Annotated in this window: 50 protein-coding genes, 1 tRNA gene and 5 pseudogenes (2 of these 56 running past the window's edge); 24 read left to right on the top strand and 32 right to left on the bottom strand. The window is 70.0% G+C overall.

Annotation, left to right across the window (positions count from 1 at the left end; all coding sequences use genetic code 11):
• The 3 genes and pseudogenes from ACNNMR_RS01800 to ACNNMR_RS01790 form a co-directional block, all read left to right on the top strand.
• Window positions 1-12 carry the 3' portion of an aminoglycoside phosphotransferase family protein gene (locus tag ACNNMR_RS01800; RefSeq protein ID WP_419992686.1) on the top strand. 918 nt of this gene lie to the left of the window's left edge, so the window shows 12 of its 930 coding nt (coding positions 919-930); its start codon lies beyond the left edge, outside the window; the stop codon is at window positions 10-12.
• 204 nt (window positions 13-216) lie between these two features.
• Window positions 217-315: pseudogene (locus tag ACNNMR_RS01795) on the top strand (ATP-binding domain-containing protein); the annotation flags it as partial.
• Between the two features lie 745 nt (window positions 316-1,060).
• Window positions 1,061-1,324, top strand: a complete 264-nt coding sequence (locus ACNNMR_RS01790; protein ID WP_419992685.1) for a cupin domain-containing protein — start codon at window positions 1,061-1,063, stop codon at window positions 1,322-1,324.
• Window positions 1,325-1,351: 27 nt separating this feature from the next.
• Here the strand turns inward: ACNNMR_RS01790 and ACNNMR_RS01785 are convergent, their stop codons facing one another.
• Window positions 1,352-2,053 (bottom strand): PE-PGRS family protein, encoded by a 702-nt coding sequence (locus ACNNMR_RS01785; RefSeq protein ID WP_419992684.1) that lies wholly within the window; start codon window positions 2,051-2,053, stop codon window positions 1,352-1,354.
• Window positions 2,054-2,529: 476 nt separating this feature from the next.
• Here ACNNMR_RS01785 and ACNNMR_RS01780 point away from each other — a divergent pair, with 476 nt between their 5' ends.
• Complete coding sequence (locus ACNNMR_RS01780; RefSeq protein ID WP_419992683.1) at window positions 2,530-3,159, top strand: DUF6461 domain-containing protein; 630 nt, start codon at window positions 2,530-2,532, stop codon at window positions 3,157-3,159.
• Between the two features lie 901 nt (window positions 3,160-4,060).
• On the top strand, window positions 4,061-4,615 hold the full coding sequence (locus ACNNMR_RS01775; protein WP_419992682.1) for a hypothetical protein: 555 nt from the start codon (window positions 4,061-4,063) through the stop codon (window positions 4,613-4,615).
• Between the two features lie 299 nt (window positions 4,616-4,914).
• On the opposite strand, the gene ACNNMR_RS01770 is transcribed toward ACNNMR_RS01775, so the two are convergent.
• The 4 genes from ACNNMR_RS01770 to ACNNMR_RS01755 all read right to left on the bottom strand — a co-directional run bounded on the left by ACNNMR_RS01770 (window position 4,915) and on the right by ACNNMR_RS01755 (window position 7,628).
• Complete coding sequence (locus ACNNMR_RS01770; protein ID WP_420000238.1) at window positions 4,915-5,340, bottom strand: Appr-1-p processing protein; 426 nt, start codon at window positions 5,338-5,340, stop codon at window positions 4,915-4,917.
• A 75-nt stretch (window positions 5,341-5,415) separates the two neighbouring features.
• Window positions 5,416-5,709 (bottom strand): hypothetical protein, encoded by a 294-nt coding sequence (locus ACNNMR_RS01765; RefSeq protein WP_419992681.1) that lies wholly within the window; start codon window positions 5,707-5,709, stop codon window positions 5,416-5,418.
• 246 nt (window positions 5,710-5,955) lie between these two features.
• On the bottom strand, window positions 5,956-6,567 hold the full coding sequence (locus tag ACNNMR_RS01760) for a response regulator (RefSeq protein WP_419992680.1): 612 nt from the start codon (window positions 6,565-6,567) through the stop codon (window positions 5,956-5,958).
• Window positions 6,564-7,628, bottom strand: a complete 1,065-nt coding sequence (locus ACNNMR_RS01755; protein WP_419992679.1) for a sensor histidine kinase — start codon at window positions 7,626-7,628, stop codon at window positions 6,564-6,566. The genes ACNNMR_RS01760 and ACNNMR_RS01755 overlap by 4 nt, the downstream gene beginning before the upstream one ends.
• Window positions 7,629-7,843: 215 nt before the next feature.
• On the opposite strand from ACNNMR_RS01755, the gene ACNNMR_RS01750 reads away from it, so the two are divergent.
• Entirely contained in the window at window positions 7,844-9,115 is a 1,272-nt protein-coding gene (locus tag ACNNMR_RS01750; protein WP_419992678.1) for a tannase/feruloyl esterase family alpha/beta hydrolase, read from the top strand.
• Window positions 9,116-9,292: 177 nt separating this feature from the next.
• On the opposite strand, the gene ACNNMR_RS01745 is transcribed toward ACNNMR_RS01750, so the two are convergent.
• From ACNNMR_RS01745 to ACNNMR_RS01735, 3 genes are read right to left on the bottom strand one after another with little or no spacing between them, the layout of a single operon-like run.
• The gene (locus ACNNMR_RS01745; RefSeq protein ID WP_419992677.1) at window positions 9,293-10,723 is read right to left on the bottom strand and encodes an aldehyde dehydrogenase family protein; all 1,431 of its coding nucleotides are present in this window, start codon (window positions 10,721-10,723) and stop codon (window positions 9,293-9,295) included.
• Window positions 10,723-11,862 carry a mandelate racemase/muconate lactonizing enzyme family protein gene (locus tag ACNNMR_RS01740; RefSeq protein WP_419992676.1) on the bottom strand — a complete coding sequence of 380 codons (1,140 nt, stop codon included), beginning with the start codon at window positions 11,860-11,862 and terminating at the stop codon, window positions 10,723-10,725. Before ACNNMR_RS01740 ends, ACNNMR_RS01745 begins: the two co-directional genes overlap by 1 nt.
• On the bottom strand, window positions 11,859-12,512 hold the full coding sequence (locus tag ACNNMR_RS01735) for a GntR family transcriptional regulator (protein ID WP_419992675.1): 654 nt from the start codon (window positions 12,510-12,512) through the stop codon (window positions 11,859-11,861). Before ACNNMR_RS01735 ends, ACNNMR_RS01740 begins: the two co-directional genes overlap by 4 nt.
• Window positions 12,513-12,599: 87 nt before the next feature.
• Between ACNNMR_RS01735 and ACNNMR_RS01730 the strand changes: the two genes are divergently transcribed.
• Genes ACNNMR_RS01730 through ACNNMR_RS01720 form a run of 3 tightly spaced genes read left to right on the top strand, consistent with a single transcriptional unit; the run spans window position 12,600 to window position 16,498 of the window.
• Entirely contained in the window at window positions 12,600-14,372 is a 1,773-nt protein-coding gene (locus tag ACNNMR_RS01730) for an IlvD/Edd family dehydratase (RefSeq protein ID WP_419992674.1), read from the top strand.
• Window positions 14,373-14,412: 40 nt separating this feature from the next.
• Window positions 14,413-15,048 (top strand): bifunctional 4-hydroxy-2-oxoglutarate aldolase/2-dehydro-3-deoxy-phosphogluconate aldolase, encoded by a 636-nt coding sequence (locus ACNNMR_RS01725; RefSeq protein WP_419992673.1) that lies wholly within the window; start codon window positions 14,413-14,415, stop codon window positions 15,046-15,048.
• 40 nt (window positions 15,049-15,088) lie between these two features.
• A complete protein-coding gene (locus ACNNMR_RS01720) occupies window positions 15,089-16,498 on the top strand; it encodes an Nramp family divalent metal transporter (protein WP_419992672.1) in 1,410 nt (469 codons plus the stop codon).
• Between the two features lie 579 nt (window positions 16,499-17,077).
• Here ACNNMR_RS01720 and ACNNMR_RS01715 read toward each other — a convergent pair.
• Entirely contained in the window at window positions 17,078-18,442 is a 1,365-nt protein-coding gene (locus tag ACNNMR_RS01715) for a PIN-like domain-containing protein (protein WP_419992671.1), read from the bottom strand.
• Between the two features lie 307 nt (window positions 18,443-18,749).
• On the opposite strand from ACNNMR_RS01715, the gene ACNNMR_RS01710 reads away from it, so the two are divergent.
• Window positions 18,750-19,049 carry a transposase gene (locus ACNNMR_RS01710; protein WP_419992670.1) on the top strand — a complete coding sequence of 100 codons (300 nt, stop codon included), beginning with the start codon at window positions 18,750-18,752 and terminating at the stop codon, window positions 19,047-19,049.
• Window positions 19,046-19,921 carry an IS3 family transposase gene (locus tag ACNNMR_RS01705; RefSeq protein ID WP_419992669.1) on the top strand — a complete coding sequence of 292 codons (876 nt, stop codon included), beginning with the start codon at window positions 19,046-19,048 and terminating at the stop codon, window positions 19,919-19,921. Before ACNNMR_RS01710 ends, ACNNMR_RS01705 begins: the two co-directional genes overlap by 4 nt.
• A 162-nt stretch (window positions 19,922-20,083) precedes the next feature.
• On the opposite strand, the gene ACNNMR_RS01700 is transcribed toward ACNNMR_RS01705, so the two are convergent.
• Window positions 20,084-20,623 (bottom strand): phosphoribosyltransferase family protein, encoded by a 540-nt coding sequence (locus tag ACNNMR_RS01700; RefSeq protein WP_419992668.1) that lies wholly within the window; start codon window positions 20,621-20,623, stop codon window positions 20,084-20,086.
• Between the two features lie 862 nt (window positions 20,624-21,485).
• On the opposite strand from ACNNMR_RS01700, the gene ACNNMR_RS01695 reads away from it, so the two are divergent.
• Window positions 21,486-22,055, top strand: a complete 570-nt coding sequence (locus ACNNMR_RS01695; RefSeq protein ID WP_419992667.1) for a hypothetical protein — start codon at window positions 21,486-21,488, stop codon at window positions 22,053-22,055.
• Between the two features lie 409 nt (window positions 22,056-22,464).
• On the opposite strand, the pseudogene ACNNMR_RS01690 reads toward ACNNMR_RS01695, so the two are convergent.
• A pseudogene (locus ACNNMR_RS01690) lies at window positions 22,465-22,686 on the bottom strand (integrase core domain-containing protein); the annotation flags it as partial.
• A gap of 862 nt (window positions 22,687-23,548) precedes the next feature.
• On the bottom strand, window positions 23,549-24,316 hold the full coding sequence (locus tag ACNNMR_RS01685) for a TetR/AcrR family transcriptional regulator (RefSeq protein ID WP_419992666.1): 768 nt from the start codon (window positions 24,314-24,316) through the stop codon (window positions 23,549-23,551).
• 224 nt (window positions 24,317-24,540) lie between these two features.
• Between ACNNMR_RS01685 and ACNNMR_RS01680 the strand changes: the two genes are divergently transcribed.
• The gene (locus ACNNMR_RS01680; RefSeq protein WP_419992665.1) at window positions 24,541-26,667 is read left to right on the top strand and encodes an alpha-L-rhamnosidase C-terminal domain-containing protein; all 2,127 of its coding nucleotides are present in this window, start codon (window positions 24,541-24,543) and stop codon (window positions 26,665-26,667) included.
• Window positions 26,668-26,699: 32 nt separating this feature from the next.
• Here the strand turns inward: ACNNMR_RS01680 and ACNNMR_RS01675 are convergent, their stop codons facing one another.
• Window positions 26,700-27,887 carry an IS630 family transposase gene (locus ACNNMR_RS01675; protein ID WP_419992664.1) on the bottom strand — a complete coding sequence of 396 codons (1,188 nt, stop codon included), beginning with the start codon at window positions 27,885-27,887 and terminating at the stop codon, window positions 26,700-26,702.
• A gap of 267 nt (window positions 27,888-28,154) precedes the next feature.
• Complete coding sequence (locus ACNNMR_RS01670; protein ID WP_419992663.1) at window positions 28,155-28,991, bottom strand: NAD(P)H-binding protein; 837 nt, start codon at window positions 28,989-28,991, stop codon at window positions 28,155-28,157.
• 82 nt (window positions 28,992-29,073) lie between these two features.
• Here ACNNMR_RS01670 and ACNNMR_RS01665 point away from each other — a divergent pair, with 82 nt between their 5' ends.
• Window positions 29,074-30,015, top strand: coding sequence for an AraC family transcriptional regulator (locus tag ACNNMR_RS01665; RefSeq protein ID WP_419992662.1), 942 nt, complete (start codon window positions 29,074-29,076; stop codon window positions 30,013-30,015).
• 476 nt (window positions 30,016-30,491) lie between these two features.
• Here ACNNMR_RS01665 and ACNNMR_RS01660 read toward each other — a convergent pair.
• The 8 genes and pseudogenes from ACNNMR_RS01660 to ACNNMR_RS01625 form a co-directional block, all read right to left on the bottom strand.
• Window positions 30,492-31,130 (bottom strand): annotated as a pseudogene (locus ACNNMR_RS01660) (histidine phosphatase family protein); the annotation flags it as partial.
• 11 nt (window positions 31,131-31,141) lie between these two features.
• The gene (locus tag ACNNMR_RS01655; protein WP_419992661.1) at window positions 31,142-32,935 is read right to left on the bottom strand and encodes a carbamoyltransferase; all 1,794 of its coding nucleotides are present in this window, start codon (window positions 32,933-32,935) and stop codon (window positions 31,142-31,144) included.
• Window positions 32,932-34,026 carry an NAD(P)/FAD-dependent oxidoreductase gene (locus ACNNMR_RS01650; RefSeq protein ID WP_419992660.1) on the bottom strand — a complete coding sequence of 365 codons (1,095 nt, stop codon included), beginning with the start codon at window positions 34,024-34,026 and terminating at the stop codon, window positions 32,932-32,934. The genes ACNNMR_RS01655 and ACNNMR_RS01650 overlap by 4 nt, the downstream gene beginning before the upstream one ends.
• Entirely contained in the window at window positions 34,013-34,477 is a 465-nt protein-coding gene (locus ACNNMR_RS01645; protein WP_419992659.1) for an SRPBCC family protein, read from the bottom strand. The genes ACNNMR_RS01650 and ACNNMR_RS01645 overlap by 14 nt, the downstream gene beginning before the upstream one ends.
• A complete protein-coding gene (locus ACNNMR_RS01640; protein ID WP_419992658.1) occupies window positions 34,477-35,547 on the bottom strand; it encodes an NAD(P)-dependent alcohol dehydrogenase in 1,071 nt (356 codons plus the stop codon). The genes ACNNMR_RS01645 and ACNNMR_RS01640 overlap by 1 nt, the downstream gene beginning before the upstream one ends.
• Before the next feature lie 18 nt (window positions 35,548-35,565).
• A complete protein-coding gene (locus ACNNMR_RS01635) occupies window positions 35,566-36,927 on the bottom strand; it encodes an aldehyde dehydrogenase family protein (RefSeq protein ID WP_419992657.1) in 1,362 nt (453 codons plus the stop codon).
• Entirely contained in the window at window positions 36,927-37,979 is a 1,053-nt protein-coding gene (locus tag ACNNMR_RS01630; RefSeq protein ID WP_419992656.1) for an AMP-binding protein, read from the bottom strand. Before ACNNMR_RS01630 ends, ACNNMR_RS01635 begins: the two co-directional genes overlap by 1 nt.
• Window positions 37,976-38,989, bottom strand: coding sequence for a hypothetical protein (locus ACNNMR_RS01625; protein ID WP_419992655.1), 1,014 nt, complete (start codon window positions 38,987-38,989; stop codon window positions 37,976-37,978). The genes ACNNMR_RS01630 and ACNNMR_RS01625 overlap by 4 nt, the downstream gene beginning before the upstream one ends.
• A 756-nt stretch (window positions 38,990-39,745) precedes the next feature.
• Here ACNNMR_RS01625 and ACNNMR_RS01620 point away from each other — a divergent pair.
• Window positions 39,746-40,156 (top strand): YybH family protein, encoded by a 411-nt coding sequence (locus ACNNMR_RS01620; protein WP_419992654.1) that lies wholly within the window; start codon window positions 39,746-39,748, stop codon window positions 40,154-40,156.
• Window positions 40,157-40,196: 40 nt separating this feature from the next.
• Here ACNNMR_RS01620 and ACNNMR_RS01615 read toward each other — a convergent pair whose 3' ends face one another.
• The 3 genes from ACNNMR_RS01615 to ACNNMR_RS01605 all read right to left on the bottom strand — a co-directional run bounded on the left by ACNNMR_RS01615 (window position 40,197) and on the right by ACNNMR_RS01605 (window position 42,272).
• Window positions 40,197-40,352 (bottom strand): hypothetical protein, encoded by a 156-nt coding sequence (locus ACNNMR_RS01615; RefSeq protein WP_419992653.1) that lies wholly within the window; start codon window positions 40,350-40,352, stop codon window positions 40,197-40,199.
• A gap of 142 nt (window positions 40,353-40,494) precedes the next feature.
• The gene (locus tag ACNNMR_RS01610; protein ID WP_419992652.1) at window positions 40,495-40,971 is read right to left on the bottom strand and encodes a hypothetical protein; all 477 of its coding nucleotides are present in this window, start codon (window positions 40,969-40,971) and stop codon (window positions 40,495-40,497) included.
• 26 nt (window positions 40,972-40,997) lie between these two features.
• Complete coding sequence (locus ACNNMR_RS01605) at window positions 40,998-42,272, bottom strand: helix-turn-helix domain-containing protein (RefSeq protein WP_419992651.1); 1,275 nt, start codon at window positions 42,270-42,272, stop codon at window positions 40,998-41,000.
• Between the two features lie 167 nt (window positions 42,273-42,439).
• On the opposite strand from ACNNMR_RS01605, the gene ACNNMR_RS01600 reads away from it, so the two are divergent.
• The 3 genes from ACNNMR_RS01600 to ACNNMR_RS01590 all read left to right on the top strand — a co-directional run bounded on the left by ACNNMR_RS01600 (window position 42,440) and on the right by ACNNMR_RS01590 (window position 44,093).
• Window positions 42,440-42,847 (top strand): DUF6415 family natural product biosynthesis protein, encoded by a 408-nt coding sequence (locus ACNNMR_RS01600; RefSeq protein WP_419992650.1) that lies wholly within the window; start codon window positions 42,440-42,442, stop codon window positions 42,845-42,847.
• Entirely contained in the window at window positions 42,844-43,359 is a 516-nt protein-coding gene (locus ACNNMR_RS01595) for a hypothetical protein (RefSeq protein ID WP_419992649.1), read from the top strand. The genes ACNNMR_RS01600 and ACNNMR_RS01595 overlap by 4 nt, the downstream gene beginning before the upstream one ends.
• A gap of 77 nt (window positions 43,360-43,436) precedes the next feature.
• The gene (locus tag ACNNMR_RS01590; RefSeq protein WP_419992648.1) at window positions 43,437-44,093 is read left to right on the top strand and encodes a class I SAM-dependent DNA methyltransferase; all 657 of its coding nucleotides are present in this window, start codon (window positions 43,437-43,439) and stop codon (window positions 44,091-44,093) included.
• Window positions 44,094-44,215: 122 nt separating this feature from the next.
• On the opposite strand, the gene ACNNMR_RS01585 is transcribed toward ACNNMR_RS01590, so the two are convergent.
• The 4 genes and pseudogenes from ACNNMR_RS01585 to ACNNMR_RS01570 form a co-directional block, all read right to left on the bottom strand.
• Window positions 44,216-44,734, bottom strand: a complete 519-nt coding sequence (locus ACNNMR_RS01585; RefSeq protein ID WP_419992647.1) for a GNAT family N-acetyltransferase — start codon at window positions 44,732-44,734, stop codon at window positions 44,216-44,218.
• A gap of 46 nt (window positions 44,735-44,780) precedes the next feature.
• A pseudogene (locus ACNNMR_RS01580) lies at window positions 44,781-46,032 on the bottom strand (IS256 family transposase).
• Between the two features lie 362 nt (window positions 46,033-46,394).
• A tRNA-Pro gene (locus ACNNMR_RS01575) sits at window positions 46,395-46,468 on the bottom strand.
• Window positions 46,469-46,596: 128 nt separating this feature from the next.
• The gene (locus ACNNMR_RS01570) at window positions 46,597-47,235 is read right to left on the bottom strand and encodes a class I SAM-dependent methyltransferase (protein WP_420000237.1); all 639 of its coding nucleotides are present in this window, start codon (window positions 47,233-47,235) and stop codon (window positions 46,597-46,599) included.
• A 268-nt stretch (window positions 47,236-47,503) separates the two neighbouring features.
• Here ACNNMR_RS01570 and pgm point away from each other — a divergent pair, with 268 nt between their 5' ends.
• From pgm to ACNNMR_RS01540, 6 genes and pseudogenes are all read left to right on the top strand, one after another.
• On the top strand, window positions 47,504-49,150 hold the full coding sequence (pgm, locus tag ACNNMR_RS01565; protein ID WP_419992646.1) for a phosphoglucomutase (alpha-D-glucose-1,6-bisphosphate-dependent): 1,647 nt from the start codon (window positions 47,504-47,506) through the stop codon (window positions 49,148-49,150).
• Between the two features lies 1 nt (window position 49,151).
• Window positions 49,152-49,748 carry a hypothetical protein gene (locus tag ACNNMR_RS01560; protein ID WP_419992645.1) on the top strand — a complete coding sequence of 199 codons (597 nt, stop codon included), beginning with the start codon at window positions 49,152-49,154 and terminating at the stop codon, window positions 49,746-49,748.
• 111 nt (window positions 49,749-49,859) lie between these two features.
• Window positions 49,860-50,624: an anti-sigma factor antagonist gene (locus ACNNMR_RS01555; RefSeq protein ID WP_419992644.1), complete on the top strand. Its 765-nt coding sequence runs from the start codon at window positions 49,860-49,862 to the stop codon at window positions 50,622-50,624.
• Window positions 50,617-50,979, top strand: a pseudogene (locus ACNNMR_RS01550) (STAS domain-containing protein); the annotation flags it as partial. The gene ACNNMR_RS01555 and the pseudogene ACNNMR_RS01550, both read left to right, overlap by 8 nt.
• Window positions 50,980-51,444: an STAS domain-containing protein gene (locus ACNNMR_RS01545; protein WP_420000236.1), complete on the top strand. Its 465-nt coding sequence runs from the start codon at window positions 50,980-50,982 to the stop codon at window positions 51,442-51,444.
• Complete coding sequence (locus ACNNMR_RS01540) at window positions 51,437-53,965, top strand: hypothetical protein (RefSeq protein ID WP_419992643.1); 2,529 nt, start codon at window positions 51,437-51,439, stop codon at window positions 53,963-53,965. Before ACNNMR_RS01545 ends, ACNNMR_RS01540 begins: the two co-directional genes overlap by 8 nt.
• Here the strand turns inward: ACNNMR_RS01540 and ACNNMR_RS01535 are convergent.
• The 3 genes in view from ACNNMR_RS01535 to ACNNMR_RS01525 are tightly spaced (at most 28 nt apart) and all read right to left on the bottom strand, a layout consistent with a single transcriptional unit that may run on beyond the window.
• On the bottom strand, window positions 53,956-54,411 hold the full coding sequence (locus ACNNMR_RS01535; RefSeq protein WP_419992642.1) for a MaoC family dehydratase: 456 nt from the start codon (window positions 54,409-54,411) through the stop codon (window positions 53,956-53,958). The genes ACNNMR_RS01540 and ACNNMR_RS01535 overlap by 10 nt on opposite strands.
• Before the next feature lie 17 nt (window positions 54,412-54,428).
• Window positions 54,429-55,925 carry an acyl-CoA synthetase gene (locus ACNNMR_RS01530; RefSeq protein WP_419992641.1) on the bottom strand — a complete coding sequence of 499 codons (1,497 nt, stop codon included), beginning with the start codon at window positions 55,923-55,925 and terminating at the stop codon, window positions 54,429-54,431.
• 28 nt (window positions 55,926-55,953) lie between these two features.
• Window positions 55,954-56,159: the 3' portion of an amidohydrolase family protein gene (locus ACNNMR_RS01525; RefSeq protein WP_420000235.1), read on the bottom strand. 667 nt of this gene lie beyond the right edge of the window; the window shows 206 of its 873 coding nt (coding positions 668-873); its start codon lies beyond the right edge, outside the window; its stop codon occupies window positions 55,954-55,956.

Genomic DNA, 56,159 nt, shown 5'->3' with positions numbered 1-56,159 from the left:
GAACGCTCGTAGTGCGTGATGGTGCCGGCCGGGCTCGGGGCGGCCACTGTTGACCATCGTGACTTTGTCTCAGCGAACGCCGCTCCAGCCGTCACGGAGCCGCGGCGGCCGCGATCGTCGCAGGCCGGCCCCGCCGTGATCACCCACAAAGAGTAGCGGCCGCGCACCGCGCCCACCCTGCTGCCGGGTACCGCACTCGAATCTGATCCCGGTTCGCCGTCGGTGGTGATGCCTGTCACCACCGGTGCACGGATGATGCTCCAGCGGCATCTGCTGTCCACGGCCGTAACCCGTGCCGAGGACCTGCTGGTTCTGTGCGTGTAATGCGGATTTGGTCTGCGGATCTGGTCCGGGGCCTGAGGGCATTGACACGCCGCGCCATGGGCCACGGCCGACCGGTGGATGGCACTCGGTGCCACTTCGGGCCCTGGTGAACGACACCGTGTGCACTGACCCGGAAACCATCACGGCATTCTGGTTCGAGTTCACACAGTTCCGCCGCCCCTGCTCGCCTTAGGAAGCAGACGCAGGAGCGGCGGATCGTCCCATCCAGCTCTCACCGGGAGGTACGCGTGACCAGTTAGCAATCCGCCCCCGCAGCCCACGAACAGCCCCCGCGTACGCCGACGCTGATCGTCGCCGCCCTGGCCACCGGCTACATCGCCGGCTACACCGCTGCCTTCGGCAGCGGCACCACCGCGAACGCGGCAATGCAGGCCGTAGTCGGCACCGCCGCCTGGCTGTGGTGGAACAGGAGGCACTGAATCAAGCCGCCCCGGCTCGTGCAGAGCCGGGGCGGTTCTGCAGACCGTCCACACCCGTCCCGTCCCCGCCTCCCCGCAGGCGCGGATGCGCGCGGTGGTGAAGGCGGGGAAGGGGTCCACCCACGCGGCCGCCGCCCGGCTGGGCTGCTCCCAGCGGCAGGTCGAGCGCTACCTCAAAGGCCAGGTCAAGCGCCCCACCCCGCGGCTGACGGCCGAGCTGGAACGCGAGGTCAAGCGCAGCCGGCAGGCCCGACTGCACCCTCAGCCGCGTCCCGTACCGCCACGACCGACTGCGCGTGGTCGGCTTCGCCTTCGCCGCCGCCCAGGAACTGACCGAGCACACCTCCGCCCCGCCCGTAGTTATCCAGGTCGTCTCGGGCCGCCTCGACCTCAGCCTGGGCGAGGAGAAGACCGAGGCCACGCCAGGAAGCTGGATCCATCTGCCCCCCCCCAACTCACAGCTGCCGCACACCGTGGGCGCCACCGAACCCAGCATCATGCTGCTGACCGTGCTGCCCGCCCCGCAGTCGCCCGGCGCGGGGGTGTCCTCAGCAGCATGACCGGCACCCCGCCGGGACTGCGCGCGATCAGCGCACCAGTGCCGCCGACACTTCGGGGGGCAGCACATCGCACAGGTCGGTGACCTGAACATGGCCGGCGTGCCGCTCGGTGAACTCCGCGACGGAGACTTCCAGGGAGCCGAAGGACTCCCCGAACACGCGGCGCGCATGCGGGGTGCGGTCCAGCGCCCAGGCCGCCGTCGACCTAGAGGTGCGCAGGAACCGGCCGGGCTCGGGCCCGACGACAAACAGCTCGGCGCGCCTGCCCGTGCGGTCGGCGGCGAGCATGACCAGGTCCTTGAACGTCTGCCGCTTGCGCATGGCGTCCGCACCGCGCCACCGTGCGAGTTTGAACTCCGCCACGCGCCGGTCAGTCTCCAGGTCGAACGGCCGGCTCGGGTCGTTGCCGGCGGCCAGCGAAGGACGTACGGCGATCTCCTCCCCGTCTTGCAAGAGATGAGGCAGCGCCAGCACGATCCCGGCCGCGTGGATGAGGTCGTTCAGCCGGCCGAGGCTCCCGCGCACAGTCAAAGCCGCCACCATCAGGTCGGGACTGACACCCCGGGCCGCGGCCATGGCACCGGCCTCACTCGCGGACCTTCCCACCAGGCTCCGCTCCATAGAGGCGATGGCACAAGTCAACGGCTCGGCTCCCAAGAAGGCTGCCAACACAGATACGGCATTGCCCAGTTGATCAGAGTCCATGCGATCGGTCACATCGTCCGTCATGAACGGCATTGTGCCCGGCGAACACTTCGGCAGCCCGGGGCCGGTCCGACGTTCGTGACAGGACCGATCGGTCCTCAAATAGGACGACCCCGTGCAGGGTGTGGCTGCTGTGGCGCTGGCGTCGCAACCCACTCAAGCGACGCTCCGATGTCGCCGAAGCCTGGATCGGCGTGGCCGCCGCGGCGCAGGTACCCCCACTATCAACGAGGCTTTCACCGGCAGGTGATCGCTCGGCGGCGTTGCACAAGGCGTCGGACTTGGCGGACATGAGTGCGTCGGCGAATGTCTTGACCATCGCGCGCAATAGATCGGGCTCTCGGATCAGGTCGAACCCGTGGACGCGGACGCCCCGACGCAGTCGCGCATCGTTTCCGACAGCTTTGAAGATCTTACCCGCCTGTGAGGTGATCGTTCCCCGGATGGCGGCTGCTGGGCTACGTTGCGTCGTGAGTTGTCGGCTGCGGGGAGGGCGGGACGTGGCGAACGGGCTGAGGTGGATAGCGACGACATACGACTTGGGTTACACCTTCACGCTGTGCGAGGGCATCGAACCGCGGGAATTGCTGGTGCGGATGGGCGCGGAGACGCAGCACATTCACGAGTTGTCCAATGAAGCGGTAGCGGAGCTCCAGATGCGGACGGAGGAGGACCATCTGAGCGACCTGGAGTTTCTCGATTGGGAGGACGAGGCCCTGGTGACGCGGTTGACGGAGGCGGGCTTCTTGTCGCAGCCGGAGGTGATCGTGCGTGCGGGTGCCATTCCCGGTTGGGCCTACGCCATCGAGAACATGTCCAGCCGTGCCCCTGGTCACCTGGCAGCGTTGTCGCGGGGCACTCGTGCGTACACCGTCTTCCGCAGCGTGAATGGGGAGCATCAGGTCGGTTGTGCCCGCGACGGCCAGGTACTTGCTTACTACGAGCCGAGGATGCCGCATTTGGGCGGCACCGGTGTCGAGCAGGAGGTGCCGGGTTTCGATTACTCCGGCGAGGAGCTTCCCGACTCCGCTTTCCTCCGCTTCCTTGAGCGCGAGCACGGCATCTATGTCTCCTGGCAGGACTTCCAGGACCCGCTTCCTACTGCCGCCTTCGCGCAGGCTTACCACTGATCTTCGCCTGGCCTGTCCGACGGTGATAAGCCGTAAGCGATGCGATCGGCCTCATCAAGCTGCAGCAAGTGGGCGGGAGTTGTTCATTGCCGCCTTTGGCGGCCACCTCGTGTGATCTTGTGGCTGTGACTCCTACCGTGTGTGAGGACCCTGGCGGGAGCGTCAGGGGCCGGAGACGCTGGAGTCGCTGCCGGAGGAGGCCACCGACGCTGACGCCCCTGATCTTCGCGACGCTGACGATGAGGCGGTCGATGCGGCCGAGGAACCTGCCGGCCCTGGATTGGCTGCCGGACCTCAGCTCACGCCCGTTGGGCCCACCGACTGGAACGAGGGCCGGCGGCGGCCGTTCAGGCCACCTGGGTGCCCACCGGTCGGCATGCGGTGGAACAAGCCATGTCCAGCTTGGCGGAGCGCGTGTGAGACAGGAGCGGGGACGGTTCGCCCACCAGGTACTCGGCGGGGCGGCGATCCCCACGGGGCCTTCGAGGGCGTGATCCGGGTGCCGGTCGAGGACGGTCCGACGGCCTGAGGTGCGCCCCCGCCCCGGGCCGTGCTGCGTGATCTGTCGCGTCGGATGGCCGAGAGGTTGCTTGCGCAGCCGCAGGGGTTGATCTTGCCCTTGTGCCGCCGGGGCCGGAGGGCTGTACTGGTAGCTGACGGCCCCGGCGTAGCCGCTGAGCGCAGACCGGGGCGCCTGTGATCGCCAGCTTCCGGCCCATTCGCCTGCCTGTCCCACAGCACCTCGGCGCCGCCGAAACGCCGAGACGAACCCGTCGCTTCAGCTCGCCGACCCCAGCCGTACCTACCTGACTGCCACTTCGAGGCGGACGCCTGTGCGCTGGGTGTCCCGCCTCTGCGCGGCCACATCACGGATGCCCACGCCACGGACGGAGGGGACGGCATGGCCCACGACCCGCTGCTGCAACCTGAATGCTGGCTGCTCTTCGCTCTCGCATGGCCGGAGGCCACCCGCGGCGCTACCGGCGCGTGGGCCGCCGCCCTCGTCCCGGCGATGGTCCCGCGCCGGATCGTCAGCCGCGGTGCCGGCGTCGCCCTGGACCTGGCCCAAGCCGCCGCCCGCGCCCCGGGGTCAAGCCGGGCCGTGTTCCTCTCCGACATCACGCTCTGGCTCAACAGCGAAGGCAAGACCTGGAGCGACCTGGGAATCGACCACCACGCCGTCACGGACGAACTCGCTCGGGCCCGTGTGCCGTTGCTGCGCCTCACCCTGACCCGCACCACCTACGCGATCATGTGCGATGCCGGTCGCGGCAGGCGGCGCCTGCGCCACGCCGGCAGCCGCGCCAGGCGCGTCATTGCGAACGACGTCACCGCGGACAACGTCACCGCGCGACAGCGCCAGCAGGCGCACACCCACCTCGCCCGCCTCCTGGCCGCTTACTGGCCCACCTACATCCAAGACGTGATCGACCGCGGCATGCTGCGGGCAGCGTAGGCCGCGCTCACGGAACCTGGTTGCTGCTCACGGAAGCTGACCAGAACTGAGCAGCACGCGCTATTGCTGATAAACCGCACCCTCCGGCGAGGACCCTGCCGTGTGCTCGTCCTTCGTCCCGCAACTGCCTCTGACAAACGAGGTCCAGACCCACACCACCCAGCACCACGGCCGGCCGGCCCGCTGAATGAGCTGTGCGCGCCGCAGGCGAATCCGTACGCGCGGCATGGCGTCGTGATGCGGCAGCCGAGCGCTTCCACCCGATCAGCCCCACCACGTAGCCGCCCTTCGCGGCCGCGTCACCTGCCAGACACGAGGTCGTACACGGTCACCGGCACACCGCGGTAGGCGAGGTTGGCGCGGATCAGCGGTTCGATCCGATCCCAGGCGCCGCCGGGCAGGGCGGCGCCGATGCGCGGCATGTGGACCGACGCCCTGAGCAGCAGCGCCTGGTCGTGTAACGCGGCGAGCGCGATATCGATCGCCTCGTACCGCACCGGCGGCGTGCCGTCCGCGGCGGGACGGATGCCGTGCTGGCCGATCATGTTCGCCACCCACAGGGTTTCGGCGACCGGCATCAGCTGGACCGCGCCGAGCGGCCACCGGGCCGCGCGCGGCGCCCCGTTCCAGGCGCGGTACGCGGCCTCGGGCGTCGGCCAACGCTGGGAAATCGCCAGGACGAAACCTTTGCCCCAGCGCCCGATGTCGTTGCAGACATGCGCCATGACCGGCACGGCGATGCTCAAGCGCCAGATGTTCGGCCGCGCGGGTTTCGAATTTCTCCGCAAGCGAGTCCTGCTCTACGAATATCGATCGGATCGGGAGTCTTCCTCAACGAGGCCGAACCATTCAGGGAAGCCCTCCAGGAATTCGCGACGCGAAGGGTCCGCCTCTTCCTCGGCCATCGAACCGAGCAGATCGCTGAACTCGATTCGCTGATCACTCGACAGCTGTGTCACCAGGTGGGCAACGCCCTCCAAGACCTTGACCGCGTCATCCGGGTCCATCTGGTCGTCCTCGCAGCCCTCAACGAACCAGAGAACATCGACCAAAGCCTGTGCTAGAGCACGGGTCAGCGACGAGTACACAGACATTGGAAAGATCTCCCACCAGGCGGCTGATAGAGCGAGGCCATCTCAGCACAGGCCACTGACATCACCGTCGGTGAGCCGACCACACGAAGTGGCGCTGTCGCTGGCCGACCTGTGCGAGCGACCTCGCCGGTGGCATGCGTCGGGATCGGGCCGGCACGGTCACGGCCCTGGCCACCCATCACACCTCTGGAGTGGTCGAAGGGCACGTCACCGAGTGGACCTCCACCGAGGTGCCCTCCGGTTTGATCAGTACAGTAGCCCGTTGTCCTTGGCGTAGAGCGCCGCCTGGGTGCGGTCGCGCAGGCCGAGGCGGGTGAGGATGCGGGAGATGTGGTTCTTGACGGTGCCCTCGCTGAGGTAGAGCCGGGCGGCGATCTCCTTGTTCGAGGCGCCGGCGGCGATCTGCCGCAGCACCTCCGTCTCGCGCGGCGTCAGCGGGCCGGGGGAGGGCGGTCCGGCGACGACACGGGCGGCGACGGACGCGTCGAGCGGCGCGACGCCCGCGTGCGCCAGGTGTACGGCGCGTGCCAGGTCGGCGGCGGGGAGGTTCTTCAGCAGGTAGCCGGCGGCCCCGGCGCGCAGGGCGCGGGTGACGTACTCGTCGTCGTCGAACGTCGTCAGCATGAGGATCTTCACGCCGGGGAGCCGGCGGCACAGCGTCTTGGTGGCGGCGACGCCGTCCATCTCCGGCATTCGCACGTCCATAAGGATCACGTCGGGCCGGGCGTCCGGGACCGTCGCGACGGCTTCGGCGCCGTCGCGCGCGGTGCCTGCCACCTCGATACCGTCCTGGAGACCGAGTAGGGCGGCGATGCCCTCGCGCACCAGGTCTTGGTCATCGACCACGAACACACTCACCACGGAACGGCCACCTCCAGGGTGGTGCCCGAGGCGGAGGTGGCGATGTCGACCGTCCCGCCGACGGCCCGGACCCGCTCCCGCAGTCCGCGCAGCCCGAAGCCCTCAGGGGCGCCGTCGAAGCCCCGGCCGTCGTCGGCGACCCGCAGCCGGGCGCCCTGCTCGTCGTACGAGAGGTGCACCGCTATCCGCGCGGCGCGAGCGTGGCGGCAGGCGTTGGCCAGGGCCTCCTGGGCGGCCCGGTAGAGGACCAGCGGCGGGCGCCGGGCCGTCCCGGTGACCGTCAGAGTGACCCGGCGGTCGTCCCCGTCCAGCCGGGACACCAGCTCCTCCAGCGCCGCGCCGAGCTCTTCCTCGCCGCCGTCGTCGAGGGCCCGTACCGACGAGCGGACCTCGCGCAGCGCCTGGCCGGCGGACCAGCGCGCGTTGGCCACCGCTTTGGCCGACCGCGCCGGGTCGAGGGCGCCGAACGCCTCGGCCGTCTCCAACTGGATGCCGATCGCCGTCAGATGATGCCCCAGACTGTCGTGGATGTCCCGGGCCAGCCGGTTGCGTTCCCGCGCCGCGGACAGCTCCGCCACCCGCTCCCGCGCCTGCCGCTCCCGGACCGCGACGGCCGCCATGGTGGTCGCGAGGACGATGCCGAGGGCGAACATGAGCAGGTCCGAGATGTACGCGGAGCGCGTCCACCACGAGTCGACACTCACGGTGAAGACGGCGGCGACGGCGCCCACGCAACCGGCGCCGAGCCAGACGGCGGTCCTGCGGCCGAAAGCGAAGTAGCCGAGGAACGGCACCAGCACGAACAGCACCCGCGACAGCCCCGAGGTGTCCAGCGCGGCGACCGCCCCGTACGCCGCCGCCCGGGCCGCCAGCGCGGCGACCTCGGCGCGCGTCCCGGCCGCGCTCGTGCGCCGCTCCCACAGGATGAGGGCGGCGAGTACGGCGGCGAAGGCGGCGCTGCGCCAGCTGAGACCCGGGTCGATGGCGGCGTGGTACAGGCCGCCCGCGAGGACTGCGCCGTACAGGACGGGCGGCACCCAGGGGACAGGGTGCGACATAGCGCCTCCTTCGGGGATGCCGGGGCAGCTTATGCCGCGGCGGAGCCCGGGCGGCAGTGCCGGAAGGCCCATGACCTCCGGGTGCCGGGGCGGGGGACGGATCGCACTTCTGGGCGGCGGGGCGCCGTTCCTACGGTCGCAGGGCGCATCCGGCCCCCAGCGGCCGAAGAGGCCGAGAGGCCGAAGAAGCCCAAACCGTCCGAGAAGGAGCCGCCGTGATCCGAACCAGACTGATCGCCCCCGCCCTGTTGTCCGCGTTGCCCGCTCTGGTCGTCCCCGCCGCACCCGCCACCGCGCACGCCGACGGCTGTTCCGGTGTCCGCGTTCCCGGTGCCGAACGCGCGGTGACCTCATGCCTGGACGACCTGACGACCGCCGGGACGGTACCCGGCGGGCACACCGACCCGGCGGACTGGGCGGGCTTGGTCGCCCCCGGCACCGCCACCCCGTCCGGGGTGCCCGGTGTGCAGGTGGACGGCTACTTCCCCGACACGTCCACCACCAACACCAACCACGGCTGGCAGCACGACGCCCAGTTCGTGCTGCGCCTGCCCCACGACTGGAACGGCGGCCTCGTCGTCGCCGGACCGCCCGGGACCCGCGAGCAGTACGCCAATGACCCGATCATCTCCGACCAGGTGCTGGCCAAGGGGTACGCCTACGCCGCCACCGACAAGGGCAGCACGGGAGCCGCTCCCGCCGCCGACGGCGAGCGGCCCGGCGCCCAGATCGCCGAATGGCACCAGCGCCTCACCCAGCTCACCCGCGCCGCCAGGACCGCCCTCACCGGCCACTACGGGCACGCCCCCGCCCGCACCTACGCCGCAGGACTGTCGGCCGGCGGCTACCTGGTGCGATGGCAGCTGGAGCACCATCCGAAGCTGTACACCGGCGGTGTCGACTGGAACGCGCTGGTCTTCACCCCGGACACCAGCCTGCTCACCACGCTGCCACCCGCCGTACGCGCCTATCCGGCGTACGCCCGCGGCGACTCGGCCGCCCACACGGAGCTGCTGGCCGCCGGCTATCCAGCGGGGTCCGAGCCCGCCTGGGCCTTCAGCTTCCAGAACCAGTGGACGCCTCTGCTGCACCAAGTCCGCACCGAACTCGACCCGGCCTACACCGGCGAGGACTCCGCGTACGACCTGGCGACCCGCCCCCGCAGCGTGCACCGCGCCGTCGCCCGCATCTCCCTGACCGGCCGGCTGACCCGGCCGCTGATCAGCGTGCAGGGCAGCCTCGACGCCCTCACCCCGCCGTCCCGCTACGCCGCGGCGTACCGGGAGCTCGTCGGCAAGGCGGGCCGCACCCGGCTGCACCGGGCCGTCGCGGTGCCGGGCGGAGCGCACACGGACGGGCTGACCCCGCTCTCCCCGGCCTTCCGGCCGATGCTCCCCGCCTTCACGGCGGCGTTCACGGAGCTCGAGGACTGGACCCGGCGCGGCGCCGCACACCTCGCAGGCCCGCTCGGGGCGCCACCCACCTGAAGATTCGCGCGCGACGGGCAGGTCGCCAACCGATTCGAGTCGGAGGCATCGCCGCGTCCGCGGGGAGCACCCGTACAGGGATCGTGATGTAGGCGGTCTGGTGTCATTCGTGAACGGCCACGCACAGGAAGATCCCGTCCAGTCGGAGAACTGGGCGGGATCTTTGCGTTGTTGGGGTCAGCAGTCGCCGACGGCCACCGTCTGCGGGGTGAGGAAGGCCTCGAGGCCCAGGTGGGAGCCCTCGACGCCGATTCCGCTGTGCTTCAGGCCGGCGAACGGCACCTGCGGGGTGTTCGGGCTTCCGGTGTTCACGCCGACGATGCCGACGTCCAGGGTCCGGGCCACATCGGCGGCTCGCCGGGGAGGGCCGATCACGTATCCGCCCAGGCCGTACGGGCTGGATGTCACGGCTTCGAGGACGTCGTCGAGCGCGTCGTACTCGAGTACGGAAACGGCGGGACCGAAGATCTCCTCGCGGACCAAGGTGCTGTCCTGCCCCGGCCGCACGCTCACTGCGGGCCTGGCGAAGTGGCCGGACTGCGGTGCCGGCGTGCCGGCGCGCCACACGTCGCCGCCGGAGGAGTCCACCAGGTCATCGACCCGTGCCGGGTCGGAGGGCAGCGCCAGGGGGCCGAGTGTCGTCGTCTCGTCGGCGGGGTCGCCGAGCACGAGCCGGTCCGATGCGCGGCAGAAGCGGTCGGCGAGCTCGTCGGCCATCGAGCGAGGTGCCCATACCTGGTTGGCGGCGATGCACGACTGGCCGTTGTTGCGGTACTTGGCGACCATCAGGGTGTCCACCGCCAGGTCGAGGTCGGCGTCGTCCAGTACGACGAAGGGAGCGTTGCCGCCGAGCTCGAACACCGCCCGGGTGAAGCGGGGGACGACGGCCGCGGCGAGCAGGCGGCCCACGCGGGTGGAGCCGGTGAAGGTCAGACCGCGGACCCTGCGGTCGGACAGCCACACATCGGATATCGCCGCGGGCTCGCCCACCACCGTCGAGATGACGCCGCTCGGCAGGTGCCGTTCGACGACCTCTGCCAGGTACAGGGCCGAGGCGGGGGCCACCTCGGAGGGCTTGAACAGCACCGAGCACCCCGCCGCCAGGGCTGGTGCGATCTTGCGGGCCGGGATCGAGGCCGGAAAGTTCCACGGGGTGAGTACGGCGACCACCCCCAGCGCCCGCTCTCCCACCTCGTGGCGCAGGCCGGGTACATGGCTCCAGACCCGCCCGGAACGGCCGCCGGCAACGTCGGTGAACCACTCGAAGAAGGCCGCCGACAAGCCGACTTCGGCGCGTGCCTCCGCGATCCGCTTCCCCGTCTCGCGGGTGATCAGGCCGGCCAGTTCCTCGGTGAGCTTGTCCTCGCGGAGATCGGCGGCGATCGCGCGCAGTGCCGCTGCCCGCCGGCCCGGCGTCAGGCCGGCCCAGTCCGGCAGCGCCTCGGCGGCGCTGTCCAGGGCCCGGCGGGCCTCCGGCTCGCCGCCGTACACCACGGTTGCCCATGGAGAAGCCGTCGCCGGATCGACCAGTTCGTGCAGGGCCGGGTCCTCGGGCGAGGGTGTCCCGCGGTCGATGCGGACGCCGCTGATGGGCCGGGATGCATGCATTACGGAATCTCCAGGGTCTCGTCATGGCAGGTCAGCCGCTCCAGCGCCGCGGCGTCGAACCGGACTCCGAGGCCGGGCAGATCGGGCAGGCCGAGCCGGCCTTTGTCGGGGGTCGGCGGGGCGAGCAGCAGCGGGTCGCGCAGGGGGTTGTCCCGTACGTCGTACTCGACAGCGCTCACCGCGCCGGAGGCCGCGGCCACCTGCAGCGTCGCCGCGAAGGCGGCGGCGCCGCCGTAGAGGTGGGGCATGACGGCGGTGTCGTGCTTGGCCGCCAGGTCGCAGACCGCGAGCACTTCGGTGATCCCGCCGGCCTTGGCGACGTCGGGTTGCAGGACGGTGATCGCGGGTGAGGCCGCGTAGGCCGCGAACTTCCCGCGGCTGTAGAGGTTTTCGCCGGTCGCGATCACCAGATCGGTGCGGCGGTGCAGCTCCTCCAGGTCGTCCAGCTCGTCACCCTTGAGGGGCTCCTCAATCCACCCGACCCCGGTGTCGCGCAGCACCGGCGCCATCGCCACCGCCTCGTCGAGATGCCAGCCCTGGTTCGCGTCGGCGTAGAGGAGTACGTCCGCGCCGAGCGCCTCCCGCGCTGCCAGCAGATTGCGGGTGTCGGCCTCCCGTCCGAAGCCCAGCTTGACCTTGACCGCGGCATGTCCCGCGCGGCGGCAGTCCGCCGCCTGTTCCGCTACGGACCGCGGCCCCAGGCTGCTCGCGTAGACGGGGATGTGGTCCCGAATCCGGTGCGCGGCCACGCGCGCGATCGCGGCGTCGGCCCGCTGCGCTGCGAGGTCCCACAGAGCCACGTCCACGGCGCTGACGGCCTGGCGGATCGGGCCGGGCGCGCCCCACTGCCGCCCCAGCGGGTCGAGCTGCTCGCACAGGTCGGCGTGGATCGCCGGCACGTCGTCCACCCGGCGTCCGGCCAGCAGCGGCAGCACTCCCTCCCGCAAGGTGGCCGTGCGCTCGGTCGCGGCCCAGGAGGGATAGTTGACCCAGCTCTCACCGTGGCCGGTCCTGCCGTCCTCGTCGGTGAGCGAGACGAGGACCATCGCACGGTGCCGCAGCGGTGCGAACGACATCGCGATGCCGTCATGGACCGGCGCGCGCAGGGCCCGTATCCGGGCGCGGGCTATATGGGTCAACGCGCCTCCCCTGCCTGCTCGGCCAGGGTGGACCGCAGGCCGGCGATGTGGGCTCGCGCGGCCTGCTCCGCGGCGGCCGGGTCGCCCGCCGCCATCGCCGTGAAGATTGCGCGGTGGTCGGCGACCGCCAGCTTCGGGCCGCGAGTGACCTGGGTGGTCCGCATCGCCAGCCGCACCTGGGTCTGCACCTCGTCGAGCATGCGGACCACTTCCGGGTTGTCGGCGGCCTCCCGGATCAGCCGGTGGAAGGTCATGTCGGCCTCGGAGGCGGCGGTCAAGTCGACCGCAGCGACCGCGCGTTCGTGCTCCCCGAGTATGTCCTCGAGGGACCGGATCAGCCGGCGTCCGGCGTTCTCGACCGCGAGGCGCGTCGCGAGGCCCTCCAGGACCTCGCGCACCTCGTAGATGGCGATCAGGCTCTTGAGGCTGACATCGGCCACCACGGCGCCCCGGCGTGGCTCTTCGCGGGCCAGCCGCTCGTGCACCAGGCGCACGATTGCCTCCCGGACCGGACTGCGGCTCACCCCGAGGCTCGCGGCCAGGGCCGGAACGCTCAGTCGGGCGCCCGCCGGGAGGTCGCCGGCGAAGATCTGGTCGCGCAACTCCTGGTGGACGCGATCGGTGACGCGGGGATCACTCGCGACGGTCATGACTCACCCCTGGCTTCTCCATCCGTGACTGGCTCCTCCGAGCGTACATGCTGTTCTGAAAAGTTACATGTAAATTGCTCTTGCTGCGTGCTGATCGATGCTGTTACATGTCATCAATCTCAACGTGGAGGGAACGAGATGCGCAGCGCCTCATGGTTCGGGCTCGACGGAAAGCTGGGGTTCGTCCACCGGTCGAAGCTGTACAACCGGGGCGGATCGCCGGACATGTTCGACGGTCGCCCGGTGATCGGGATCGCGAACAGCGCGTCGGACCTCGCGCCGTGCAACGCCCACCTCAGGCAGGTGGCCGAGGCGGTCAAGCGCGGTGTGCTGATGGCCGGCGGCGTCCCGATGGAGTTCCCGACGACCTCCATCGGGGAGACGCTGATGCGTCCGTCCGCGATGCTGTTCCGCAACCTCATGGCGATGGACGTCGAGGAGAGCCTCCGCGCGAATCCGCTCGACGGCGTGGTCCTGCTGGGCGGCTGCGACAAGACCGTCCCGGCGCAGGTGATGGGCGCGCTCAGCGTCGACCTGCCCACGGTGATGGTCACCGGAGGTCCCGCGCTCAACGGCCGCTTCCGCGGCGAGGCGATCGGGTCCGGCACCCACGTCTGGAAGTTCAGCGAGGAGGTCAGGGCGGGGCGGATGTCCGCGTGCGAGTTCCGGTCGGCCGAGGCGTGCCTGTCCCGGAGCGCCGGCCACTGCACCACCATGGGGACGGCGTCGACCATGGCCTGTGTCACCGAGGCGCTCGGTCTCTCGCTGCCCGGGAGCGCGACGATTCCGGCCGTGGACGCCGGCCGGGCCCGTTTCGCCGAGCAGGCGGGGCAGCGGATCGTCGCCATGGCCGAGGAAGGGCTGGCCCCCTCCAGCTTCCTGGACCGGCGGTCGTTCGAGAACGCGGTGCGCGTCAACGCCGCGATCGGCGGCTCGACCAACGCGGTCGTGCACCTGCTGGCCATGGCCGGTCGCGCCGAGGTCGACCTGGCCCTCGACGACTTCGACCGGCTGGCGGCCGATGTCCCGCTGCTGGTCGATCTTCTGCCCTCCGGCCGGTTCCTGATGGAGGAGTTCCACGACGCCGGCGGCCTCCCGACCGTCATCCGCGAGCTCGGCGACCTCGTGGACGGCGGCGCCATGACCGTCAACGGCAGGACGCTCGCCGAGAATTGCGCGGACGCGCAGAACTGGCGGCCCGAGGTCGTACGGAGCCGCAAGGACCCGGTCGCGCCGCCTGGCTCGCACACCGCGGTGCTGCGCGGAAACCTCGCCCCCGACGGTGCCGTGCTCAAGCTCTCCGCCGCGTCACCCGAACTCACCCGGCACACCGGCCCCGCGCTCGTCTTCGACACGATCGAGGACTACGACGCGCAGAAGGACTCGCCGGATCTGCCGGTGACCCCCGACACCGTCCTGGTGGTCCGTAACGCAGGCCCGGTCGGCTATCCGGGCATGCCGGAGATCGGCAACCTCGCCATTCCGAAGAAGATGCTGGACCAGGGCGTACGGGACATGGTCCGGATCACCGACGGCCGGATGAGCGGCACTTCGTACGGGACCGTGGTCCTGCACGTGGCGCCCGAGGCCGCCGCCGGCGGGCCGCTCGCCCTGCTCCGTAGCGGCGACCACGTCACCCTTGACGTCCCCGCCCGGCGGCTGGAGATGGACGTACCGGACGCGGAGCTCTCCGCCCGCGCCTCCGGGAGCGCCGTCGCCGGTGGTCTCCGGAAGGGGCCGACGCGGGGGGCGGGCTGGGCGGGGCTCTACCGGAGCCAGGTCAACCAGGCCGACACGGGCGCCGATCTGGACTTCCTGACCGGCCGCCGCGGGCATGCCGTCCCGCGCCGGCCCTTCTGATCCGACCACTTTGAAACGTCCGAAAAGGAAGGGCCGCACCATGAGTGATCTCCTGAGTGACCTGGAGCGCCACCGCATCCTGACGATCTTCCGCGGTCAGCCTGCCGATCAGTGCGTGGACCTGGCCGAGGCGCTCTACGAGGCCGGCATCCGGCTGTTCGAGGTGACGCTGAACAGTGCAGAGCCGCTCGCGGGGATCGCCGCCATCCGCGACCGGCTCGGCGCCGATGCCCGCGTCGGCGCCGGCACCGTGCTCACCACCGGGGAGGTGGAGCAGGTCGCCGACGCCGGTGCCCAGTTCGTCGTCTCCCCGGACATCGACGCCGGCGTGGTCGAACGGACCAAGGAGCTCGGCATGGGATCCGTGCCCGGCGCCCTCTCGCCGACCGAGGTGCTCCGCGCGGTACGTGCCGGTGCCGACGCCGTCAAGGTCTTCCCCATCAGCTCGGTCGGCGCCGGCCACATCCGGCAGCTGCGCGGCCCGCTGCCGGACGTGCCGTACGTGGCCACCGGCGGCGTCGATGCGGGCCTGGCAGAAGCGTGCATCGAGGCCGGATGCGTGGGCGTGGGGAGCAGCGTCCAGCTGTTCGGCGATCCCGCCGACATCGAGTCGGTGGTCCGGGGCGCCAAGCGGTTCACGGACGCCATCGCGCGGGCGGGCAGCGCGCGCAGCTGACCCGCCAACGGCCTGCCGGCGCCAGTCAAAGGAGCTCATCTTGAGTGCCACCGAAGTCCGTACCCCCGTCCGCGATGCCTACGAGCTGCGCGCCGAGGACGTCCGCACCCCTCCCAGGACTCTCCGGGAGCGGATGCGCTACCTCGGCCCCGGCTTCGTACTCACCGCGTCCGTCGTCGGATCCGGCGAGCTCATCGTCACCACTTCGCTCGGCGCGAAAGCCGGGTTCGCGCTGCTCTGGCTCGTGATTCTCGGCGCCGCGGTCAAGGTCTGGGTGCAGGTTGAACTGGCCCGCTGGACCATCCTCAACGGGCAGACCGCGCTCGCCGGATACGGCAAGGTCCGGCCCCGGATAGGCCGCATGGGGTGGATCAACTGGTTGTGGATCGGCCTGGACCTCGCCAAGAACTTCCAGCGCGGCGGCGTCATCGGCGGCACGGCCGCCGCCTGCTCCATCGCCTGGCCGATCACCGGCGGGGAGCTGAGCCGCACCTCGCTGGTCATCTGGACCGTCGTCGTCACGGCGGTGAGCGTGCTGCTGATGAGCAGCGCCCGGTACAGCGTCGTCGAGCGGATCACCACGTTCTCCGTGGCGCTGTTCACGAGCAGCACCATCGCCCTCGCGCTGTCGCTGCCCTTCACCCCGTACTCGTACTCGGCGGGCGACCTCGGCTCGGGGCTGAGCTTCGCGATCCCGGCGGGGGCCGTCGGACTCGCGCTGGCGATGTTCGGCTCGACCGGGGTCGGTGCCGACGACATGACCAACTACACGTACTGGTGCCTGGAGAAGGGGTACGCCCGCTGGACCGGGCCCGACGACGGCACCGAGGAGCGGGCCGCGCGCGCTGCGGGCTGGCTGAAGGTCATGCAGCTCGACGTGCTGGTCTCCTGGGTGGTCTGCACGCTGACCACCCTCTCCTTCTACATCGTCGGCGCCTCGGTCCTGGCGCCGCAGAAGGCCGTCCCCGAAGGGAACGACGTCATCACCACGGTGTCGCGTATCTACACCGACACCCTCGGCCCCTGGGCCGAGGTCCTCTTCCTGGTCGGCGCCGTCACGGTGCTGTTCTCCACGCACGTGGCGGCCGTGGCCGCGGTGCCCCGGCTGTGGACCAACACGCTCGGGCTGATGGGCGTGATCGACTGGGACGACATGGCGGTACGCACCAAGTGGCTGCGGATCTTCACCTTCGTGCTGCCGGTCATCTGGGCGCTCATGTATCTGTTCGTCCAGTCCCCGCTGCTCCTGCTGCAGATCGGGGCCATCGGCAACGCCATCTTCCTACTGGCGGTGCTCGTCGCGGTCTGGCACTTGCGCACCACGGAGGTGGACCGGCGCTTCCGCGCCGGCACCTGGGTCACGGCCGTCCTCGCGGTGAGCACCGTCGCGATCACCGGACTGGCCGTCTACTCCCTGCTCGAGGTCTTCGGCATCTCCGTCGGCGGCTAGGGGCTCCGTGCTTGCTCAGCAGGGTGCGGTCCCAGTCCGTCAGGTAGCCGGACCAGGTGGGTGAGAGGCCGGTGAGCAGGGATTCCGGTTGCTTCTCGGGCCTATGCCAAACGCCGGGTCAAGTGGTCGGTGAGCGGCGTGTTCGACCTCGGAGTGATCGTCCGGAGTACGACGGAAGGGTCCTCACAGGTGTGACCTGCGCAGACCCTTCGAAATGTCGGGACGGCGGGATTTGAACCCATGACCCCTTGACCCCTTGACCCCCAGATTCAAGTCACTGAGCGGCGTGCTCCGAAGCATTCCTCCAGGTCGGGAACCAGCGTACTCAGCCGCGTAAAGGAGTCGTCTCCCGCATGAGCCAGCAATACGCGTTGGAACCGCAACTGGATTCCACGCTGAACGGTTCGTCGGACCATCGGTCGGGATGGCACGTCCCGAAACTGCTGCCAAGAGGGCGTCGATTAGACACCGCGATCAGAATGGAAGGCGCGTGGTTCACTGTCCCTCCCGTCCCTCTTGCACGCTGATGTTGGCCGTAAGCCTTCGACCGCCAGATTCAGGAACGACAGAACCGGGAGGCTAGCTTCCAGACTCTCCGCTGCCGTCGGCTTGCCACAGGTCGCTTGCTTCGTACTGTTCCCGTAGCAAGGGAATCACCGGGTTGGGAATGCGGAACCCCTTGGCCCAGGATGGGTCCGTGTCGTGGCCGTAGACGGTAGTGAGCAGGAACGGCTCCCTGCCCGTCAACTGTCCGGTCAACTGCAGATCCCTGGACAGGGTGCCGATCGGCTGGGTGAAGCCGCGGAGTTTACGCGTCTCGTCGTAGCCGGCGAGTTCGTACACCGTCTCCCGGGCCACAAATCCACCGTTCGCTGCAGCTGCAACGATCGCTTTGACTCGGGAGGGGTAGCGCACCATCAGCTCGTCCATGAACGTTGCCAGCGACTCCGCTGTCCAAGTTCCTTCCTTGGGTTGGTCGTCGGTTGGTGTCTCGCCCAATTGCTCCAGGTCGCGGACGGAACCCTCGTCCACGTTCAGTTCGAGTAGTTCCTTGGCCCAGCGGAGCAGTTCACCTGGAGTGAGCATGTATAGCCCCACCCCGGCCCGCTCCCGCAGCTCCAGGATGAGTTCGGCACGGGGGCGGGGTGGGATGTCGTACCCGCGGCTGGTCCACCAGTCCTTCTTCACATCCCCAGTCACCAGCAGGACGTCGCACGCGCGATGCCCAGCCTCCTCTAACAGCTGTACCCAGAGGAGGTAATCACCGGCGGCTAGCTCGGGTTCCTTGGTGCGGAAGTCTTCGTGACCTGGCGGGATCCCCTCGTCGGCGCGGTCCTGCGCCTCCTTGATGGCCTTGTCGTACGCGTCCTGCGGCAGCGGATCGCCGATCCGGCCGTGTAGAAGCGGCTCGAGGGCGTTGAGCACCGGGTCGGTGTGCGTAGTGGCGGTCTCCTGGAGCGCGTCGCACTCGGCTTGCGTCCGGATGATCGTCTTGAGGCTGTCGGCGGCCTTAGTGAGCTCGGCTAGGTCTTGGTCGGTGCGCTGTGTGACCTCGTCGTTGTCCTTGAGCTGGACAGCGGACACCCAGGTTGTCACCGCTGTGCGGGCCGCGTTGACCGCCTTATCGAGCGCGGTGCTCGCTTCCTTGGCCTTGGTCGCGTGGTGATGGCGTACGGCGGGGGACTCACGATTACGCCAGAACTCCGTGAGTACCTGGTGCGGGATCCAGAGCCGCTCGCCGAGCTTGGCGAGAGCGGCGAGGGTGTCCTGGCGGGTGCGCTCGTTCGAGCGGTAGAGATTCAGCAGCACGTTGGTGTCGAGCACGACCAGACCCGAAGCGAAGATCCGCTCGTAGTCAGAGCGAACTGGACTGCGATGTGCCTCGTCGCAGTCGAAGATACTCCGGTCGTGCGGTTGGTCGGGCGTGGTGTGCGTTGCCGCCATGAGACGAGCCCCCTGGAATCGCGCGAACCCGATCCTCCCCGGCCTGGTGCGCGGGGAAAGTCTCGCAGACCCGCACTCTGGGCGGTAGGTGCTTTCGCCCTGTGCGGACCAACTCGGTGGTTGTGTCACCGCGGCGCAACACTCTGACCGTCTTGGACTCTACGGCGGCGTGCCTCGAGTTTTCAGCAGCGACAACACCTGCAGGCCTCGAGCGCCCGGCGGTAGTTGGCCCACTGGGCTTGATTCGCTTTGACGGACATCCGAGATCAGGGGTCACGGCCCCGGAAGGATGTCCACCATGGAGAGCATGGGGAAGAAGAAGCCGCGTCCCAGGCGCTCGTTCACGCCGGAGTTCAAGGCCGAGATCGTCGAGCTGTGCCGGCGAGGCGACCGCTCGGTCGGCCAGGTGGCCAAGGACTTCGATCTGACCGAGACCGCGGTGCGTTTGTGGGTCAGCCAGGCCAAGGTCGATGGCGGTGAGGAGCCGGGGCTGACCAGCGATGAACGGGTGGAGCTGGCCCGGTTGCGGCAGGAGAATCGTCGGTTGCGGCAGGACGTGGATGTCCTCAAGCGGGCGACGGCTTTCTTCGCGAACGAGACCCGGTGACGGTGCATCCGTTCATCGAGGCGGAGAAGCAGGCAGGTCACAGCGTCAAGCGGGCGTGTGAACTGCTGAAGGTCTCGCGTGCCGCCTTCTACGCCCGCCGCGCGGGCAGTCGTTGCCCGCGCCGGCAGCAGGACGACGAGCTGGCCGACCAGATCGCCGCGGTGCATGCCCATTCCCGCGGCGCCTACGGCTCCCCGCGCGTCCACGCCGCGCTGCGGCGAGAGGGCGTGCGGTGCGGCCGGCGTCGCGTGGCACGGCTGATGCGTCAGGCCGGGCTCTTGGGCCGGTGCCGCGGACGCCGTGTCCGCACCACGGTCCAGGACCCGCACGCGAGAAGGCGACCGGACCTGGTTCAGCGCGACTTCGCCACCGCGACTCGGCTCGATGCCCGCTGGTGCGGCGACATCACCTACATCCCCACCGATCAGGGCTGGCTCTACCTGGCCACCGTGATCGACATCGCCTCGCGGAAGGTCGTCGGCTGGGCAACGGCCGACCATTTGCGCACCTCGTTGGTCACCGACGCGCTGCTGGCGGCCTGCCGCGGCCGTCGCCCGGGGCGAGGGCTGATCTTTCATGCGGATCGCGGCTGCCAGTACACCAGTCGTGAATTCGCCGAGGTGGCAGAGGGTTTCGGGATCCGGCTGTCAACCGGGCGGACCGGGGTGTGCTGGGACAATGCCCTGGCCGAGTCGTTCTTCGCTACCCTCAAGCGCGAGCTGGGCGCCGGCGGCCCGCAGATCTGGCCCAGCCGCGCCGTCGCCCACTCAGCGATCTTCGACTTCATCGAGGGCTGGTACAACCCGCGCCGTCTGCACAGCAGCCTCGGCTACCGCAGCCCCGCCGAATACGAAGCCGCCCTCGCGGCCTGACCGACACAGCCACCGTGTCCGTCAAACCGGAGCAAGCCCACCACCGCCCGCGAACCGGATCGGCCGGCATCAGCGACGCGATCCTTCCCCCACATCCCATCAGTGATCACTAATTGGACAGACACATCCACGCAACTGAGCAACCGGCCAAATGGACACGTGTCAGACCTGCCCATCCCCAGCCGGAAGGTCGGCGGCGGTGACAAGGCTGCGGACGCCCAGGTCCGCCCGCCGGTCTGGGTGTGTCTGGTCAACGACGACTGAGCAACCGGCCCACTGGCCGCCGCACTCCTCGACCATCGACCGCACAGCCGATGCCTGGTTGCCCGTCTCGATCCAGTCATCGACCAGCAGCACCCGGTCCTCGGAGCCCACAGCCGTCCGTTGCAGACGCAGCTCATGGCGAGTGCCCCGGTAGTCGGGTTCGCTGTGCCGGGTGGCCTTCTTCCCGGGCAAGATCCCTTCTCCCTTGCGTACCGCGACAAAGCCGACACCGAGTTCGACGGCTGCTGCAGCGCCGAGCAGGAACCCACGAGACTCGATGCCGCAGACGGCAGTGACTCCGTCTTCTCGGAACGACCCGGCCAGTCCGCGGACCACTGCAGCTAGCGCCTCGCGGTCACGGAAGATCTGCCAGACGTCGGCATGGCCGCCGATCCAGCGGAAACGTTCGAGGACGAGGTCGCGCGTGCAAGACATCATGATCGCGAGTCTGCTGACGGACTGGCAGCCCAGGCAAACAGATTCCCCTTTCGGGGAAGGCAGACTGGCGGGTGGGCGCTTGCGGTTACGACGCCGTCACGTGTGCACCCCAACGAGATCGGCGGCGCTGCCTCCTGGGCAAAGCCGCTGGTCACCGTGTCGGGACGGCGGGATTTGAACCCACGACCCTTGAGCCCAGCCGATGAGCGGGCGTACCCCGGAGCATTCCTCCAGGTGGGCAACCAGCGTACTCAGCCGAATATAGGAGTCCGCACATATGCGATGACCCGGCTGATGTGCAGCATCGTAGTTGTCGCCTATGAGGAGGTACGTGGCTGTTTGAGGCAGGGACGGGCGGGTGCCGAAGGTTCAGGGCTGTCGCTCGCTGAGCCAGCAGCCAGGCTGCTTCTGCTGTGCACTGACCTCTACCTGGACGTCTGACCTGACGGCCGAAGACCTATACGGGCCCGGGTGGAGCATGTGATCGGCCGGATGAAGAACTACAAAGCCCTCCACGCCTTCCGATAGCACGGCAACGGCCTCCACCACGCCGTCGCCAACATGCACAACTCACCCTCGCGGCATGACCTGAGACGACCGACCAACGGCTTTAACCTGCCAGCTCACAGCCTTGTGCAACACGCTTTAGTGAACTGGCCGTCTTTGGCGAGACGAGTCGTGAGGACTCGGGGGAGCGGGGCATCCGGATGGACCCTCCATCGGGATTATCAACAGCGGCATTGCCGCTACGGAGTTCCTGTCCGCGCTGACCGGCGAGCTGCAGGGGCACAATGAGGTGGCCATCAACTCGTGATGCCCGATACGGTCTTGGTCGTCTCGTAGATGTCATTCGGGGGTATCCGTGCCTGACGAGAGTCAGCAGATCGTTTCCGACGACGATCGGCAGAACGTCCGGGATGACTGGCGGCAGCACCGGGGGGCGTGGATCGGGGCGGCGGCGACGGTGGCGGCGGCAGTGATCTCAGCCATTGTGACTGGGGTCGTAACCTCTGGGCCTGACACAGCGAGTGACACCTACTCAGGCGGGACGGTTACTGCCACCGCGACTGTCACCATCACGGCTGCACCGGGAAAGGGCGGAGACGCTGGCGATGTCCAGGAATTGCCGGATAGCAAGGGACCGGCGTCCAAGTCTCAGGCTCCCGCACTAGCTGTGGAGCCAGACACGGGTACGGCCGGTGACAAGGCCACCGTGCGAGGCTCTGGTTTCAAACCCGGTGAACGGGTACGCCTCGAGGACAACCAGACAGCTGAAGGGATCAGGGACACCACCGTCAAGCAGGACGGAACCTTCGCAGTAGAGATCATCATTCCCGAAGGATGGCACTTCGATGAATCGGAGGAACTGGGAGCCCATGGGTTGACTAGCAACATCCGGGCGGACACCGTCTTCCGAGCGACCGAGAGTTGACGGCTGCGACGACCATAACGCGCCAGCCAGGGGAATCCGTTTGCGGCCCGGTTGATCACGACATCGCTCTTGTCGCTAGTCCGGTTGAACCAGGGCAGGCCTGTCACGGTCAGCGGTAGGGGCGTTCGCCGATCCAGTGTGCTGCTAGGAGGCCGGAGCCGGCGGTCAGTGTGGCAAATTTCGATGGGTGCGGCTCTTCGTAGGGACTGTCTCAGACGAGGCGGTGGCGGCCTGAGCTGCTCAGCTGGCGAGTGTGCTTCGCAATGTGGCCGCATCCAGTTGGAGTTGCTCTTCGTCTTGTCTGCCGTGGGGCCTGCCGCACGGTCGGGTGACAGATTGACCTGCCCCACGGTTTGGGTTCCAGTGCCGGTCGCCAACTGGCGGCGGGGATGGTGTCTTGTTGGAAGCGTAGTTCGTACTCGATCGGGGTGCGGTAATTCAGTGCTGAGTGGCGTCTTTGCCGGTTGTAGAAGATCTCGATGTATTCGAAGATCGCGTTGGCCAGTTCGACCCTGGTCTTCCAGCGTTTGCGGTTGAGCGGCTCGATCTGCATCGAGGACCAGAACGACTCCATCATCGCGTTGTCCAGGCCGTCTCCGACGGTGCCGAACGACGGCAGGAGGCCGGTGGAGCAGCCCGACAGCGTGAATGTCCGGCAGCGCCTCTACCAGCCCCAGCGCCAGGGCCCGCAGCTCCTCACGCCAGCGGACCACCTGCAGTCCCCGGGCTCGACAGCGCGGCGGATCCAGACCCGGATCCGCACGGAACAGAAGACCGCCCAGTGGCGCAAGCCCCTGGCCGTCTGCTGTCGCCTCGGCCTGGCCGCCGACCCACGGGTCCACACCCTCGCCGAGTCCCTCCTGGCCTGGCAGTGGCCGGACGGGGGGTGGAACTGCGACACCGCCGCCGCCAGTCGCCGGTCGTCGTTCCACGAGACGCTGGCTCCCCTGTGGGGGCTCCACGAGTATGCCGCGGCGACGGCCGCGTCCGCCGCGGCGGACGCGGCCGCCCGCGCCGCCGAACTGCTGCTGGAGCACAGGCTCTTCCGGCGTCTGGGGACCGGCGAGGTCATCAACAGAGCATGGCTGCGGCCGCGGTACCCGCCGTACTGGCACTACGACATCCTGCAGGGCCTCCTTGTACTGTCCCGGCTTGGCAGGATCTCCGACCCGCGTGCCGCGGACGCCCTCAACGAAATCGAGCGGCAGTGCCACCGGGACGGCAGGCGGGACGTCGGGGCGCAGTGGTGGAACCCACCGGGCAGCAGGGTCACCCCCGAGGTCGTGGACTGGGGCTCGGGCGGGCCGAACGAGATGGTTACCCTCAACGCCCTGCGCGTACTGCACGCCGCAGGGCGGCTCTGAACCGGCCGGTGACGACCGCGTAGGCCTCCACCTCCACCAGCAGCCGAGAGTCGAAGAAGCCCGACACCTCGACCACGGTGGCGGCGGGCGGGACGTCTGCGAACACCTCGCGATGGACCCGGCCACGGATCAGACCTGCGGGGGCTCTGTCCTGGCTGACAGCGGGTGTTGGTCGGGCTCTGTGGTGTGGGGCAGGGCGGCTTCGATGCCGTCCAGGAGGCGGTCCAGGCCGTAGTCGAAGGGGGCGCTCGCGTGTTGGATCGGGGTGTTTGCGGGGGTGGCGCTCAGGGCTCGTGCCACGGTCATGAGGTGTGGGTAGGAGTCCTGTTGGTCGAATCGTTCGACGAGTTCGGCTGCGGTGGGGAATTCGTCGCGGGGAGTTTCGCCCAGTGCGGCCGCTCCGCGGACGTAGGCGTTGACCAGTAGTACGGTGTGCAGCTTGGCCGCAGGGGGCAGTCCGGTCTCGGCGAGGATGTCGAGTGCGGCTTCCAGCTGGGCTGTTTCGTTGGGGCCCAGGACTCGCGGGTTCGTCACCAGCGGCAGGGCCCAGGGGTGGTGGCGGAAGATGGCCAGGTTGTGCTGGGCCCAGCGTTGCAGGCCCGCTCTCCAGGGTTCGCTGGTGCGCCGTGGCTCTGGTGGGCCGATGGCGGCGTCCAGGGTGAGGGCGATGAGGTCGTCCTTGGCGGGGATGTAGCGGTACAGGGACATCGTCCCGTAGCCGAGCTCCGCTGCGAGTCGCTGCATGGACAGCGCTGCGAGTCCTTCGGTGTCGGCGATCCGGACGGCCTCGGTCACGATCTGTGTGAGCGACAGGCTGGGTTTGGGGCCGCGCGCACCGCGCCGCGGTCCGCGCCAGAGCAGCTCGGCGTGGTGCGGATTGTCTTGCTCGTGTGCCATCGCGCCTCCATCTCGGACCGAGTGCAGGCTACGACATGGCCCCGCGGCGTTCCCGGCACATAAAACTGCGTAGCTGCTACGCTGTTTTTGGGTTGCCGGGACCGACCCGCCCCGGCGCCGGTGTCGTCGAAAGGAACCTCGGCATGAATACCTGTCCCCGTCCCGACCACCAAGCCCGCCGCGGCCGTCCACGCGTCGCCGGCGCTTGCTTAGCGGCGCTGGTCATGCTGGTTGTGCCGGCGGCAGGTTGCGCCGATGGAGCCGCGCCGGACACCGGTGCGGCCGCCGACCCGGTGGCGCTGTCGCGCGAGAGGCTGTCGGCCGACGCCGACTGGCGGAAGCATGTACTGGATGTTCCCGGCCGGTACGTTCGCCCGGAGTCGGTGTCCGTGAAGGGCGATCCCGCGACGGTGGCCGGCGCCCGCGCGGTGCTGGCCGAGGACGGCAAGGCCGCCACGCTCCGCCGCGGCCGGGGTGACGGTCGTACTCAACTGATCGTGGACCTCGGCGTGATGGCCAGCGGGTACGTGGAGCTGGGTGTGCGGCGTTCTTCGGGCGCGAAGCTGCGGGCGGCGTACGCGGAGGGCGAGCGCTACCTCGACCCCGAGACCGGTGATGGCTCCACCGACCCGAAAGACTTCTTCTACCGCGGCGCCACGCCCGGGATGGACGACGACCCGGACGCCCGCGCAGACACCTTCGGCACGCGCGCATCGCCGGCGACACTGCGCAGCCCGGGCCTGCGCGGAGCGCAGCGCTACATCGCTATCAGCCTGGACGGCCCCGGTACTGCCGAAATCGACTTCGTACGGGTGCGGCAGACCCAGCGCCCCGGACGCTACGACGGCCACTTCCTCTCCAGCGACGAAACCCTCAACCGGGCCTGGTACGCCTCCGCCTACGGCACCAACCTCTCCGTGGCCCGCGATCGGCAGCGCAACCGCGAGGCGGGCTGGATCGTGCTCGACGGACCCAAGCGCGACCGGGTTCCGTACGCCGGTGACCTGCAGATCGCGGCCCGCGCCGGCTACTACCAGAGCGCCGACTACCGCCAGAACGTACGCAATACGATCAGCCTCTTCGCCTGCCAGCAGAAGCCGGACGGGACGTTCCCGCTCTCCAGCCGTATCGACGTCCCCTGCGATCCGAACGACCCCGGCCCACCCGACGGTGCGCCGGATGGATGGCCGTCGCCCGAGCTGCTGAACTCCGCGCGCCTGGACAGCTTCACCGCCTGGTGGGTCATCGACCTCGCCGAATACCTCCGCTACACCGGAGACGAGCAGTTCGCCCGGGCGATGCTGCCCGCGGCCCGGCGCGCGGTCGCCTTTTTCGCCTCCCATGCCACGGCCGACGGGCTCTTCACCACCGCCGCCTACGACAAGCTGCCCGCTATCAACTGGCATCCGCCGAACACTGCCACCGGCATCGACGCCTACACCAACGCCGCCTACCACGGGGCGCTCACCTCGCTGGCCGAGCTGGAACGCGCGATCGGCGCCGGAAGCGCGCCCGCCGACCGGCTGGACCAGCGCGCCGCGAAAATCCGCACCGCGCTGCTCGAGCAACTGTGGGACGACAAGGCCGGCGCAATGATCCTCAACGACACCGACCCACGCCGCGACCACACCGCCGACGCCACCACCGGAGCCCTGATCTTCGGCCTCTTGGACGAACGGCAGGCACGCCGGGCCATGCACTTCCTCGCCACCGACCTGGGCACTCCGTACGGCACCAAGACCAGCGAGCACGCGAAAAACCCGTACATGACCCGGTTCATCTCGCCGTATCTGATGGCGCAGGAGGCGCTGGGCCGCTTCCGCTACGGCGACGACACCGGTGCCCTGGCTCTGATCCGCCGGGCCTGGGGCCATATGGACCGCACGGGGCCCGGTACACCCTGGGAGCAGATCCAGCTCGACGGCACGGCCGGCGGCGCGGGCACCGAGGGCGGATCCACCGGGCTGGCGCATGCCTGGAGCACAGCCGTTCCCGCGCTCTCGCAGCACGTGCTCGGGGTGCGCCCAACGGCCGACGGCTACCGGCGCTGGTCAGTAGCCCCGCGGCCTGCGGACCTGCGCTGGGCCCAGGGCAGGGTGCCGACCCCGCACGGCACCCTGGCGGTGAACTGGAAGCGCACACCCGGCAGCTTCACCCTCACCACCCGGGCACCAGCCGGCACCACCGGGCAGGTGGCGCTACCCCTGCTCGGTCGCGACCGCACCATCGCCATGGACGGGCGCATCGTCTGGCGCGACGGCAAACCACAAGCCGGCATCCAGGCCAAACGCTCAGGCGACACCGTCGTCTTCACCGCCCTGACCGGAACCCATACCCTCGCCTGGGCCTAAGTGGTCTGCGGCGGAAGTCCTTCGGGGGTTGATCAGGCTGCCAGGTCGACGGAGGATTCTTCTTGCCGGTAAGAGCTGGTGTGCCGATCAAGCCGGGCCAGTAGACCGTCCAGGTCGGAGGTGGTGAACCTCCACTGGAACGGCTGTGCCGTGGCGTTGTAGCGGTCTTCGAATTCTCGGAGCCGGTCTCGGACCTGATCGAGGTTTGTAAAGTCGTTCGGTCGGACGACTTTGCGCTGGACGATGGAGAAGAAGATCTCGATCTGGTTCGTCCAGGAGGCGTGAACAGGGGTGTGGACCATGACGGCGTTCGGAAACCTGCCGGTCAGGCGGTCGACTGCCCGCCGGCCGCGATGGGAGGAGCCGTTGTCGACGACCCAGAAGACGCGTTTCGCGCTGGCATAGGGCTCCGTGGTCATGACCTGCTCGACCAGGTTCATGAAGGGGACGATGCCGGTCTTGGATTCGCGCCGGCCGAAGACCTTCGCGCGGTGGACGTCGTAGGCGGCGAGGTAGGCCAGCGCACCGCCGCGGACGTACTCGTGGTTGACGCGCATCGCCCTGGCCCTGCCCGGGGCCAGGGTCGGATGGCAACGGCAGCGGGCCTGGACGGAGGTCTTTTCGTCGCTGGAGAGCACGTACTCGTCCTCGCCCAGCGGGGCGCCTTCGAACGTCCGGTCGTAGAGGTCCAGAACACGCTGGGCCTTGGTGCGGAAGTCGGGGTCGCGGAGGAAGATCCATGACCGGTACTGCCAGGGCTTGAGCGCGTCCTCTCGCAGCCAGCGGCGCACCGTGGAGGCGGAGACGCTGTCGGTGATTCCGCGTGCGCTCAGCTCGATGGCCAGCTCCGGGCAGGACCAGCGTGCCAGCGGCAGGCCGGTCTCGGCGGGTAACTGGCAAGCCAGTGCCTTGGCCTCGGTGACCTGGACGGGGGTGAAGCGGGCGGGACGCCCGGAGCGCGTGCGGTCGGCCAGGGCCGGCAGGCCGCCGTCGGCGAACCGGCCACGCCAGGCGCGCACCGTGTCCAGGTGCAGGCCCGTCTCGCGTGCGATCCGCGCGTTGGAGCGCCCCCGCGCGGCGTGCAGGACGACCTGCGCGCGCACCCGCAGCCGGTACTCGGTCTTTTGGCCGTACGCCATCTTCTTCAATCGCTCACGCCCGGAGGCGGTGAGGAAGATCGGGCGGGCGGAAGCGAGGGGCAACGCGGGAGAACCGTTCACGAGAAGTGGACCGCCCTCCCCCGAACGGCAGAAGGCACCGCGTCGTGGACGCACCGGAAGCGCACTTCGGCGTCACCGTTCTCGGTGGCGGGCCCGGCGGTATACGCCGCCCCCGCACCGTCGGCTGGGCGGCGGGTAGCCGTCGTCCAGGAGGACTACTGGTGAGGCGCCTGCCCGGACATCGGCGGCATCCCGCAATGCGCTGCTGGGCCGACCCGAGCACGCGCACCTGTTCACCGGGAAGGTGAGACCTGCAGGCAGGACACGTCAGGTGTTCCAGACTCCTGCTTCGGCGGCGATGCGGGCGTAGTCGGCGAAGGCCCTGGGCCGACGACCGAGTACCTTCTCCACGTCATCGGTGACCGAGGCCAGTGTGCCGGCGTGGATCTGGGCGTACAGATCGACGGTCAGCTGCACCCATTCCTCGGGCACACCGTGCGCACGCTGCTCGGCAGCGTACTCCTCGGGCGGCAGCGGGGTGTAGCGGATGTCGCGGCCGGTCGCGTCGGCGATCTGTGCGACGGCGTCGGCGAACGACATCGCCTGCGGGCCGCTCAGCCCATAGGTCGCTCCGGCGTGCCCGGTCTCGGTCAGGGCGGCTACGGCGACGGCGGCGATGTCCTCGGCATCGACGAACGCCTCCGTGCCGTCTCCGGCTGGCAGCCGCACGTCACCGGACAGGACGGCGTCATGCAGGAAGTCCTCGCTGAAGTTCTGGAAGAACCACCGCAGCCGGAGCACCGTGGCCTCCAGGCCCGCCTGGCCCAGCGACCGCTCGGCCGCCACCGCGTGCTCCAGCCCAGGGGCGCCCGTGTCGGGAAAGGAGACCAGCACCGCCCGACGCACCCCGGCCTCGAAAGCCTGGCGGGCGAAGGCGGCGATGTCGTCGGCCGCCTGTGCGCTCCCGAGATCAGGAGCGACCAGATACACCCCGCCCACCCCGCTCAGCGCCGGCTCCCAGGTGGTGCGATCGCGCCAGTCGAAGCGCACCTCCCCGGAGCGGGAGGCGCCCCGCGCCGGAACTCCCCGATCCTTCAGTTGCCGCAGCACGCGGCGGCCGGTCTTGCCGGTGGCGCCAGTCACCAGAATCATCTCGTTGCTCATGCCCTCCAGCGAACCAGCCGCCGCCGGCGGCGGACATGGCGACCGCGCTCGCGTCCATACGCATTCGTCTACGCTGGCCTGCATGGCCCCCCAGACTCCCACCGGAGCGGACCCGCTGACCGAGCTCCTGAACGGGGTACGGACCGTCGGGGCGGTCTTCAACCAGTCGACGCTCTCCGACACCTGGGCAGTGCGCTTCGAGGACGGATCGCCACTCGCACTGGCCGTGTCACTGCAAGGCCCCGTCTGGGTGCTCCCTCAGGACGGTGAGCCGGTGCTTCTCGGCCCGGGGGACGTGGCGGTGCTCAGCGGCGGCAACCCGTACATAATCGCGGACGACCCGGACACCGAGCCGGGCGTGGTGATCGGTCCCGGTGGCCGCTGCACGACCGTGGACGGACAGGACACACGCACCACCCGGGGCCCCGGCAGCACGGTGCTGCTGAACGGCCTGTACACGGTGGACCACGGTGCGCCCGGACAGCTTCTGGCCGCGTTGCCCGCACTCGCCGTAGTCCGGGCGGGGCAAGGGCCCTGCCCGATCAGCCCGGCAGCGTTCGAGGACATCACCCGCCCCGAACCGGGCCGACAGGTCATGCTCGACCGGATGCTGGACCTGATGCTCATCACCGCCCTGCGCTCCTGGTTCACCCGCCCCGGCGCCCAGGTCCCCGCCTGGTACCGCGCACACGGCGACCCCGTCGTCGGACCGGCGCTACGGCTGCTGACCGCCGACCCCGCCCACCCCTGGACAGTCGAGACCCTGGCGGCAAAGACAGGCGTCTCACGCGCGGCGCTTGCCCGGCGCTTCACCACCCTGGTCGGCCAGCCCCCGATGACCTACCTGCGTGAGCACCGGCTCGCCCTCGCCGCCGACCTGCTGCGCGAGCCCGGAGCGACAGTCGGCGCCGTGGCAGGCAAGGTCGGCTTCTCCAGCGCCTTCGCCCTCAGCGCGACATTCAAGAAGGTGCGCGGCATCAGCCCGCGTGAACACCGAACCAGCGAGACACGGGCCAAGGACTGACAGCGGGTAAGCCGGCGCCCGGTCTCAAGGTCAACCCCCGAAGGACTTACGGCGCCAACCACTAAGTGGGCGTCAAGTCCGATCTTCCTTGGTTCGTGATCGCCCGATCGTGGTACTGATCGCCGCGTCGGCCATCTGCCGGGCATGTCCATGCTGGGATGCCCCCGCGCTCGTCGCCGGAGACCGCGGGACGCGTTCCTTGGTCCTTCTCCGCGGTCCGCAGCCACGTGTTGAGCGTGGTGGCGTGGATCCCGAGATCCTTCGCGACCTGCTCGACGGAAACCCCGGACCGCGCTCACGCGCGACCCGGACGACATCGTCACGGAACTACGTGAGGCACGGCTTCGGCACAGCTTCGATGACGACCTGAACGTGTGGGGCTTCCCTGCCCTTGGTGCGGATATCCGTCTGTTTGTCCAGGGGGAACTCCACGCAGTCCTTGGACAGCCTTCGGTAATCTCCTCCGGCCCGAGGTGTCACCCGGCAGCTGAGCTCAGGTGCGAGGTGTCGTTGAGCAGCCGCAGGGTCGCCCGCCCCGTGCAGTCGTACGCCACCGCCGACAGCGATGCCGCCGACAGCTCCATCCGGAACAGCGACTCGGGTGGCGCGCCCAGTGCCAGCCGGACCAGGGTGCGCAGCGGGGCCACGTGCGAGACGACCAGCACCGACCGGCCCGGGTAGCGCGCCAGCAGCTTGTCTCGTGATGCCGTGACCCGGGCCGTCACCGACGCGAAGGAATCGCCCGTGCCGCCCGGCACCGCCGCCGGCGACGTCTGCCACGCCGCGAACTCCTCCGGGTAGCGCTCGCGTACCTCGGCGAACGTCAGGCCCTCCCAGGCGCCGAAGTCCGCCTCGCGCAGCTCCTCGTCGATACGGACCTCCAGACCGAGGCGGCCGGCCACCGCGGCCGCCGTCTCGCGGCAGCGGCGCAGCGGCGAGGAGACCACCGCGTGCAGCCGTCCGCCGTCCGCCGCCAGTCGCATCGCGGTCGACTCCGTCTGACGGCGGCCGGCCGCCGACAGCGGCGGGTCGTCGCCGCCGCTGCCGGAGAGCCGCTTCTGCGGGGTCAGCGCTGTTTCCGCGTGCCGCAACAGCAGCAGGGTCGTGCTCGCCCCGGCCACCTCGCTCATTCGGGCTTCGTGACGAGGTAGTCGCCCAGCACGACGTAGTCGATCTCCGTGCCGAGGAAGGTGTTCAGCGCGTCCGCCGGGCTGCACACGATCGGCTCACCCGCCACGTTGAACGAGGTGTTGATCAGGCACGGCACATCGGTCAGCTCGGTGAACCGGCGCAGCAGTGCCGCCAACCGCGGCGTGTCCTCATCGGTGAGCGTCTGCACCCGCGAGGTGCCGTCCACATGGATCGCCCCCGGGATCACGTCGTGGAACTCCGGCCGCACCGGGAAGACAAAGGTCATGTACGGCGAGCGGGTCTTGCGGCCCATCTCGAAGACCTTCGGCGCCTCGGACTCCAGCACGAGCGGGGCGAACGGGCGGAACGGCTCCCGGTGCTTGACCTTGGTGTTGATGATGTCCTTGATGTCCGTGAAGCTCGGGTTGGCCAGGATGCTGCGGTGGCCCAGGGCCCGCGGCCCGTGCTCAAGACGGCCCTCGTACCAGCCGATGACGACCTTCTCGGTGAGCAGCTTCGCCACCTCGTCGACCACCGCCGCGTCGCCGCCCAGCTTGCGCCAGCGCACCCGGTCGCCGTACTCGCGCAGGGTCCGCTCGATCACCGACCCGTCGTACTCGGGGCCGAGGTACGGCGTCACGCGCGGGGCCGGCAGGGGCTGATCCGCGTCGTCCCGGCGGCTGATCCACGCCTGCACCGCCGCGCCGATGGTGATGCCCGTATCGCTGGCGCCGAAGCTGACGTCCATGCCCGCGAAGCGCGAACCCTCGAAGAGTGGGGTGTTGTTGAGGCAGTTCAGCGCCACGCCGCCCTCGAAGAGCAGGTGGTCCAGGTCCGACTGGGCCTCCAGCCAGCTGATCTGGTGGCGGGTGACGATGTTCAGCATTTCCTGGGCGGCGGCCGAGACCCGGGCCTGGTACTCCAGGGTCTCCTCGCGAGGGCCGAAGTACTCCTCGAAGAGCGGGTCCAGGCCGAGCGGGTTGTCCGTCTGCAGCGGCTGGGTGAAGGAGTAGCGCCCGTACGCGTGCAGCCGGATCAGGTTCTCCGTGAACGGGTTCGGCACCGGCGGCTCGGCGTAGCCGGCCAGGCCCATCACCTTGTATTCGTCGTTGTTCGGTACGAAGCCCAGGAACCGGGTGATCGCACTGAACAGGATGCCGATCGAGTACTCGGAGCCGATCGCGGTCTCCTCGAAGACCTGGATCCGGCCGTCGCGGATCTCGCCCATCAGCGTCGAGAAGCGCTCGGCGCGGCCGTCGCTGACCAGGAACGCGGAGTCGGTCATGCCCGCCAGGTAGTAGCCGGTCATGGCGTGCGCGAGGTGGTGCGGCACGAACACCACCTTCTCCGGGTCCGGGGTGAAGCCGGTCCGGCCGGCGAAGTCGGCCAGGATGGCCTCCGGGCCGACGATCTCGTCGAAGAGCCGGCGCATGCTGTGCACGAGATAGTCCCGGGACGCGGGGTCCATCGGCGCCGCGTCGATGTCGGCCAGCAGCTTCTCCTGGAGTTCGGCGTCCCAGTTCCACGGGATGGCGATCAGGTCGATGTCGGAGAACTCCAGGCCGGCCTGCTCCAGGCACCACTGCACCGAGTTGAACGGGAAGTCGGTGGTCTTCTTCTCCCGGTTGAGCCGCTCCTCCTCCACGGCGGCGACCAGCTCGCCGTCCACCAGCAGCGAGGCGCCGGAGTCATGGCCCATCAGGTAGTGCTTGTTGATGCCGGTCGCGCCGAGATTCTCGGCGAAGAACCCCGCGACGCTGGAGAAGCCGTTGCACCCCAGGACGATCATGACAAAACCCTTTCGGTGGTGAGGCCGGACACGTCGGTCCAGGGCTGCAGGTCGAGTACGAGATCGCGGACGATCTCCCCGGCGGCCGGCGCCTGGCACAGCCCCTGGCCGGAGAACCCCGCCGCGTAGATGAACGGCCGTTCCGGAGCGCGGCCGATGAACGCCGTCCCGTCCGGGCTGATGTCGAGGTCCCCGCTCCACCCGTGCTCGAGGCGGCTGCCGGACAGGACCGGGTAGGTGGCGCCGAGTTGGTCCGACACCCGCCGCAGCCAGGCCTCCCGGGGCTCGTCCGGGCCGGGGCGGCCCATCCCGACCAGGATGCGGTCGCCCCGCTCGCCCCAGGCGCGAGTGCGCTGGCTCGACGGGTGCAGCGTCATCGGCAGCGTGCCCGCGCCGCCGTCCGGGGCGTCGGCGAGGAGCATCTCCACGGCGTACGGGCTCACCGGCAGATGCACGCCGGCCATCGACGCGACCGCCCCGGCCCAGGGCCCGGCCGCGCAGATGATGGTGCCGGCGCGGATGCTGCCCTCGGGCGTGTGCACCAGCCCGTCGGAGTCGATGCCGGTGACGGCCGTCCGGGTACGGATGACGGCCCCGGCCCGCTCGGCGGCGCCCGCGTAGCCGCGCACGATGGCCGCCGGGTTCAGCGCGTACGCCTCGTGCGTCCAGGCCGCCGCCAGGATGGTGCTCTGGTCGACCAGCGGATTGAGCAGCGCCGCCTCCGCGGGCGTCACCAGGTCGACCTCCACACCCGCGGCGCGCTGGGCGCCCCGGGTCCGGTGGAACTCCGCCACCTGCCCTTCCTCGGTGAACAGCACCAGGAAGCCGATGCGCTCCAGCCCGAGGTCGGTGCCGGTGCGTTCCGCGAAGCCGTGGTACGCCGCCATGCTGCGGGTGGCGAGGCCGCTGATCAGCTCCTTGCCGGGAAAGTAGGTGCGGACGACGCCCGCGGTGGTCCCCGAAGAGCCGGAGCCGAGCTCGTCCCGCTCCAGCAGGACCGTGCCGACGCCTGCCTCCGCCAGATGGCAGGCGATGGACGTGCCGATGACGCCGCCGCCGATGACGACGACCTCGCTGCTACCGCTGGGCAAAGTAGTCCCGCATCAGGTCGGCCTGCTTGGACATCATGGAGACGATCGTCTCGACGACCTCGTCATCGGCGTCGGGCGCGATGGTCAGCTCGCGCGACCAGTCGAAGAAGCAGCGGCCCGGCTCGTTGGTGATCTCGCGGATCCGGATGGTGGCCACGTAGCCGTCGACGCCGGTCGCCGGTGCGATGGCCCGGTAGGTCTGGGCGCGGTTCACCTCGTCGCGGCCGGCTATCTCCTGCTGGACCAGGCCGTCGTTGAAGACCATGGTGAAGTCGTAGCGCGCCGGCACCTTCTCGACCGCGCCGCCCTCGGCCCAGCACACGTCCTTGACGCCGGGGCCGGAGACGATCGACACGACCTTTAGGGCGTCGCGGACCACCGCCCAGACCTCGTCGGGAGCGGCGTCGATGATGGTCGAGTGGTACATCGTGTGCTTGCGCTGAAGCGCCATCAGAACTCCTTGTGCGAAATGGTCGATGCGTCGATCACGAAGCGGTAGCGGACGTCCGCCGCCACGATGCGCTCGAACGCCTCGTTGATCTGCTCCGCGGACACGACCTCGACGTCGGCACCGATCCGGTGCTCGGCACAGAAGTCGAGCATCCGCTGGGTCTCGGCGAGGCCGCCGATGAGCGAGCCCGCGAGGGTCTTGCGGCCGCCGATGAGGGAGAACATGGAGAGGCTCCCGGGCGCGGGCGGGACGCCGACGTTCACGAACGTGCCGTCCGTCGCCAGCAGCGACAGGTACGCGTCCAGGTCCAGGTTCGCCGCGACGGTGTTGATGATCAGGTCGAAGCGGCCGGCCAGCTGCTCGAACGTCGCCGGATCGGAGGTGGCGTAGAAGTGATCCGCGCCCAGCCGCGCCGCGTCATCCTTCTTCCGCAGCGACCGGGAGAGCACGGTGACTTCGGCGCCCATGCCGTGGGCGATCTTGACGCCCATGTGCCCGAGGCCGCCCAGGCCGACGATGGCGGCCTTCGTGCCGGGGCCGGCCCGCCAGTGCGCCAGCGGCGAGTAGAGGGTGATGCCGGCGCACAGCAGCGGCGCGGCCGAGGCGAGGGAGATGCCGTCGGGAATGCGCAGCACGTAGTTCTCGTCGACGACGATGTGGGTGGCGAAACCGCCGTAGGTGCGCTCGCCGTCGGCGCCGGTGCCGTTGTACGTCTCCACGGGACCGAGCGTGCAGAACTGCTCCAGCCCGGCCGCGCAGTTGCCGCACTTCCGGCAGGAGTCCACCAGGCAGCCGACGCCGGCCTGGTCGCCCACCTCGTACCTGGTGACGCCCGGCCCCACCGCTGTGACGACGCCGGCGATCTCATGGCCCGGCACCATCGGGAAGGCGCCGTCGCCGGTGTAGCCGCGGGCCCGGGCGATGTCGGTGTGGCAGATCCCGGTGTATTTGATCTCTATGAGTACGTCGTGCTCGCCCACCGGCCGGCGCGGGATCGTGGTCCGCTCCAGCGGGGCGCCCGCGGCGGCCGCGGCATAGGCGGAGACCGAGGTCGCGGTCTGTGCGTTCATGTGGTTCTCTCTTGGCGTTCAGCGCAGAACGGTCTTCGTACGCATGAGGAATTCGGCGAGATAGCCGTCGTGCGGAAGGCCGGCTGCCATCCAGGGCGTCGGGTGGTCGCCGATATGCACATTGGCGATGGTCGGCTCGGCCACGAGGGCGTCGATCAGGTCCGTATCCGTCGTGACGGCGCCCAGGACGAGGGAGTTGCGCAGCGGCGCGATCCCGGCGTCGCGGTCCCACGGCGCGACCCACGCGCACGGGAAGGCCAGCTCCATGCCGAGCTGTTCGGCGAAGGGGCTGTCCAGCTGGTGCACGGCCGGACGCAATACGGCGCTGCCGTCGCCGAGCTCGTCGACGATGCCGTCGCCGCCCAGCCACGCCTTGGCGCCGGCAGCGCGCTGCCGCAGGCCGGCCTCCCACTTCCTGGCGGGCTCGACGGGCATCACCGGCAGGCGGGCGCGCTCGTCCGTGGCCGGAAGGCTGGGCAGCGCGGCGAGGCGCTCGGCGAGCGCCGCGGCCACGGGGCCGGGATCGCCCTCGACGAGTACGCCGGTGGCGTTGACGCAGCCCGTGCCCGCGCCGCCGCTGACCGACTCGGCGAGGGTGTCGATGAGGGGCTCCCAGTCGGCCTCGGCGGTGATCAGCACCTTTGAGCGGCCGGGGCCCTGCGGCAGGATGCGCGGATCGCCCGCGTATTTGCGTACGACATCGTCGCCGCCGTACACCATGCCGAGGTCGGCGTGCCGGAGGATGTCGTCGGCCGCCTGGTGATCCGTGGGCAGCAGCACGACCTGGTCGTCGCCGAACCCCGCCGCCCGCAGCGCGGTGACCAGCCGCAGCGGCGTGAACGGCTCCCGCCGGGAGGGCCGCACGGCGACCCGGTAGCCGAGCGCGAGAGCGTCCAGCCACCCCTGGTGCACCGCCGGATGGTTGCCCGCCGCATGCACGGCGAAGACGTCACCGCGCCGGGTCCACACCGCGCCGCCGGCCCAGGTCTGCGCATCGCGCCAGGAGCCGACCGCGCCGGCCGGGCGGGCCCGCTGCACGCTCTGGTGGATGTGCTCCGCCGCGTGCGCGATGTCGTGCGTGGCGGCGCGTACCACCGAGATCGGCATCCCGGTGGCCGTGCTGACGGTGCGCTGATAGGCGTCCGGCGACAGCCCCGCGATCGTCTCCGTCGCGAACGCCCGGCCGGCCCGCGCGAACGCCGCGATCCGCTCGTCGAGCGGCAGCACCGGCGCCCGGTGCAGCGCCTTCATCGCGCGGGCGACGTACAGCGAGGGCGCGAGGCTCAGGGTCGCCACCGGAGCCCCGCCGGGGCTGTGGATGGTCTCCTGCCGCCGGGACCGGTACGGACCGCCCGGTCCGAGCACGTCGAGCGACAGCATCAGTACACGCCCTCGATCACCGCGGCACCGGCGTGCGACTCGACCGGGGTGACATCGGCGACGGAGTCGCCGAAGGCCCCGGCCACCGGCGGCGCGATGCGGGTGGCGCAGTCCCGCTCCAGGTTGTTGACCAGCAGCGCGGTCCGGCTCAAATGGTTCACCACGATCTGCCCGCGCTCGCCGTACGGGACCACCTCACCCGTGCCGGGATCGACCACCCGGAAGGTCGTGTACGGGGCGAAGGAGTCGAAGACGCACGGCTCGTCGGCGCCGAGTCCGGGCCGCTCGATCGACGTCCCCAGCATCATGGTGCTGCCGTATCCGCCGACCAGCCGGGTGTTCGGGAACACCTCGTCCCGCAGCAGGTCGCGGGTGTCGGCGTCCAGGTGGGTGCCGCCCCAGATGATCGTGTGGACCTTGCGGTTCACGTGCTCGACCAGGTCGTCGCGCTGCGCGAGGCGCTCCAGCATCGGTGGGGTGGCGAAGAGCACGCCGACCTCCTGGCCGGACAGGAGGTAGCCGATCTGCTGGACGAGATGGTCGGTGTAGGCGCCGACCATGTCCATCCGGCCGTCCGCGATCAGCTTCTTCACCCAGCGCGGGTCGAGGTCGATGGCGAAGTTCAGCCCGCCGCGCAGGGCCGCGGTGTCGACCGCCATCGCGCCCACATTGTGCGGTCCGGTGGGGACGGCGCTGAGCCAGTCGACATTACGCGGCACACCGTGCGCGTCGAGGCGTTCGCTGAACCATTCGCAGCTGCTCCGGTGCCATTCCGCGGTGAACATCACACGCTTGGGCTCACCGGTGGTGCCGCCGCTCTCGTAGACGCTCGCCTCGTGTTGGTCGCCGTAACCCTGCGGAATGAGCTCACGGACGTCGATATCGCGCAGCTCGTCCACGACATTGGGGAATCTGGCGAGATCCTCGAATTCCCGGATATCCGTCAATGGGTCGAAGTCGAGTTCCGTGGCGCGCTTCAGCCAGAACGGTGAGCCGGTGTCCGGGCCGAAATGCCAGCGCATCATTTCCCGGACGAACTCTCCGCCGCTCATGCCCGCTGCTTCAGGTGGTCGCCGGCGTCCCAGGGGAACAGGTGCAGATTCCAGCCGCCGAGGCAGTTGATGTAGAGCGCCATTTGGCTGGTGACGGCGAGGAAGTCGTCGCGGTCGAGGTCGTCGACGCAGGCGAGGAAGCGCTGGGTGAAGTCCCACAGCTTCTCCAGGCCGCAGTAGCCGAGGAATTCGGCCGGCACGCCGACCAGCAGGCGGGCCATCTGGCGCAGCGAGTCGATCGGCATGCCGCTGACGGCCGCGCGGACCAGGCCGCCGTAGCTGGCGTAACCCAGCGGCCGCGTCTCGCCGTTGACGAAGAGCAGCGTCGGCAGGACTGTGTCGAAGCTGCCGGCGCCCGAGGGGATCACGCTGCGGTGCAGGTCGTCGAGCTCGGCCGGCGCGTCCAGCCAGATCCGCTCGGTTTCGGTGTACACGGCCTGCAGCAGGCTGTCGGCCGCGGTGTTCGCGGCGGTGAGCCGGGGAATGTTGTGCCCGCCGGGCGTGCCCGCCGCCCGGACCTCGACCAGGATTTCCTTCTTCGTCGAGTAGACCGCGTCCCAGATAGCCTGTCCGGCCTCGTTGAGGGCGGGAATGTCCTCCTCCCGTATCCGGCCCACCGGCGCGGCCGGCATCGGCTCGGTCAACGTGCCGTATTTAATACCCAGATGCTGCAGCGCGGAACAGAAGACGGTGCCGTCGGGTGCGTCGCGCCGGTCCGGAATCTTCTCCGAAGGGTGCGTGTACAGCAGCTTGGGAATCGGCACGTGATGGTACAGGTGCTCCCCGGCCACCAGCGCATGCCCCTGCAGACTCCGATACGGCAGCGACTCCCACAAGGCGTCCGCCAATTCGGAGTTGCGGCCATCGAGCTCGGCGGTCACGGTGATACCGAGATCCGGCCAGGCGATTTCGATGTGGCGAGGCAAGAGTATCCCTTTCGTCGCGGGAAAGTTGGGCTGCGCGATGAGTACACAGGCAGTGGAGCGTGTTGAGCCAGGTACGGAAAACATGAAAAGAATGCGGGCAGTTACCTGGACTTTGTAGGCTCCTACAAATCGGAAACTTGTAGAAGGCCACTAAGGGATCGTCGCCGAGGCGGGGAACTGGGTGTCGCTCGGCCCGCACCCGCACCCGCACGCCTGCACCGGGCACCGGTATGGCCAACTCGCCTTTGTTCAACGTGAAGTGGGGTGCGGGGACTGGCTCCCGCTCCAACGGTCTGAAGCTGGAGGTCGCTCGCTGCCCGTGGATCTGCCGGGGGCTGGAGCGTCCGTATGTCCCAGTATCGAGCGAGCCCGGCAGCGTCACGCCGACATCCATCGGCTCGTGGACGCCGGCTCGACCATCAGCGCCGTCGCCCGCCGCCTCCACCTGGACCGCAAGATCGTGCGCCGCTTCCGCGACACCGACCTCAACCTCCTCCTCGCCTCCGCCCCGCCTGCGTCCTCGTCAAGGCATACGCCACCGCCCGCTTCACCGACACCGAAAAGCGCAGCTTTGCAACGCCTGTCGAACGATGCCGGAGCCCAGGTCCGGCTCTTCGTCCTCTCCCGCCCCGGCTCCATCCCAGCACGGAGGCCCCGGCGGGGGCCGCCGTCGCAACGTCGAGGCAGACAATTTGCGTGATTGCGGAGAGATGCGCGGCAGCATGTCGAGACAGCCGTCTCCGCTCCGACGTCTCATGTGCAAGGCACACGAGGCCGGAGTGTCGGAGTGTCGCGGAACCAGGCCGGCAGGCACCGGTCGTCCAGCAACAGAGGAGCAGTATGTCCACGGATGATGTGCAGGTCCGCGCTCTCATCGAGCGGTGGGCGGCGGCGGTGCACCGCGGCGACATGGACGCCGTGCTGGCGGGGCACGCCGACGACATCGTGATGTTCGATGTGCCGCCGCCGTACGAGGGTGTGCGCGGAATCGAGGCATACCGCGACGTATGGCCGGGATTCTTCGACTGGCAGGCACACGGCGCCTGTTTCGAGGTTGAATCGCTGGAGGTCACCGTCGGCACCGACGTCGCCTTCGCCCACGCCCTGCTGCGCTGCGGCACACCGCGGGAACTCGCCGAGCGGCCAGAAATGCGGTTGCGTCTCAGCCTCGGGCTCCGCAAGGAGCACGGGCATTGGCTGGTTGCGCACGAGCACCACTCGTTCCCTGACCTGTCCGATCCGCAGGCCTAGGCCTGACAACAGGTGCTGGCTCGCAGGCTCCCTGTCCCCATCAGTACGGGCAGGTGCTGCGGTATTCCTGCACCGTGGTGCTGGGGGACGGGCCGGGGCAGAGTGTGGCGGTGGCGCCAGTGTCTCCGTTGAGGAAGCGCTGCAGCCAGGCGGTGGTGTACTTCGCGATGGTGGCGTTGCTCTTGGTCGGCGCCATGTGGCCGGCGTTGTTGAGCTCCAGGTACGCCTTGTCCAGCTGAGACGCTGGGCGCTGCTAGCTGCTAGGCCCTAGCAAGGCGCCTATCACGGTGCTGAGCTGGGGCCTAGCAGTTCTAGCAGGGCTAGCGGCAGGGGCGGAATCAGTCCCGGGTGGCGCCGTTGGGCCACATCACCCGGACCGGAACCCCGGAGCGCTCCGCGTAGGCCACCACGTCGGCGGTTCCTCCGTAGCCGCGGGCGGGCTGGCCGTCCCACACCGCCAGCAGCTCGTCGACCAGCCCGACCAGGACCTCACTGCCGGCCATGTGCGCCTCCGATGTCGACTCGCTCATGCCGGTGCCGTGTACCTCGCTGGCACGCTGCAACAGGGTGTCGTAGGTGGCGTGGTGCTCTTCGGGCAGGCCGTCCCGGTAGGCGTCGGCGGGAATGACGACCTCGACCCGGCCGCCGTGGTCGAGGACCGTCTCGGCGAACCAGGCGTCCGGGCCGTCCGCGATGCAGGAGACGCCGACGAGTTCATCCGGCGTGTGTCGGTGTACCTCGTCGACCAGCATGGCGCGTACCTGCTTGGCGACGGCTTCGGGTAGGTCGCGGTGTCCGGTGATGCCCAAGCGCATGACGTCTCCTGTCTCGGTCGACGGGCCTACAGGTACACGCCGTGCAGCCGGTCGTCAAAGTCGCGGACCACCTTCGCGGGTGTGGCGGAGGTGTGGCTGCGGCGCAGTGCCCGGGCCCGTTCGATGATGCGGCCGGAGCGGTAGCGCAGCCCGGTTTCCACAGCACGGGTGGCGAGTACGAACGCGCCGTCCAGCCGGCCGGCGGCCAGGTGTGCAGAGGCAATGTCCAGCGTCAGCAGCGCGCGCTGCTTGTCGTGGGCGCCCGGGGCGAGTTGAGCGCCGGCGTCCTCCTGAGAGTCGAAGACCCACCCGGGCAGGCCCAGCCGGGCGCCGCAAGTCATCCTGCAGGCGGCCACCTTCGCGTCGTTGAAGCTGAACACCCACGGCCACGGCGGGGGGTCCTCGACGGCAATCCGGTCCGCGGCGCGCGCCGAGCCCGCCAGCGCCCTGTCGGTGGCGTCGGCGTTGCCGCTGGCAGCATGAGCGAGGGCCTCCACGGAGCCCAGCCACGCCTCGGCGATGGCCGGCCGTCGGTCGCCGAGCTGGCGCCGCGCGGAGCGCACCAGGCTCAAGCCCTGAGCGGCGTTGCCTGCGAGCGCCTCGAACTGCGCGAGGCTGCCGACCTGATAGGCGGACAGCAGCCGATCCCCGGCGCGCCGGGCAGCCTTTACGGCGGTCCCGTACCAGGTGCGGGCCGACCCGTAATCACCCATGTCCCATGCCAGCCATCCGGCGAGGCTGGCCGCCTCGCTGCCCACGGCCGCGAGTCGGGTGCGCTGCTGCGGGTCGTCGGCCTCGGCCGCGACGGTCTGCACCAGCCGCAGATGCGAGGCGGCCGCCTCGGCGAGATGCCGGGAAGGGGTGGTGCCGTCCATGCGCCGGTAGGCGAAGGTCGCCAGCCGCAGCGTGGCCACCTGCCCGCCGTCGGCGGCGTGCGGTTGTTCAGCGGGGAGTGCTGCGAGGGCCGGAGACGCGGCTGCTGCGGCCGCGCCGGCGAGGAAGTTGCGCCGTTCCACTTCGGTTCCGTCCACGTGCACCGCGGCGTGTGCCGCGGTGTGCTCGGCGAGGCCGACCAGCCGTGCGGGAATCTGTACGTGCGCGGCGGCCCTCGCCAGCAGGGTCATGTCGTAGGAGGCGCTCCCGCGTGCCTCCAGGCGGGAGATGGCTGACTGGCTGGTCCCGCAGGCCTCGCCGAGCTGCTTCTGGGAGACGCCGCCGGCAGCCTGCCGCGCGAGCTTGATCACTCGCCCGTAGTCGCCGCGGCGGGAGGCCTCCCGAAGGGCCTGCGTGGACCAGTTCATCGCCATGTGCCCCTGACGCCGTTCGTATCCCGCAGATGCCGTGTACCCCGCGCCGATATGCGCACCGCGCATCACCGCATGCGGCCAGCGGGTCAGTTGTAGTCCATCCAGCATGACGCGCGGTTTGGTCACTACGCCAGGGGACGCCAAACCCGACGGGAGGAAGCGTGAGCACCGTGTCAGCGCACGCCGACAGCGACAGCCAGCCTTGCAGCGCATCCGGGGCCGAAGTGGACGCGGTCTGCATCTCCGAGACCATTCGGCAGACGGCGGTCCCGCGTCCGGAACTGCCCGCCCGGGAGCGCATCGACGTGCTCATTCAGCGACTGCGCGGCCATGCCGGGCTGCTGCTGGGCGAGCCGCTCGGCGAGGACGACTACGAGCTGCGGGCGATGCGCCGCGAAGCAACGGTGCTGCTCAAGCTGCAGACCGGCGACATGTCACGCGACCAGGCGTGGGAGTACGCCCAGTGCCTCGGCGCCTCCACCAAGGGATTGCTGCGCCGCCATCAGGCGGCAGGCAAGTCGCGCCCCCGGAACGTGAGTCCCCCCAACGGACGCCAGGAGGAGCTGTGAGTACCACTCTCGAAGACCCCACCACCGAGACAACCACCCGCGAGCCTAGGGCACTGCTCAACGCGGTCAGGCCCCAGATCAAGGAACTGACGTACAACGTGCTGGAGTCCCCGGGCGCCGCCGACGTCGACCTGTACGAGCGGGAGATCGCGCTGCTGCTGCGCGATCACACCATGGTCCGCTCGATGGCCGAACGGATCCTCGACAACGCGATCATGTACCTGGTCACGGCCATGGAGCATCCCGAGGTACATCTCGGCGTCGGCAAGCTCGTGGACATCGGCGTCCACCAGATCATCCTCGACACGCCCGTCTACTTCGCGTTCTGCGAGGCCTACAACGGCGGCAAGTACAAGCACCACGCGCCGCTCATCACCCGCCGCGGCGACGGCACCGTGATCCGCACCGCCGACTTCATGCGCTCCGTCGGCTTCGCTGCCGACGAGGAGCTGTGGGCCATCGACGGCTCGGACTGCTCGCCGTGCGACAACAAGGCCCCCGACAGCCACTGACCGCCCCTACGCTGGCCCGTGCCGACCCCTCCCACCCGTGTCGGCGGGGGCCGCACCACGCACCGAAGGAAGGCACCGTGCCCGCGCATCACAACCTCGACCACGAACGCGCCCTGTGGGACACCTACGCGGAAGCCGCGTTCAGCTCGGACGCGGAGCCGTCGTTCTGCTGGACCCAGTACGCCGGCCACGGCCCCGGCACCGAGCTGCTCAACTACCCCGCCAGCGTGCTGGAGCTCGGCTGCGGCACCGGCCGCATGCTCGCCCACCTCGCCGCCCAGGGCATCAAGGCCCGCGGCGTGGATCTGTCCCCGGTCATGGTGGCCAAGGTCAACGAACGGTGGGCGCACACCGGGCTCGAGGCCGTGTGCGATGACGTCCTCACCCACCTTCTGAACAGCACCGAGACCTACGACGCCATTTACTCGATCTTCGGTGCTGTCTGGTTCACCGACCCGGCCAAGCTGTTCCCCCTCGCCGCGGCCCGGCTCAACCCCGGCGGCGTCTTCGCGTTCTCGCATCCGCCGGCCATCCCCGGCGCCTACGGGCCACAAGGCATGTACAAGGGCGGTTTCGCAGGCCGAGCCCAGTTCACCTACCGCTACAGCTACACCCCGCGGAAGTGGTGCCGCCTCCTCACGACAGCCGGCTTCGCCGAGACGCACGCCGAGGTGCTCGACGCGCCCCAGCCGGACCACATCGGCACCCTCATCGTCCGCGCAGTTGCGCCCTGACAGCGCAGCCCTGTAGACGCCGCCCCTGCGTCAGGCCCATGGGCGGCACCGAGCCCCGTCCCCGGTGACGCCACCCGGGGGAGGAATTGTCAGATCCTGTGGATCGGCTGGCGCCTTGTTCGCTACGAGATGGTCTTGGTCATGACGGTCCGTGGGCCCATGGCGTCGAGCCCGAGTTCGGCCTCGCGGTGGCGAAGCGTTTGGAGGCCGGGCGTCAGCTGGAGGTCGGGCACAGCGCGGAATCCGTGCCGCGCGTAGAACGGTGCGTTCCAGGGCACGTCGGCGAAGGTGCACAGCGTCACGACGGTATGGCCCTGGTCGGCTGCCCATTGGCAGGCTGCGTCGAGCAGGCTGGCGCCGATGCCCTGGCGCCCGTGATCCGGGTGGACGGACAGCTGTTCCAGGTGCGCGTGGCCATCAACGATGTCTAGCCGGGCGAAGCCAACTGGTGGCCGGCCGGCCACCAGGATGCATCGTGCGGTGAGCAGCTCAGTCAGTTCGGCCGGGGGCGGCAGCGATCCGCGGCCGACATCGTCGAACAGCCGGTCCGCGGCGGTTTCGAGGGCTGTGAGCTGCGCTAGATCATCGGGCTGGGCGGGTCGCACGCCGAGGACGTTCTGATTTCCTGTATCACTGGTCACGAGCTTGATCGTGCCACCGGCAGAATTGAACTGCGAAGGATTTGGCTCAGGCGGCGGTGACCTCGCGCTCGACGAGCTCCCCGCGGTGGATACAGGCTCCGGCGCGGACGAGCGCGACGAGGTGGGGTGCGTTGACGGCTCGCCAGCGGGTCTGGGCGGACTCGACGAGCTTGAAAACCATCGCCAGGGCGGCGGCCCGGGAGCCGGCGCCCTTGGTGACCTTGGTCCGCAGGCGGACGGTCGCGAAGGTCGACTCGATGGGGTTGGTTGTCCGCAGGTGGATCCAGTGCTCGGCGGGGAAGTCATAGAAGCCCAGCAGCTCGCCCTTGTCATCGATGATCTTCTTGACGGCCTTGGGGAACTTCGTGCCGTACTGCTTGGCGAACGCAGCGACGGCCCTGGCCGCGTGCTCCTTGTCCTCGGCGTTGTAGATGTCGGCGATGGCCTTCTTTGCCGCGGGCTGGGCCGACTTCGGCAGGCTGTCCAGGCAGTTGGCCGTTTTGTGAACCCAGCACCTTTGGTGGCGGGTTTCGGGGAAGACCTCGCTCAACGCGCTCCAGAAGCTGAGGGGCGCCGTTGCCGACGGCCAGGACGGGCGCGCGCATCCCGCGCCGCTGGCAGTCCCGCAGCAGCCCGGCCCAGGACTCCGACGATTCGCGGTAGCCGTCCGTCATCGCGATCAGTTCCTTGGTGCCGTCCGCCCGCACCCCCATGACGACCAGGACCGCGGCCTTGGCTTCCTGAAGACGAATCCGCAGGTGGATGCCGTCGGCCCAGACGTAGACGTAGTCCGTGGCGGACAGGTCACGCTCGCAAAATGCCTGATGGTCGGCCTGCCACTGGGCCGTCATCCGGGTCACGGTGGCCGGCGACAAGCCGGAGGCGGAGCCGAGGAACTGCGCCAACGCAGGAACGAAGTCCCCCGACGACAGGCCGTGCAGGTAGAGCAGCGGCAGCACCTCGCTGATCTTCGGGGACTTGCGGCACCACGGCGGCAGGATCGCCGAGGAAAACCGCTTACGCTCGCCGGTGGCCGCATTGATGCGCTTGTCGTTCACCCGCGGCGCCTTCACCTCCACGGTGCCGGCCGCGGTGGTCACCTGCCTCGGCTGGTGGTAGCCGTTGCGGACGACCAGCCGGTGCCCGTGTTCATCCCGCTGATCGGCCAACTCGGCTATATAGGTGTTGACCTCGGCCTCCAGGGCGGCGGCCAGCATCCGCCTGGCACCCTCCCGGACGATGTCGTCGATCAGAGAGCCGCTCTCGGTCGTTCCATCGGCATTCACTACGCTCAGCACGGGCGTGCCTTCCCGACCGACGGTGCAACGTCGGCCTGCTCGATGACCAGAAGTCGATCACTCGGGAAGGTACGCCCTTCGCGTGCAGCCCGAGGCCAATCCACAGGTCATGAGCATTGCTCCTCGTCGTTTGGACAGACGTAGCGTGCCAGCGCGTCGCTTGGCTGATGCGCCTCGCGGCGCCTCGACCCTGGTGTCTAGACACCGCGCTCCACCGCCGGCAGGCGCGGCCCGTCTCCAGACGGTGCCGTGGAGGGAATCTTCAAAGTGGATCGCGAACCGTAGTCACGCAGATAGTCACTCAGGGAACGACAGAGGCCCTGTCTCCTTGGAGACAGGGCCTCTGACCTGCGTTTTCTACGTCGGGACGGCGGGATTTGAACCCACGACCCCTTGACCCCCAGTCAAGTGCGCTACCAAACTGCGCCACGTCCCGGTGCCCGTCCGACCTGGGGTTTCCCCCGGCCGTTCGTGCACGAGAACCATACCGCACTGAGGGGGGTGGCAGGCAAAACGGTTCCTGGGGGAGTGGGGGGCGATTGTGTGTTCGATTTGTGTGTCGGGTCAGGGCTGCGGGCGGTAGGTGTACAGGAAGGTGTGGGGCTCGGGGACTGCGGCGGGGTGGGTTGGGGTGAAAGTGGTGGTGTGGTGGGCGAGCACTGTTAGGCCGGTCGCCTCCAGCAGGGGTACTAGGGCTTCGTCCGAGAAGCTCGTGGCTCGGACCGGGTGGCCCATCAACGTGACCTCGATGTCCTCCACGTCCGCCGGCACCGTGGCCAGGAGCAGGTGGCCGCCTGGTTTCAGGGCCTGGGTCAGGCGGTGGGTCACCGTCTTTTGCTCTGTGCGGGTCATCTGCAGGAGTGAGAAGAAGATGCAGATGGCGTCGAAGGAGTCTGGCTCCAGGGGGAGCTTCCTTATGTCGGCGCAGCGGAAGTCCGCCTCCGGGACCTGGCGGGTGGCCAGGGCCGTCATCACCGGGGATACGTCGATGCCCAGCACCGAATGGCCTGCCTCGGTGAGTGTGGCTGCGGTGGGGCGGCCGGTGCCGCTGCCGACGTCCAGGACTCGTGCGGCGGGTGGCAGCCGCTCGATCAGCCACTCGAGGGCGGACAGGTGTGCGGGGGAGTGGGCGAAGGCTTGCTCGTAGGTGATGCCCAGGGCGTCGAAGAGCTTGGCTGCGGGTGGTGGCGGTGGCGTTTCCAGTGACGGTGACGGTGCCAGTGGCCGGTCGTCCTGGCCCTGGTCGCCCCCGCTTGTGCCCCCGGCGCCCGCGCTCCCCACGTCCCCCGCGCCCTCTTCCTCGCCCCTACCGCTCTCCCGCGTCACCCCTGCCACCCCTCGCTCGCCGCCGACCGGCATCGTTGCACCGCCCGACGCGCGTCGCAATGGCCGCCCGGTGCGTCTCCCGGCTGCCCTCGCAGGGGAAAATGAAGGCCGTACGCAACGGTCGACAGCGATGGAGGAGCCGGAAATGCAGGACGCGCGCGCGGGGCAGGTGGCCGGGCCTGAGGACCTCATCGATGTGGCACGGCTGGTGACCGCGTACTACTCCCTCCACCCCGACCCGGGCGAGGCCGGGCAGCGGGTGGCCTTCGGGACCTCCGGGCATCGCGGGTCGGCCTTTGCCACCGCGTTCAATGAGGATCACATCGCCGCCACCAGCCAGGCGATCTGCGAGTACCGCGCCGCGCAGGGCACCGACGGGCCCCTCTTCCTCGGCGCCGACACCCACGCCCTCTCCGAGCCGGCCCGCATCACGGCACTGGAGGTCTTCGCCGCCAATGGCGTGACCACCCTCATCGACGACGCCGACGGCTACACGCCCACCCCGGCCGTCTCCCACGCCATCCTCACCCACAACCGCAGCCTCTCCTCCGCCCGTGCCGCAGCCGATGGCGTCGTGGTCACCCCCTCGCACAACCCGCCCGCCGACGGTGGCTTCAAGTACAACCCGCCCAGCGGCGGCCCGGCCGGCTCCGACGCGACCTCCTGGATCCAGGACCGCACCAACCAGATCATCGCGGGTGGCCTCAAAGATGTCCGGCGCATCCCGTACGCCCGTGCTCTGACCGCCTCGACCACCAGCCGCTACGACTTCCTCGGCACGTACACCGCCGACCTCCCCAACGTCCTCGACCTGGACGCGATCCGCTCCGCCGGCATCCGTGTCGGCGCCGACCCGCTCGGCGGCGCCTCTGTCGCCTACTGGGGGCGGATCGCCGAGCAGCATCGCCTCGACCTGACAGTCGTCAACCCGCTCACCGACCCCACCTGGCGCTTCATGACGCTGGACTGGGACGGCAAGATCCGCATGGACTGCTCCTCGCCGTACGCCATGGCCTCGCTCATCGCCCAGCGCGACCGCTACGACATCGCCACCGGCAATGACGCGGACGCCGACCGGCACGGCATCGTCACGCCGGACGGCGGGCTGATGAACCCCAACCACTATCTGGCGGTGGCGATCTCGTACCTCTTCGCGCACCGCGAGCAGTGGCCCGCGGGCGCCGGGATCGGCAAGACCCTGGTGTCGTCCAGCATGATCGACCGGGTGGCGGCGGACCTCGGGCGGCCGCTGGTCGAGGTCCCGGTGGGCTTCAAGTGGTTCGTCGACGGCCTGTCTGATGGCACCCTCGGCTTCGGCGGTGAGGAGTCGGCGGGCGCGTCCTTCCTGCGGCGCGACGGATCGGTGTGGACCACCGACAAGGACGGCATCATCCTGGCGCTGCTCGCCTCCGAGATCACGGCCGTCACCGGCAGGACGCCCTCCCAGCACTACGCACAGCTCACCGACCGCTTCGGCGAACCCGCCTACGCGCGCGTGGACGCCCCCGCCTCGCGCGAAGAGAAGGCGCTGCTCGCGAAGTTGTCGCCCGGTCAGGTCACCGCCGATACGCTCGCCGGCGACCCGGTCACGTCGGTGCTCACGTCGGCACCCGGCAACGGCGCCGCCCTCGGCGGCATCAAGGTGGCCACCGACAACGCCTGGTTCGCGGCTCGCCCTTCGGGCACCGAGGACGTATACAAGATCTACGGGGAGTCCTTCCGCGGCGCGGACCATCTGCGCCAAGTCCAGGACGAGGCCCGGTCGGTGGTGCTGGCGGCGCTGGAGGGGTGACATGGACGGAGCGGTGGGGGCGGCGCTGATCGCCGCCGGTGCCGCCATCGGCGGCGGGGCTCTCACGGGCTTATTCACCCTCGCCGCCGCCAAGCGCCAGGCCGCCAGCGCCTGGGAGGCCGCCGAGCGGCAGGCCGCGGCCGCCTGGGAAGCCGGGCGGCAACAGGCGGAAGCCGCCTGGCGGGCCGGGCAGATCCAGGCCACGGCACAGCTCGACGTCGCCCGCCGTACGCTCACCGAGCAGACCCAGGCGGACCAGCGGGCGGTGCGGCGGGCGGCCTACGTGACGTATCTGAGCCGCATCGACAGCGCCCAGCAGGCGTTGGCGGCCTGGCGCGGAGCCATCGGCCTGCCGGAACATGATGCCCGGCGACGAGAGTACGACGCCGGGATGGAAGGGGTCGTCGAGGCCCTGAACGTCGTACGTCTGGAAGGCCCCGCCGCCGTGACGACGGCGGCGGAGGCGCTGCGCGACGCACTGGCGGAGGACGCTCCCGGCACGGCGCGTTCCGGCGCCCAGGAGGCCTTCCTGAATACCGCTCGCGCGGCGCTTGCGCCCTCGGAGTCCGACCAGGAAGCGGGGGCAATGTGGACCTGACGGTGGCCGACTGCATGGAGTCGACCGGGCTCGGTGTGCTGCTCGGTGGTCTGAAGCGGGTCCGTGCGTACGACGGCAGGATGGCTTTGGGCCGTGCGGAGTCAGATGTCCATGGCTGACGGCGGAGGCGGGGCGCAGGTGCAGCTGGAGGTGTCGTACGGAGACGGGGTCGACGGCATCACTGTCGTACGGGTAGGGGGTGATGACCAGATTGCAGTGCTCGACCGGGGCGGCGTTGAGGCGCTGAGTGACACGCTGATGGAGCTCGTCGAGAGCGGGCGGCTCATTCTGGTCGTCGATCTGAGCGCGGTGCGCAAGGTCGACGAGACCTGCGGGGACATGCTTTGGTTGGTACGGCACAGGGCGCGGCTCCTGGGAGGGGCGCTCACCGTTGCAGGGCCGGGCCGCGAGGTACGGCAGGCGGTCGCCGGACTTTCCGCTTACTACGCGAAGCAGAGTCTCGAGCAGCGGCGTGCCGCCCTCGTGGAGCAGTCGAAACGCCTTGTCGCTCCGGGCGAGCATGGGTATGAACACGTCTCCGAGTCCACCACCGTGGTGAGATTCTCGGGTGAGCTGGGGCCCTCGACCGAGCTGGCGATGCGGCGACTGCTGGCGGACCTGGTGCACCACGGGAGAGTCTTTCTGGTACTGGACCTGTCGGCAGTCGACTTCATGGACTCGACAGCGCTCGCCGCGATGAGCGGCGGCCGGAAGCTGGTCCAGAGGCACGACGGACTACTGGCGGTCGTCGCTCCACATGAGCGCATCCGGAAGGCGTTTCAGATCACCGGGCTGATTCAGGTATTTCGCCTCTTCGACACGGTGGAAGCCGCTGTCGAATACCTGGGCCGTGCGGAGTCCGCTGCCTATGGCTGACAACGGAGGCGGCGGCGGGGTCCCGGCGCACCTGAAGGTGTCATACGAGGATCGGCACGATGGCATAACAGTCGTGCGCGTCGAGCGCGATGGCCGGGTTGTGCTGCTGGACGACGGCTCCGCCTATAAGCTGCATTCCGAGCTGATCCAGATCGCTGGTAGCGGGCGATACATCCTGGTCCTCGACCTGAGTGCGGTGAGCGAGATCGGCGGGGTCCATCTGCGCGTGCTGGTCGATTGCCTGCGGCCCGTCCACATCCAAGGCGGTGCCATCTCTTTGGTCGTATCGAGCTCAGAGGTGCGGAAGGCGCTGACGGATGTGCGGCTGGACACGGTCTTCCGTATCCACGCGGACGTGCCGGATGCGGTCGCGGCGCTTGCCGCCACCTACGCGGACCAGAGCATCGAGCAGCGGCGCGCCATCCGCGCGGAGCGGGCGAACCGCAGCTTCACCCCAGGCGGGCTCGCCTATGAACACGTCTCGGAATCCATCACCGTGGTGAGACTTCCGGGTGAAGTGGACGTCTACACCGCGCCGGTGCTGCGCGAGGCGCTGGTGTATCTGGTCAACCACGGGAGATTCTTTCTGGTCCTGGACATGTCGGCGGTTGAGTACTTCGAGTCCACCGGGCTCGGTGTGATGGTCGGTGGCCTGAAGCGGGTCCGCGCGCACGAGGGCGCACTGGCCGTGGTCGCGCCCTATGGGCGCATCCGGAAGACGTTCCGGACCACGGGGCTGAGCAAGGTGTTTCCCCTCTTCGGCACGGTGGGCGCCGCCGTGGAGTTCCTCGGCCGTGAGGCGGGTGCCGCCCATGGCTGACGACGGGAACGGTCCGGCGCGCGCCCTGCCGCAACGGCTCCGCACCGCGGCGGAGTGGGACCCCGTACGCCTCGGCGTCCATCCCGCGCCAGGACCGGACGGGACCGTGGACCTGCCGCGGACCGAATACCTAACCCGCCCGCACGACGACACCCTCCGGGAGCGGCTGGCCCGGGCGGCGGCGACCCACCAGGCCGTCTTCGCGCTGCTGGTGGGCCGGTCCGCGAGCGGCAAGACCCGGGCGCTGTACGAGGCGGTGGCCGCTGTGCTGCCCGACTGGCCGGTGGTGTTCCCCGCGGACGCCGCGGAGCTGACCGCGTGGGCCGAGGCCGGCGCTATCGAGCCGCGCACCGTGTTGTGGCTCAACGAGACGCAGCGCTATCTGGACGGCGCGATGGGGGAGCGCGCCGCGCGGGCGCTGGCGCGGCTGCTGGACGACGTGGCGCCGCTGACGGTAGTGGGCACCATGTGGCCGGAACACATGCGGCGCCTGACGCACCGCCAGAACGGCCTGGAGAGCGCCCCGTACACGCGCGCGCTGCTCGCCGGACCGCACCGGATGATCACGGTTCCGGACACGCTGCCCGGGGACCACGAGGCCCTTGCGGCCGCCGCCGCCCGCGACCCGCGCATCGCCGCGGCCGTACGCGCCGCCGGGACCGGCCGCCGGGTGCTGCAGCACCTCACCGTAGGGCCGGAGCTGGTGCGCCGCTGGGACATGGGGCCCGATCAGTGGTTCACCGCCCCCGAGCACGCCGTGCTGACGGCGGCCGCGGACGCGCGCAGGCTGGGCCACGCCGGCGGCGTCCCCGCACGCCTGCTCCTGGAGGCGGCGGCCGGGTACATGGACTCCGCCGCCCGGGCGGCGGCCGGCAGCGACTGGTTCCCGGTTGCCGTCAGCGCGTTGACGACCGCCGAGGGCGGCCCGACGCCACTGATCGCGGAGCGCCACGAGCCGGGCGTCGGCGACCCCGACAGCTACCGCCCGGACGACTACCTCGAACAGCACATTCAGCGCGTACGAGCCCACCGCTCGCCGCCCGCCGCGTTCTGGTCCGGGGCCCGCTGGGCCAGGACCGCCGACGACGTCCATGCGCTCGGCCGCGCCGCCGAGCAGCGGCGCCGCTACGGCAGTGCCGTCCCGCTGTACGAGCGGGCGATCGAGTTGGGCCACGGCCGGGCGCGGGCCGCCCTTGCGGTGCTGCGGTCGGGTACGGAAGGGCCGGCCGCCGCGGCGGAGACGGCCGCGGCGGACCCCCTCGCCTGGGCGGCCCTCGCCGTGTCGCGGGAGGAAGACGGCGATGCGCCGGGCGCCTTCGACGCGTACCGGCGCGCGGCGGACGCGGGCGACGCCTGGGCCTGGGCGGCCATGGCCAGGCTCCGCGAGGCGGAGGGCGATCCGGCTGCGGCGGACGCGGTCGCCGAGCAGGCTGCGGCTGCGGGCGAGCCGCTCGCCTGGCGGACCCTCGGCCGGATGCGGGCGGCGCATGGCGCGGCCGGGGCGGTGGCCGCCTTCGAGCAGGCGGTACGGGCCGGTGACGGCTGGGGTCACATGGGACTCGCGCAGGCCGCCGAACGCGGCGGCGACCTCGCCGCGGCGGTCACGCATGCCACCAGGGCGACGGGCGCGGGAGTCAGCGCCGCCTGGGCGGCCCTGGTACGCCTGCACTGGGCCCGCGGTGACGACGCGGCAGCGCTGGGCGCCGCCGTCGACGGCGCGGACGCGGGTCATCCCGAGGGCTGGTCCGTCCTGGCCCGGTCGCGTACGGCGGCCGGTGACCGGTCGGGAGCCGCCGCGGCACATCGCGAGGCGGCCGCCATGCGCGTCGGCGCCGCCTGGCGCGAACTGGCGTTGCTCGCCGAGTCGGACGGCGACCGCGCGGCCGCCGAGGAGGCCGCCGCCCAGGCGGCCCGTACCGGCGACCCGGAGGCCTGGACCGCGCTGGCGGAAGCCCGCGTGGAGACCGGCGACGACGCGGGCGCCGCGCAGGCCGCCGCGGCGGCCGCGCGGGCCGGTGACGCGGACGCCTGGATCATGCTGGCGCGGGCGCGGGAGAGCGCCGGGGACAGCGCGGGGGCGGAGGAGGCCGCCGAGGTGGCGGCCGAACGCGGCGCCACCGACGCGTGGTCCGCGCTCTCCCGGATGCGGGAACGTGCCGGGGACCGGGAGGGCTCCCGGCGCGCCGCACTGCGGGCGGCCGCTCTGGGCGCCTCGGACGCCTGGACGGCGCTGGGCCACGTACGCGCGGAACGGGGTGACCTCGCCGCCGCCGAACGCGCCTACACCCGCGGCTGCGAGGCCGGCGACACGGCCGCGTACACCGCCCTCGGCGCCCTGTACCTGGAACAGGGCCGGTCGACCGAGGCTTGCGCCGCCTACCGCGCGGCCGTCGACGCGGGGCTCACCGATGCCTGGGAAGGCCTGCTGGCAGCGCTGGCGGCGCAGTCGCCCCGGGCGCAGCCGGTCGGCGGGCTGCGCGCGACGGGGCTGCCGGCGGAGGACCCGGTCCCTCAGGCGTAGAAGCGGGAGATGCTCTGCAGCACGCAGGCCGGCTTGGCGGCCCCCTCGATCTCGATGGCGCCGTCGACGGTGATCTGCACGCCCCCGGGTACGTCCTCGACCGCGGCGAGTCGCGCCGTCAGGCGGATGCGGGAGCCGGCCGGGACGGGGGCGGGGAAGCGGACCTTGTTGAGGCCGTAGTTGACCTTCGTCGTTACGCCCTGGACGTCGAGCAGGTCGGTGAAGAGCGGGATGAAGAGCGACAGGGTCAGATAGCCGTGGGCGATGGGGGCGCCGAAGGGGCCCGCCGCGGCCCGCTCGGGGTCGGTGTGGATCCACTGGTGGTCGCCGGTGGCGTCGGCGAAGGTGTTGATGCGGTCCTGGGTGATCTCGGTCCACGGGCTGGTGCCCAGGTCGCTGCCGGCGAGCTTCTTGAGGTCGTCGAGGCCATCGACGGTCGTCGTCATCGGGAACTCCTAGCGGGTCAGGGGGTGCCGTACAGGCTGCGCACGCGGGATTTGAGGAGCTTGCCGGAGGCGGTGCGCGGCAGGTCGGTCGCGTACACCACGGACTTGGGGATCTTGTACTTGGCGAGGCGGCCGGAGAGTGAGGCGAGCAGCTCCTCCGGGTCAGGTGCGGCGCCCTCGCGCGCGACGATCACCGCGCGGCCGACCTCGCCCCACGTCTCGTCGGGTACGCCGATGACGGCACACTCCGCGATGTCGGGGTGCGCGAGCAGGGCGTTCTCCACCTCTGCGGGATAGACGTTCTCGCCGCCCGAGATGATCACGTCCTTGAGGCGGTCGACGATGGTGACATAGCCGTCGTCGTCCACCCGAGCGGCATCGCCCGAGCGGAACCAGCCGTCGGTGAAGGCCCGCGCGCTCTCCTCGGGCAACCCCCAGTACCCGGGCATGACATGCGGCCCACGCACCAGCACCTCGCCCGCCTCGCCGACGTCCACCGGCGTGAGGTCGGGGCGTACGACACGGACATCGCTGAAGAAGTGCGGCACGCCCGCCGAGCCGGCCTTGGACGTCGCGTGCTCGGCGTCGAGGAAGAGGGTGCCGGGGGAGGCCTCGGTCATCCCGTATCCCTGGAGGAAGGTCAGGCCGCGCTGCTGATACGCGTCAATCAGCGGCGTCGGTACGGGCGAGCCGCCGCAGGTGAGGATGCGCAGCGAGGAGAGGTCGGCGGCGGCCCACCGCGGATGCCGGGCGACCTGGTCGAACATCGCGGGCACGCCGAACATGAACGTCACCCGGTGCCGCTCGATCAGCTCCAGAGTGCCGTCCGGATCGAAGGCCCCCACGATGAGGCAGGTGCCGCCCTTCAGCAGCACGGGCAGCGCCAGCATGTTGAGCCCTGCGGTGTGGAAGAGCGGCGCGGACACCAGGGCGATCTCGTCCGCGAGGAGGTCGTGGTCGATCAGGACGTTGACGGCGTTCCAGGTGAGGTTGCCGTGGGTGAGCATGGCGCCCTTCGGGCGGCCGGTGGTGCCCGAGGTGTACATGATGATCGCGGTGTCGTCGAGGGCGACCGGCTCGTCGATGGGCTGGTCCGGGGCGGCGGCGAGGAGATCCTCGTAGGGGCGGCCGTCGGTGACGATGCGTACGACGCCGGCTCCAGCCTCCGCCGCCAGCGGCTCGTACGACTCCGCGTGGAGCAGCACCCCGGCACCCGAGTCGCCCAGCTGATACGCGATCTCGGGCGCGGCCAGCCGGAAGTTCAGCGGTACGAAGACCGCCCCCAGCAGCCCGGCGGCGAACAGGGTCTCCAGAAAGGCGGGATGGTTGGGCCCCAGGTACGCGACCCGGTCCCCGCGCCGGATGCCCGCCGCGCGCAAGCCGTGGGCGAGGCGGGTGGTGCGCTCGTGCAGCGCGGCGTAGGTGGTCGGGGTGTCGTTGTGGAGCAGGGCGGTGCGGTGGGGGGTCTTGCGGGCCCGGCGGGCCGGCCAGGAACCCAGTCCTTCGTTGCGCATCTGTGCGCCCCTTACGGCTCGTTGGGGATTACGAGCGGGTGAGCCCGAGCAGCCGGGCGGCGTTGTCCTTGAGGATCGCGGGTCGGACCTCGTCCTTGATGGGCAGCTCGGCGAAGTCGGCGAGCCAGCGGTCGGGGGTGAGGACGGGGTAGTCGGAGCCGAAGAGGACCTTGTCCTTCAGCAGCGAGTTGGCGTACTTGACCAGCTGCGGCGGGAAGTACTTCGGCGACCAGC

This window comes from Streptomyces boninensis (assembly GCF_048572725.1).
GTDB lineage: Bacteria > Actinomycetota > Actinomycetes > Streptomycetales > Streptomycetaceae > Streptomyces > Streptomyces boninensis.
The sequence above is the reverse complement of the archived record's forward strand: the minus strand, read 5'-3'. Positions and strand labels throughout refer to the sequence as shown.

Coding starts and splice junctions, on each gene's coding strand:
- ACNNMR_RS01785 (WP_419992684.1), bottom strand. CDS start 2,053: ATGACGGACGATGTGACCGATCGCATGGACTCTGATCAACTGGGCAAT.
- ACNNMR_RS01775 (WP_419992682.1), top strand. CDS start 4,061: ATGGCCCACGACCCGCTGCTGCAACCTGAATGCTGGCTGCTCTTCGCT.
- ACNNMR_RS01770 (WP_420000238.1), bottom strand. CDS start 5,340: ATGGCGCATGTCTGCAACGACATCGGGCGCTGGGGCAAAGGTTTCGTC.
- ACNNMR_RS01765 (WP_419992681.1), bottom strand. CDS start 5,709: ATGTCTGTGTACTCGTCGCTGACCCGTGCTCTAGCACAGGCTTTGGTC.
- ACNNMR_RS01755 (WP_419992679.1), bottom strand. CDS start 7,628: ATGTCGCACCCTGTCCCCTGGGTGCCGCCCGTCCTGTACGGCGCAGTC.
- ACNNMR_RS01745 (WP_419992677.1), bottom strand. CDS start 10,723: ATGCATGCATCCCGGCCCATCAGCGGCGTCCGCATCGACCGCGGGACA.
- ACNNMR_RS01735 (WP_419992675.1), bottom strand. CDS start 12,512: ATGACCGTCGCGAGTGATCCCCGCGTCACCGATCGCGTCCACCAGGAG.
- ACNNMR_RS01725 (WP_419992673.1), top strand. CDS start 14,413: ATGAGTGATCTCCTGAGTGACCTGGAGCGCCACCGCATCCTGACGATC.
- ACNNMR_RS01715 (WP_419992671.1), bottom strand. CDS start 18,442: ATGGCGGCAACGCACACCACGCCCGACCAACCGCACGACCGGAGTATC.
- ACNNMR_RS01710 (WP_419992670.1), top strand. CDS start 18,750: ATGGGGAAGAAGAAGCCGCGTCCCAGGCGCTCGTTCACGCCGGAGTTC.
- ACNNMR_RS01700 (WP_419992668.1), bottom strand. CDS start 20,623: ATGATGTCTTGCACGCGCGACCTCGTCCTCGAACGTTTCCGCTGGATC.
- ACNNMR_RS01685 (WP_419992666.1), bottom strand. CDS start 24,316: ATGGCACACGAGCAAGACAATCCGCACCACGCCGAGCTGCTCTGGCGC.
- ACNNMR_RS01680 (WP_419992665.1), top strand. CDS start 24,541: ATGCTGGTTGTGCCGGCGGCAGGTTGCGCCGATGGAGCCGCGCCGGAC.
- ACNNMR_RS01670 (WP_419992663.1), bottom strand. CDS start 28,991: ATGAGCAACGAGATGATTCTGGTGACTGGCGCCACCGGCAAGACCGGC.
- ACNNMR_RS01665 (WP_419992662.1), top strand. CDS start 29,074: ATGGCCCCCCAGACTCCCACCGGAGCGGACCCGCTGACCGAGCTCCTG.
- ACNNMR_RS01655 (WP_419992661.1), bottom strand. CDS start 32,935: ATGATCGTCCTGGGGTGCAACGGCTTCTCCAGCGTCGCGGGGTTCTTC.
- ACNNMR_RS01645 (WP_419992659.1), bottom strand. CDS start 34,477: ATGGCGCTTCAGCGCAAGCACACGATGTACCACTCGACCATCATCGAC.
- ACNNMR_RS01640 (WP_419992658.1), bottom strand. CDS start 35,547: ATGAACGCACAGACCGCGACCTCGGTCTCCGCCTATGCCGCGGCCGCC.
- ACNNMR_RS01635 (WP_419992657.1), bottom strand. CDS start 36,927: ATGCTGTCGCTCGACGTGCTCGGACCGGGCGGTCCGTACCGGTCCCGG.
- ACNNMR_RS01630 (WP_419992656.1), bottom strand. CDS start 37,979: ATGAGCGGCGGAGAGTTCGTCCGGGAAATGATGCGCTGGCATTTCGGC.
- ACNNMR_RS01625 (WP_419992655.1), bottom strand. CDS start 38,989: ATGTTTTCCGTACCTGGCTCAACACGCTCCACTGCCTGTGTACTCATC.
- ACNNMR_RS01620 (WP_419992654.1), top strand. CDS start 39,746: ATGTCCACGGATGATGTGCAGGTCCGCGCTCTCATCGAGCGGTGGGCG.
- ACNNMR_RS01615 (WP_419992653.1), bottom strand. CDS start 40,352: ATGGCGCCGACCAAGAGCAACGCCACCATCGCGAAGTACACCACCGCC.
- ACNNMR_RS01610 (WP_419992652.1), bottom strand. CDS start 40,971: ATGCGCTTGGGCATCACCGGACACCGCGACCTACCCGAAGCCGTCGCC.
- ACNNMR_RS01605 (WP_419992651.1), bottom strand. CDS start 42,272: ATGAACTGGTCCACGCAGGCCCTTCGGGAGGCCTCCCGCCGCGGCGAC.
- pgm (WP_419992646.1), top strand. CDS start 47,504: ATGCAGGACGCGCGCGCGGGGCAGGTGGCCGGGCCTGAGGACCTCATC.
- ACNNMR_RS01560 (WP_419992645.1), top strand. CDS start 49,152: ATGGACGGAGCGGTGGGGGCGGCGCTGATCGCCGCCGGTGCCGCCATC.
- ACNNMR_RS01555 (WP_419992644.1), top strand. CDS start 49,860: ATGGCTGACGGCGGAGGCGGGGCGCAGGTGCAGCTGGAGGTGTCGTAC.
- ACNNMR_RS01540 (WP_419992643.1), top strand. CDS start 51,437: ATGGCTGACGACGGGAACGGTCCGGCGCGCGCCCTGCCGCAACGGCTC.
- ACNNMR_RS01535 (WP_419992642.1), bottom strand. CDS start 54,411: ATGACGACGACCGTCGATGGCCTCGACGACCTCAAGAAGCTCGCCGGC.
- ACNNMR_RS01530 (WP_419992641.1), bottom strand. CDS start 55,925: ATGCGCAACGAAGGACTGGGTTCCTGGCCGGCCCGCCGGGCCCGCAAG.